Source organism: Paenibacillus sp. UMB7766-LJ446, from assembly GCF_030226665.1.
In the GTDB taxonomy this organism is placed as follows: domain Bacteria; phylum Bacillota; class Bacilli; order Paenibacillales; family Paenibacillaceae; genus Paenibacillus; species Paenibacillus vandeheii.
Genome location: NZ_JASOYM010000003.1, coordinates 57672 through 115342, shown reverse-complemented (window position 1 = coordinate 115342; position 57671 = coordinate 57672). Strand labels below are relative to the sequence as shown.

Annotated in this window: 47 protein-coding genes and 1 pseudogene (2 of these 48 cut by a window edge); 27 read left to right on the top strand and 21 right to left on the bottom strand. The window is 47.7% G+C overall.

The features are described 5' to 3' along the window. A protein-coding gene (locus tag QP794_RS08675) for an ABC transporter substrate-binding protein (protein WP_285075844.1) crosses the window boundary here: on the bottom strand, positions 1 to 178 show its 5' portion. 1472 nt of this gene lie to the left of the window's left edge; 178 of the gene's 1650 nt are visible here — the first part of the coding sequence; the start codon lies at positions 176 to 178; its stop codon lies beyond the left edge, outside the window. Between the two features lie 457 nt (positions 179 to 635). Here QP794_RS08675 and QP794_RS08670 point away from each other — a divergent pair, with 457 nt between their 5' ends. Continuing rightward, the gene (locus QP794_RS08670; protein WP_285075843.1) at positions 636 to 1658 is read left to right on the top strand and encodes a LacI family DNA-binding transcriptional regulator; all 1023 of its coding nucleotides are present in this window, start codon (positions 636 to 638) and stop codon (positions 1656 to 1658) included. 184 nt (positions 1659 to 1842) lie between these two features. Then, positions 1843 to 5244, top strand: coding sequence for a GH36-type glycosyl hydrolase domain-containing protein (locus QP794_RS08665; RefSeq protein WP_285075842.1), 3402 nt, complete (start codon positions 1843 to 1845; stop codon positions 5242 to 5244). Positions 5245 to 5372: 128 nt separating this feature from the next. Here QP794_RS08665 and QP794_RS08660 read toward each other — a convergent pair whose 3' ends face one another. Then, positions 5373 to 6527 (bottom strand): methyltransferase domain-containing protein, encoded by a 1155-nt coding sequence (locus tag QP794_RS08660; RefSeq protein WP_285075841.1) that lies wholly within the window; start codon positions 6525 to 6527, stop codon positions 5373 to 5375. 250 nt (positions 6528 to 6777) lie between these two features. Between QP794_RS08660 and QP794_RS08655 the strand changes: the two genes are divergently transcribed. Together QP794_RS08655 and QP794_RS08650 are read left to right on the top strand one after the other, a co-directional pair. Next, entirely contained in the window at positions 6778 to 7281 is a 504-nt protein-coding gene (locus QP794_RS08655) for a GNAT family N-acetyltransferase (protein ID WP_285075840.1), read from the top strand. 24 nt (positions 7282 to 7305) lie between these two features. Beyond that, positions 7306 to 8094, top strand: coding sequence for an SDR family oxidoreductase (locus QP794_RS08650; protein WP_285075839.1), 789 nt, complete (start codon positions 7306 to 7308; stop codon positions 8092 to 8094). A 217-nt stretch (positions 8095 to 8311) separates the two neighbouring features. On the opposite strand, the gene QP794_RS08645 is transcribed toward QP794_RS08650, so the two are convergent. The 3 genes from QP794_RS08645 to QP794_RS08635 form a co-directional block, all read right to left on the bottom strand. Beyond that, positions 8312 to 9220 carry a hypothetical protein gene (locus QP794_RS08645; RefSeq protein ID WP_285075838.1) on the bottom strand — a complete coding sequence of 303 codons (909 nt, stop codon included), beginning with the start codon at positions 9218 to 9220 and terminating at the stop codon, positions 8312 to 8314. Positions 9221 to 9433: 213 nt separating this feature from the next. Continuing rightward, the gene (locus QP794_RS08640; RefSeq protein ID WP_024632770.1) at positions 9434 to 9982 is read right to left on the bottom strand and encodes a GNAT family N-acetyltransferase; all 549 of its coding nucleotides are present in this window, start codon (positions 9980 to 9982) and stop codon (positions 9434 to 9436) included. A 31-nt stretch (positions 9983 to 10013) separates the two neighbouring features. After that, positions 10014 to 10271, bottom strand: a complete 258-nt coding sequence (locus tag QP794_RS08635) for a DUF2164 domain-containing protein (RefSeq protein ID WP_094938711.1) — start codon at positions 10269 to 10271, stop codon at positions 10014 to 10016. A 189-nt stretch (positions 10272 to 10460) separates the two neighbouring features. Here QP794_RS08635 and QP794_RS08630 point away from each other — a divergent pair, with 189 nt between their 5' ends. Beyond that, the gene (locus QP794_RS08630; protein ID WP_285075837.1) at positions 10461 to 12194 is read left to right on the top strand and encodes a glutamine--tRNA ligase/YqeY domain fusion protein; all 1734 of its coding nucleotides are present in this window, start codon (positions 10461 to 10463) and stop codon (positions 12192 to 12194) included. A gap of 381 nt (positions 12195 to 12575) precedes the next feature. Here the strand turns inward: QP794_RS08630 and QP794_RS08625 are convergent, their stop codons facing one another. Continuing rightward, complete coding sequence (locus QP794_RS08625; RefSeq protein ID WP_285076451.1) at positions 12576 to 13802, bottom strand: MFS transporter; 1227 nt, start codon at positions 13800 to 13802, stop codon at positions 12576 to 12578. A gap of 87 nt (positions 13803 to 13889) precedes the next feature. On the opposite strand from QP794_RS08625, the gene mobA reads away from it, so the two are divergent. Next, complete coding sequence (gene mobA / locus QP794_RS08620; protein ID WP_285075836.1) at positions 13890 to 14495, top strand: molybdenum cofactor guanylyltransferase; 606 nt, start codon at positions 13890 to 13892, stop codon at positions 14493 to 14495. Between the two features lie 64 nt (positions 14496 to 14559). Here the strand turns inward: mobA and QP794_RS08615 are convergent, their stop codons facing one another. Continuing rightward, positions 14560 to 15507, bottom strand: a complete 948-nt coding sequence (locus QP794_RS08615; RefSeq protein WP_285075835.1) for an AraC family transcriptional regulator — start codon at positions 15505 to 15507, stop codon at positions 14560 to 14562. Between the two features lie 274 nt (positions 15508 to 15781). Here QP794_RS08615 and QP794_RS08610 point away from each other — a divergent pair, with 274 nt between their 5' ends. From QP794_RS08610 to QP794_RS08585, 6 genes are all read left to right on the top strand, one after another. Next, positions 15782 to 17785, top strand: a complete 2004-nt coding sequence (locus QP794_RS08610) for a beta-galactosidase (protein ID WP_285075834.1) — start codon at positions 15782 to 15784, stop codon at positions 17783 to 17785. A 130-nt stretch (positions 17786 to 17915) separates the two neighbouring features. Next, on the top strand, positions 17916 to 19706 hold the full coding sequence (locus tag QP794_RS08605; RefSeq protein ID WP_285075833.1) for a sensor histidine kinase: 1791 nt from the start codon (positions 17916 to 17918) through the stop codon (positions 19704 to 19706). After that, positions 19703 to 20803 (top strand): response regulator, encoded by a 1101-nt coding sequence (locus QP794_RS08600; protein ID WP_285075832.1) that lies wholly within the window; start codon positions 19703 to 19705, stop codon positions 20801 to 20803. Before QP794_RS08605 ends, QP794_RS08600 begins: the two co-directional genes overlap by 4 nt. Positions 20804 to 20947: 144 nt before the next feature. Further along, positions 20948 to 22228, top strand: a complete 1281-nt coding sequence (locus QP794_RS08595) for an ABC transporter substrate-binding protein (protein WP_024632761.1) — start codon at positions 20948 to 20950, stop codon at positions 22226 to 22228. A 79-nt stretch (positions 22229 to 22307) separates the two neighbouring features. Continuing rightward, entirely contained in the window at positions 22308 to 23192 is an 885-nt protein-coding gene (locus QP794_RS08590) for a carbohydrate ABC transporter permease (protein WP_064641854.1), read from the top strand. Further along, positions 23189 to 24016: a carbohydrate ABC transporter permease gene (locus QP794_RS08585; protein ID WP_024632759.1), complete on the top strand. Its 828-nt coding sequence runs from the start codon at positions 23189 to 23191 to the stop codon at positions 24014 to 24016. Before QP794_RS08590 ends, QP794_RS08585 begins: the two co-directional genes overlap by 4 nt. A gap of 119 nt (positions 24017 to 24135) precedes the next feature. On the opposite strand, the gene QP794_RS08580 is transcribed toward QP794_RS08585, so the two are convergent. Then, a complete protein-coding gene (locus QP794_RS08580) occupies positions 24136 to 25620 on the bottom strand; it encodes an aminotransferase-like domain-containing protein (RefSeq protein WP_285075831.1) in 1485 nt (494 codons plus the stop codon). Between the two features lie 157 nt (positions 25621 to 25777). On the opposite strand from QP794_RS08580, the gene QP794_RS08575 reads away from it, so the two are divergent. After that, positions 25778 to 26386 (top strand): LysE/ArgO family amino acid transporter, encoded by a 609-nt coding sequence (locus tag QP794_RS08575; protein WP_285075830.1) that lies wholly within the window; start codon positions 25778 to 25780, stop codon positions 26384 to 26386. A 118-nt stretch (positions 26387 to 26504) separates the two neighbouring features. Here QP794_RS08575 and QP794_RS08570 read toward each other — a convergent pair whose 3' ends face one another. The 10 genes from QP794_RS08570 to QP794_RS08525 all read right to left on the bottom strand — a co-directional run bounded on the left by QP794_RS08570 (position 26505) and on the right by QP794_RS08525 (position 39160). Further along, the gene (locus QP794_RS08570) at positions 26505 to 27341 is read right to left on the bottom strand and encodes a methyl-accepting chemotaxis protein (protein WP_285075829.1); all 837 of its coding nucleotides are present in this window, start codon (positions 27339 to 27341) and stop codon (positions 26505 to 26507) included. Between the two features lie 332 nt (positions 27342 to 27673). Further along, the gene (moaA, locus tag QP794_RS08565; RefSeq protein ID WP_285075828.1) at positions 27674 to 28675 is read right to left on the bottom strand and encodes a GTP 3',8-cyclase MoaA; all 1002 of its coding nucleotides are present in this window, start codon (positions 28673 to 28675) and stop codon (positions 27674 to 27676) included. Between the two features lie 119 nt (positions 28676 to 28794). Continuing rightward, positions 28795 to 31014: a methyl-accepting chemotaxis protein gene (locus QP794_RS08560; RefSeq protein ID WP_285075827.1), complete on the bottom strand. Its 2220-nt coding sequence runs from the start codon at positions 31012 to 31014 to the stop codon at positions 28795 to 28797. Positions 31015 to 31488: 474 nt separating this feature from the next. Continuing rightward, the gene (locus QP794_RS08555; protein WP_285075826.1) at positions 31489 to 34704 is read right to left on the bottom strand and encodes an efflux RND transporter permease subunit; all 3216 of its coding nucleotides are present in this window, start codon (positions 34702 to 34704) and stop codon (positions 31489 to 31491) included. 39 nt (positions 34705 to 34743) lie between these two features. After that, on the bottom strand, positions 34744 to 35673 hold the full coding sequence (locus tag QP794_RS08550; RefSeq protein ID WP_285075825.1) for a TetR/AcrR family transcriptional regulator: 930 nt from the start codon (positions 35671 to 35673) through the stop codon (positions 34744 to 34746). Between the two features lie 295 nt (positions 35674 to 35968). Next, positions 35969 to 36103 (bottom strand): hypothetical protein, encoded by a 135-nt coding sequence (locus QP794_RS08545; protein ID WP_285075824.1) that lies wholly within the window; start codon positions 36101 to 36103, stop codon positions 35969 to 35971. 179 nt (positions 36104 to 36282) lie between these two features. Further along, positions 36283 to 36597, bottom strand: a complete 315-nt coding sequence (locus QP794_RS08540; RefSeq protein ID WP_285075823.1) for a DMT family transporter — start codon at positions 36595 to 36597, stop codon at positions 36283 to 36285. After that, positions 36597 to 36938: a DMT family transporter gene (locus QP794_RS08535; protein WP_024632750.1), complete on the bottom strand. Its 342-nt coding sequence runs from the start codon at positions 36936 to 36938 to the stop codon at positions 36597 to 36599. The genes QP794_RS08540 and QP794_RS08535 overlap by 1 nt, the downstream gene beginning before the upstream one ends. Then, entirely contained in the window at positions 36935 to 37558 is a 624-nt protein-coding gene (locus QP794_RS08530; RefSeq protein WP_285075821.1) for a TetR/AcrR family transcriptional regulator, read from the bottom strand. The genes QP794_RS08535 and QP794_RS08530 overlap by 4 nt, the downstream gene beginning before the upstream one ends. A gap of 126 nt (positions 37559 to 37684) precedes the next feature. Beyond that, the gene (locus QP794_RS08525) at positions 37685 to 39160 is read right to left on the bottom strand and encodes a phospholipase D family protein (protein WP_285075820.1); all 1476 of its coding nucleotides are present in this window, start codon (positions 39158 to 39160) and stop codon (positions 37685 to 37687) included. A gap of 256 nt (positions 39161 to 39416) precedes the next feature. On the opposite strand from QP794_RS08525, the gene QP794_RS08520 reads away from it, so the two are divergent. The 3 genes and pseudogenes from QP794_RS08520 to fni all read left to right on the top strand — a co-directional run bounded on the left by QP794_RS08520 (position 39417) and on the right by fni (position 42156). Beyond that, the gene (locus tag QP794_RS08520; RefSeq protein WP_285075819.1) at positions 39417 to 40364 is read left to right on the top strand and encodes a MerR family transcriptional regulator; all 948 of its coding nucleotides are present in this window, start codon (positions 39417 to 39419) and stop codon (positions 40362 to 40364) included. A gap of 203 nt (positions 40365 to 40567) precedes the next feature. After that, a pseudogene (locus QP794_RS08515) lies at positions 40568 to 40750 on the top strand (phytoene desaturase family protein); the annotation flags it as partial. A 338-nt stretch (positions 40751 to 41088) separates the two neighbouring features. Then, entirely contained in the window at positions 41089 to 42156 is a 1068-nt protein-coding gene (fni, locus tag QP794_RS08510; protein WP_285075818.1) for a type 2 isopentenyl-diphosphate Delta-isomerase, read from the top strand. Between the two features lie 644 nt (positions 42157 to 42800). Here fni and QP794_RS33150 read toward each other — a convergent pair. Continuing rightward, positions 42801 to 43061 carry a helix-turn-helix domain-containing protein gene (locus QP794_RS33150; protein ID WP_350338860.1) on the bottom strand — a complete coding sequence of 87 codons (261 nt, stop codon included), beginning with the start codon at positions 43059 to 43061 and terminating at the stop codon, positions 42801 to 42803. A 422-nt stretch (positions 43062 to 43483) separates the two neighbouring features. Between QP794_RS33150 and QP794_RS08505 the strand changes: the two genes are divergently transcribed. Further along, entirely contained in the window at positions 43484 to 44869 is a 1386-nt protein-coding gene (locus QP794_RS08505) for a transcriptional regulator (protein WP_285075817.1), read from the top strand. Between the two features lie 240 nt (positions 44870 to 45109). After that, a complete protein-coding gene (locus QP794_RS08500) occupies positions 45110 to 45307 on the top strand; it encodes an aspartyl-phosphate phosphatase Spo0E family protein (protein WP_350338855.1) in 198 nt (65 codons plus the stop codon). Positions 45308 to 45387: 80 nt separating this feature from the next. On the opposite strand, the gene QP794_RS08495 is transcribed toward QP794_RS08500, so the two are convergent. Together QP794_RS08495 and QP794_RS33145 are read right to left on the bottom strand one after the other, a co-directional pair. Continuing rightward, entirely contained in the window at positions 45388 to 45819 is a 432-nt protein-coding gene (locus QP794_RS08495) for a hypothetical protein (RefSeq protein WP_285075816.1), read from the bottom strand. A 275-nt stretch (positions 45820 to 46094) separates the two neighbouring features. Further along, positions 46095 to 46175 carry a putative holin-like toxin gene (locus QP794_RS33145; protein ID WP_350338859.1) on the bottom strand — a complete coding sequence of 27 codons (81 nt, stop codon included), beginning with the start codon at positions 46173 to 46175 and terminating at the stop codon, positions 46095 to 46097. 180 nt (positions 46176 to 46355) lie between these two features. On the opposite strand from QP794_RS33145, the gene QP794_RS08490 reads away from it, so the two are divergent. From QP794_RS08490 to QP794_RS08450, 9 genes are all read left to right on the top strand, one after another. Further along, positions 46356 to 46826 (top strand): GNAT family N-acetyltransferase, encoded by a 471-nt coding sequence (locus tag QP794_RS08490; RefSeq protein WP_285075815.1) that lies wholly within the window; start codon positions 46356 to 46358, stop codon positions 46824 to 46826. A 191-nt stretch (positions 46827 to 47017) separates the two neighbouring features. After that, positions 47018 to 48118 carry a redox-regulated ATPase YchF gene (ychF, locus tag QP794_RS08485; RefSeq protein WP_285075814.1) on the top strand — a complete coding sequence of 367 codons (1101 nt, stop codon included), beginning with the start codon at positions 47018 to 47020 and terminating at the stop codon, positions 48116 to 48118. A 559-nt stretch (positions 48119 to 48677) separates the two neighbouring features. Next, complete coding sequence (prfA, locus tag QP794_RS08480; protein WP_024632736.1) at positions 48678 to 49745, top strand: peptide chain release factor 1; 1068 nt, start codon at positions 48678 to 48680, stop codon at positions 49743 to 49745. A gap of 24 nt (positions 49746 to 49769) precedes the next feature. Next, a complete protein-coding gene (gene prmC, locus QP794_RS08475) occupies positions 49770 to 50654 on the top strand; it encodes a peptide chain release factor N(5)-glutamine methyltransferase (protein WP_082704055.1) in 885 nt (294 codons plus the stop codon). 85 nt (positions 50655 to 50739) lie between these two features. Then, on the top strand, positions 50740 to 51960 hold the full coding sequence (locus tag QP794_RS08470; RefSeq protein WP_285075813.1) for an FtsW/RodA/SpoVE family cell cycle protein: 1221 nt from the start codon (positions 50740 to 50742) through the stop codon (positions 51958 to 51960). Positions 51961 to 52177: 217 nt separating this feature from the next. Continuing rightward, complete coding sequence (locus tag QP794_RS08465) at positions 52178 to 53398, top strand: FtsW/RodA/SpoVE family cell cycle protein (RefSeq protein WP_285075812.1); 1221 nt, start codon at positions 52178 to 52180, stop codon at positions 53396 to 53398. Between the two features lie 772 nt (positions 53399 to 54170). Continuing rightward, on the top strand, positions 54171 to 55730 hold the full coding sequence (locus QP794_RS08460; RefSeq protein WP_285075811.1) for a glycosyl hydrolase family 18 protein: 1560 nt from the start codon (positions 54171 to 54173) through the stop codon (positions 55728 to 55730). Between the two features lie 275 nt (positions 55731 to 56005). Next, a complete protein-coding gene (gene spoIIR / locus QP794_RS08455) occupies positions 56006 to 56665 on the top strand; it encodes a stage II sporulation protein R (protein ID WP_285075810.1) in 660 nt (219 codons plus the stop codon). Between the two features lie 283 nt (positions 56666 to 56948). Beyond that, positions 56949 to 57671 carry the 5' portion of an L-threonylcarbamoyladenylate synthase gene (locus QP794_RS08450; protein ID WP_483311892.1) on the top strand. 426 nt of this gene lie beyond the right edge of the window, so the window shows 723 of its 1149 coding nt (coding positions 1-723); the start codon lies at positions 56949 to 56951; its stop codon lies beyond the right edge, outside the window.

The following is a 57671-nucleotide window of genomic DNA, read 5'->3' as shown; positions in this document are numbered from 1 at the left end:
TGACATAAAGAACATGCTTGCTGCTCCACAGTTCATCGATACCGGAGAAGGCTTCTCTATCATGGAGCTGCACCAGATGACATAGCCTGAACAGTGCTGGAGGGACAGTTGTAATTTGCTGCAAGCGGCCAGGGGTGTTCAGGGATAATTTATGAAAGCTTAGATCCAGGTTGCTCATAACATAACGAACTCCTTATAGAGGATTGGACTAATATGCAGTATAATACCACAAAGGTGTAATGGGGACCCCCGAATCCTTCCCTTCACATATTTCTGTGAAAAATAGATAAAGAGGTTGAAATCGCTATCAACACCGACTATAATAAAAATGTCGAAACGTTTCAATTTATGGTTTACAGGCATATTCATTATGATTTATAATGAATTTCTCCCTTGAGTCCATTATTGAAATGCTGACAATCGACCAAGATATATCTACGATTAAAGGGTACATTTTACAGCAGGGATGCTTAAAAGACGCGAAGAGAGATTTTTTTTGAAAAAACTTCGAAACGTTTCGATAAACAGGAAATAGATGTAACTCCTAATGGATAATGAATAGGAATGAGTGGTTGTTGCAACCATTTACAGTATAAAATGATAGGTAACAAGAAGTTAGAAGGAGCGAACGTGGAATGGCAACGATTAAGGATGTGGCAAAGCTGGCAGGTGTGGCGCTCTCGACCGCCTCTTATGCGCTGAACGGAGATAGCAAGGTCAGTGCCAAGACCAAGGCAAAAGTGCTGGATGCAGCACGAGAACTGAATTATCGCAAAAACGGCTTTGCCATGGATCTGAAGCGGAGCCGGACGAATACGATTGCGTTGATTCTTACAGATCTGTCGGGTCCGTATTACTCCGAATTGATTCGCAGCGTTCAGGATGTAGCGCTGGCTAACGGATATGATCTGATTGCTTGCAGCTCTATGGGAGGACGCGACTCCACAGCGGTTCGTTTCTTGCGAGAAAAAAGAGTGGATGGCGCTATTATTCTGGCTCATAACATCCATGATGATATCCTGGTGGAATCTGCGGGAGATCGTTTCCCTATCATTGTGATGGATCGGCAGCTGACGAGTAACCATCTGGTCAACGTTTTGGTAGATGGGGAGCAGGGCGGTTACCTGGCTACACGTCACCTTATTCAGAAGGGCCATAAGACCATCGCCTATATTAGCGGGCCATCCAATTCTTATGATAATGCACTGCGTTATCAAGGGTATTTGCGAGCAATGCAGGAAGCGGGTCTTGAAGAAAAGTCCAAATGGCGTCTAAGCGGTAACTTTGTACGTGAGGGCGGGTATAGTGCAACCAAGATGATGGTTATGCAGGGCGAGCTTCCGACTGCCGTATTTTACGGGAATGACGAGATGGCGATTGGTGGACTGAAAGCATTTGAAGAGAGCGGCATATCGGTACCGAATGATATTTCGGTAATCGGATTTGATGATATTCAACTGTCCGAATATGTTCACCCTCCGCTTACAACGGTGCGACAGCCCAAGCATGAAGCGGGTTCATTGGCAGGACATTTGCTCTTCCAGATGCTGAATGGCGAAGCTGTGAATCCATCGTATACGTTAACCATTGATCTGGTGGAGCGAGAGTCTGTACGAGCGGTAGAGGGCAATCGGGAAACCAGCCAGCATAGGAAGTGAGCAGTCCGAGGCTGGATCTGCTAAAATGCTGCTTTGTAGTAGTTTGAATCTTTTCTATTGAGAGTTGAATGAGGGGGATCATCGTCCGAAGGGGCCAGTCAAAGGTCACTTCGCAGAGGCCCCCTATTCTTTTTTAGATTTATCGAAACGTTTCGATTTTATACTAATTGAAGGAGTGAAGAGTATGACAACGATGATTAATGAACCAATTCGGCTGACTGCCGGGGATTTATCCTTTACCTTTTTGAACAGTGGGGATCTGTATCAGGCCAAGTCCGGTACAACGATGTTGAATCAGCTGCTCAGCAACCAGATCGATGGATCTTTGAATAACCTGTACCTGCGTGTACACGAGGGGGAGAAAATCAGCTCGTTCCCACTGCTGGGTGTGCGTTCGAACAGCAAAGTGATCACAAGCCAGGCGCAATCCGGCAATCAACTGATCTGGGAAGGTACAGTGCAGCTTGAAGGCAAAGAACAAGGCATTGGCTATCAGGTCGTGTTTACAGCTACAGCGCAAGGCGTCTGGTTCTGGGATGTGAAGCTCACAGGACAACAACATAACGTTGACGTGGTATATGGACAGGATGTAGGGCTTGCTGATCCAGGTGCAGTACGCAGCAATGAGGCCTATCTGTCGCAGTATATTGACCATACGGTGTTCGAGGATGAAGCGAAGGGATATGTGGTATGTTCCCGTCAAAACCAGCCTCAGGGTGGCGCTTTCCCATACATGCAGCAAGGTTCGCTGACTAAGGCAATCGGCTACTCCACAGACGGATTCCAATTCTTTGGTCTTTCCTATAAAGAGACCAATCAGCCTGAGAGCCTGAGCCGTAATACACTGGCAAATGAGACGTACCAATATGAATTTGCCTACACAGCGTTGCAATCGGAGCGCGTTAACTTGGACGGGGAAGCTCAAGTGGTCTTCTACGGACTGGCCAAAGCAGATCATCCTGCCGGAATCTCCGCACTGGAATTCGGGGATGAAGTAGCTGCTGCTTGGAACGAAGTACAAGCATTGACTGCTCAGCAAGGCGAGACGTTGGAACAGGTGAAACTGTCATCCTTCTTGGGTGAACCGCTTGCTGCGCTTGATTTGACACAAGATGAGATTAATGAACTGTTCCCTGACCGTCATCAGGAAGAGCATAGCGGTGACTCGCTGTTGTCCTTCTTTACGGGCAGCTATGAACATATCGTCCTGAAAGCGAAAGAATTGCTTGTAGAGCGTCCGCACGGCCATATCCTGATGAGTGGTGGCAACGTGCAGCTTGGTGCTCAGGTTATTACGACGACGTCGTATAAGTACGGTATTTTCAACTCACAACTCGTTATTGGTAACACCAATTTTAATAAAATGATCAGTAATGCCCGCAACGCATTGAACGTGCCGAAGACGGCTGGACAACGCATTTATGTGGAAATGGACGGACAGTATCGTCTGCTGACCATGCCTTCTCTGTTCGAGATTGGATTCAACTACGTGCGTTGGATCTACAAAACCGAATCCGATACCATCATCGTGACGAATTACACCGGGGCACATACCACTGAAGTGAGCATGAACGTACGCTCGACAAGTGGCAAAGCTTATCGCTATCTGGTAACCAACCAAATCACGATGAATGTAAATGAATACGAGTATCCGCTGCATATGACGCAGGATGGCAGCACACTGATCTTCAAGGCTGATCCGCAAGCGATTAGTGCAGGAACGTATCCTGATCTGCAATACCGCATGTCGGTGGATGGTGCAGTCGTACATGTTGGAGACGAAACGCTGCTGGCGAGTGGTATCCGCAGTGGATCTGCATCGCTGGTTACACTTAGTCTGGAAGAGAGTGCAGAATGGACGCTGAAGGTACAAGGCGTATTGGAAGGTCAAGTAAACGAAGCAGACGGTTCCGTAGCAGCAGGCTCCAGCCTTACTTTTGAAGAGGAAGTACAGGCGTACCGCGAATTCTTCGCAGGCGTAATGAACGGATTCCGTTTGTCTCGCGGTGAAGGCCAAAGTGCAGAGGATCTGTTCAAAGTGAACGCGCTGGCTTGGTGGTACACACACAACATGCTGGTTCACTACTCCGTGCCTCACGGATTGGAGCAGTACGGCGGCGCAGCATGGGGCACACGTGATGTATGCCAAGGTCCGGTTGAATACTTTATGGCTACGCAAAAATATGAGCAGGTTCGCGATATCATCAAAATGGTGTATACCCACCAATATGAAGATGATGGCAACTGGCCGCAATGGTTCATGTTTGACAAGTACTTTGCAATTCAGCAGGAAGAGAGCCATGGCGACATCATCGTATGGCCGCTGAAAGTGCTGGCGGACTACCTGACAGCGACTCGTGACTATGCGATTCTGGAAGAGAAAGTGCCGTATACCGTTAAGCACAGCTTTGGATTCACGGAAGAAACGGCAACTGTATTGGATCACGCGAAAAAAGAGATCGAATACATCCGCTCACACTTCTTGCACGACACATTCCTGTCTTCCTATGGGGATGGGGACTGGGATGATACACTCCAGCCAGCCAATGCACAGCTCAAACAATACATGGTGAGCAGTTGGACTGTTGCATTGACCTATCAGTCTGTCAATGTGCTTGCACAGGCGCTGCAGCATAAGGATGCTGCATTTGCACAGGAGCTGGACGTTCTGGCTCAAGGCATCCGTGAAGACTTTAATCGGTACATGCTGGGTACGGATGTGATTCCAGGCTTTGTATACATGGAAGAAGCGGATCAGGCGAAGCTAATGCTTCACCCAACAGATACGGAGACAGGCATTCAATACCGCCTTCTGCCGATGACACGCAGCATGATCGGTGAATTGCTGAATGCAGAACAGGCTGAGTCGCATTATGCATTGATTCGTGAGCAGTTCCTGTGCCCGGATGGTGTACGCTTGATGAATCGTCCGGCTCAATATGCAGGTGGAGTGAGCAGTCACTTCAAACGGGCAGAGCAAGCGTCCAACTTCGGACGTGAGATTGGTTTGCAGTATGTGCATGCGCATATCCGTTACGTGGAAGCGATGGCGAAGCTCGGTAAGACGGATCAGGTGTGGAATGGTCTTGCCATGATTAACCCGGTCGGCATCGGCGAAGTTGTACCTAATGCGGAGATTCGTCAGGCGAACGCGTATTTCAGCAGTTCCGACGGCAAGTTCAACACGCGGTACGAGGCGCAGGAGCATTTTGACCAGCTTCGCAAAGGAACGGTACAGGTGAAGGGGGGATGGAGAATCTACTCCAGCGGTCCTGGAATCTACATGAACCAACTGATCTCGAACGCACTCGGCATTCGTCAGGAAGGCGGGGATCTGGTTATTGACCCGGTATTGCCAGCTGAGCTGGACGGTATGCAATTCGAATTCGAATATGCAGGAGAGCCGGTAACGTTTGTCTACCATCTGAACGAAGGTTCGGTTAACCGTGTAACAGTAAACGGCAAGGATATCCGCACCGAGCAAACGGTGAACCGCTACCGTCAAGGTGGGGCTCGTATCTCGCTGGATGAGTTCAAACAAGCGCGTAATGCTTCGGAGCGCACGATTGTTGAAATTTATATGTAAATTCAATACAAGCTCGAAGCTTCACTAGAGTGGAAGGTCATCCTCCTTAACAGGCAGGGTGACCTTTTTTTTATTTGAGAAGGATTCAGTGGCGGGTCCGAGGAACCCGCTACGATACGATGATCACTCTAACGCAAAGGAACGGCCAGCAACGTGTGCAGCAGCGTATTATGGCGTACATGCTTCGTCACATAGCCTGCGTCCTCTAGCGAGCCGCACAACTCGTCCAGCAGCGGGAAATGACGTTCTTTTATCGTTTGCAATTGGTCCTCATGACCTGCTGCCTCAGCCTGTTCGATATACGTCTGGCGATGAGCTGTATTCGCAAACATCAGGTCTGTCAGGCAAATCCGTCCTCGTCTGGTTAACACTCGCTGTATCTCCTGTAATGCCAACTGCTGCTGATCTGGGCTCAGATGATGGAAGGCGAAGCTGGATACGACAAAATCGAAAGACTGGTCGGCAAAAGGCAAAGCCAGAAAGTTGCCAAGCTTTACATGCATCTCTGGATATTTGGTGCGGCATGTACGCAGCATCTCACGGGATTGATCGATGGCGGTCATGGTTGCGCCTCGTTCTAACAATTTGCCCGCCAGATTCCCCGTGCCAGTCCCAATATCGAGACCTTTCTCGCCGGGTACAGGAAATATCCAGCTTGCTGTCTGCTCCAGTGCTTCGTCATAGTTGTCATAGATATTGAACGATCCTGCGTCTTCTGGATACGTTGTATCGCTGTTTGGCTTGTGTGCTGTCCAGCTATTCTTCTGGCTGCGAACTTCATCACCATTAGGTTTTGGCATACGGTCATTCGACGCCTGCACCCGCTGATCATGGATGGCTGCTTGCCTATCATAATTCCAGCGGTCATACCAGTTCTGCCGGGCTTCTCTGAGGCGGCGTGCACTGTCTGCAAGATCATGCAGATGGGTGACGTCCAACGGCCCATCCTGACGGTTCAGGTCAATCATGCGCTGGGTCGTATCGAGCATGCGCTTTAGCTCGACCCACTGGGCATACATGACCGCCTGCTGCAGCTCCAGATATTCTTCCAGCCGCTGCTGATTGCCCTGATCAATCTCTCCGAGCGCTTGGGTGATATCCTGAAGCGACATCCCGATTTCACGCAGGGCTGCAATGGTTTGCAGCAGCCAGATATCATTCTCGGTATATGTGCGATACCCGTTATTCGTCTGTTTGGCGGGCTGAATCAGTCCTTTTTCCTCATAAAAGCGAATGGCTCTCGCCGATATGCCGAGTCTGTCAGCGGCTTCCTTAATGTTCATCACGTGCACCTCCTATCGAATCAGTATATTATCCAATTAGTATAAACGATGACGTTACGGAAAGGTTAAGTAGAAATTTCATTCAACGAATTGAAATTTTAGTCAAGCCTGAGGCTATGCTACAATATATAGCAATGGAGCATTAGCATCGATATACCCTGCAAAATGTTCAATAAGAACCGAACAAGCCCTATTTTTGAACGCTGCTTCTCGCAGTGTTAATCACTAATGTACGAAAGGTTGAACTTTTATGCTTACCAGCCATACGTATATGATTCGGCTATCTGAGCTTAAGGATGCGGCGCAGCTGATGGAGCTGGATGCTCTGGTATGGGATAAATATACCTCTCCTGAGCCGCTCAACTGGCGATCAAGACAACAATACCTGCAGCATTGCCCTCCAGGCAGTCAGTTGATTGCCGTTCAGGGAGAGCGGGTATGTGGTTATGTGGGCTTTCATCCGGCGACAGGCATGCCTGTTAACCGTCATGTATACGAGATTAATATCGCCGTTCATCCCCATGATCGTCGCTGTGGTATTGCTACGGCCCTGATGGATGCCATGAAGCAATATGCCCTTGAACAAGGGATCACCAAGCTTAGGCTGCGGGTGTTATCCAGCAATCCAGGAGCCATTGCGTTTTATACACAGTGCGGATTCGTGACGGAGGGCAGACTGATATCGGAATTTTATATCGCAGGCAAGTATGTGGACGATATTCTTATGAGTTATTTCATCCAGGCCAAAGGATAGAACAGCGTAGGAGGAGGAACAACAATGGACATGGGACTTCGGGGTAAAAAGGCACTGGTGCTTGCATCCAGTCGAGGACTGGGCAAAGCTGTAGCCGCTCAATTGGCGGCCGAAGGTGCTGACGTTATGCTCGCCAGCCGAAGCGAAGAAAAGCTTGCAGGGGTGAAGCAGGAGCTGCTGGCGCTTGGTGGTGGCGGACGTGTCGAATATTGTGCAACGGATGTGACAAGTAAGGAAGATATTGATGCCCTGATTCGCAAGACAGGTGAATTGTTCGGTCAGATTGATATTTTGGTGAACAATTCAGGCGGCCCGCCTTCCGGAACATTTGAGTCACTGACCGATGAAGACTGGGAACGCGCATTTGAATTAAATGTACTTAGCTATGTCAGATTGATTCGCGGTGCGCTTCCTTACATGAAGGAGAATGGCGGACATATCGTGAACATTGCCTCAACCTCTGTGAAGCAGCCCATTCCCGGTCTGATTCTGTCCAATACGTTCCGTACGGGGGTGTTTGGATTGGCCAAGACCTTGTCACAGGAGCTTGCGCCATATGGCATTCTGATCAATACGGTTGCGCCGGGTCGAATCGGAACGGATCGGATACATGAATTGGACGCTGTGCGTGCAGAACAGAACGGAATAAGTGAGGAAGAGGTTGCCGAACAATTCCGTAAAGAAATTCCATTAGGACGTTATGGTCAACCCGAGGAGTTTGCCAAGGCGGTCGTGTTCCTCTTATCAGGAGCGAATACATACATTACAGGTACATCCCTTGTGGTGGATGGTGGTATGGTACGTGCACTCTAAGAAAAGATGGATCAGAAGATCTTAAGTTATACGTAAGTAAAAAATTTAAAAACAAGGTAAAGCCCCTCCTTATTCTCTACGTGTTGTGTAGAAGGAGGGGCTTTTATTTGATGTAAGCATTGTGTGTGGGAACGGCTTCCCTCACCACGTCGACAACATTAAACCAGGTGCACAGAGGGGTTGTGCATACCTAACTTATCAGGTCCGGACCGAATGGTTAAGCCGGGTCTTTGCTGCTGCTACTGGCTGATGTATCGGCTTTACCGGAATCGGGAGCAATCGTTGTTTTGGATTCTCCGTCACGTTTTGCCCCATGACCATGACCTTCCCGGTCTTCGGACAGTTTGCCGTTGATAAGGTCGGTAACCCGTTGAGTGATGTCGGCAGCACGTTCATCGTACTGAGCTTGTGTAAGTTTTCCATCGGTCAGCTTTTGTTGCAGATTGGCTTTCTGTGCTGCAACAAGTTTATCGATAACGGTCTGTACGTCCACATTTTTGGCAGCTGCAATCTCGGCAATGGTGCTGCCCGCTTCACGAGCTTCCTTCAGCTCGTCCGTTGTAATCCCAAGGACAGAGGCCAGCTCTTCGGTATAACGCTCTGCTCCCGGTCCGCCGAAACCGCCGCGTCCGCGTCCGCCTGCACCAACTTCCGACAAATTGCCATTAACAAGGTCCGTTACGCGCTGAGTGAGCGTAGCCAAACGCTCATCGAGCTGGGTTTGCGTAAGTTTTCCGTCGGTGAGACGCTGTTGCAGTTCCGTTTTTTGTGCGGCAACAAGTGTATCAATGACGGTCTGTACGTCCACATTTTTGGATGCTGCAACCTCGGCAATGGTGCTGCCTGCTTTACGGGCTTCTTTTAGCTCGTCGGCTGTCATTCCAAGGACGGAGGCCAGTTCGTCCGAGTAGCGGCCAAATCCTTGTCCATGAGCTCTCTTCCCATCTGCCGATTTAAATGTATGTGAATTCGATGAGGAGGCACTGTCGGTCTTCGTTTGACCGGAAGCACTTGCCACCGGATCTGCATTAGCCACTGAATGTGCAAACAACCCTCCGCCCAGTGCTATTGTCAAAGCCATCGTGCTGGTTACCATCACTGTTCTTGATGTTTTCGTTCTCTTCATGCGTGATCATCCTTCTTTCTTCAATAGGTTGATGTGGATTGAATCCACAACGTTATCTTAGGCAATAACCATGAAGAGAGGCTGAATGTAACCTTAATTCGCGTTAAAAATTGGTCCTCTAACCAGAAATGCCCCTCACCCATGTTTGAAAATCTCACAGGCAAGAGGCATATTAATGTTCTCCGAAAGATGTAATTAGATTATGTAGTCTATTTAGCGCAAAAGTTCCCATTCATGCTGCAGCATGCCATACACTGCATGGTTAACATAGCCCTTAGGCAGCTTCTCGGCCTGACGGATAACGCCTTCAAGGACAAATCCAAGTCGTTCAGGGATGGCCCGGCTTCGCTTGTTGTTGGTAGCAGAGCGAATCTCGACACGGTTCAGATCCAGAGTGACCAGAGCGTAATCTACCAGAACGCGGCATGCGCTGGTCATCAAGCCTTGACCTTCAAAGCCTTTACCAAGCCAGTATCCGATGCTTACCGAACGGTTGGTCCAATTAATTTCATGGAAACCGATGATGCCTGCAAGGTCGCCCTTCAGCCAGACACCTGCGGTGAAACCACCGTTGTCAGCTCCCTGTTTCAATGCATTGCTGATAAAATTCGAAGTATGCTCAATCTCGGTAACGTGGTCCACCCACGGTAACCAATGTCTCAGCTGATCCCGCGAGCGGTCTGTGAGTTCGAACAACGGTTTGGTGTGCTCCATCGCAAGTGGGCGGAGTTCGGTATATTCATCCAATGAATAGGTAAACATGAGTGCAACCTTCTTTCTTTGAAATAATGGTTTATCGGGAAGTCTTCGGTAGCTTGCGCTCCAGTGCGAACAGGTCTTCTTCCATCGAGGCCATGCGTTGATTCACCGTAGTACGGGCGTCACCCAGTGCCTGATTATATATGAAGGGAGCCAACTGGGTCATGAAAAGATCCAGCACACCCCAAGCTGCCAGATCGCCCAGTTCTTCGCCGCGTTCCTCTTCGAAATACGACTGGATGGTGCGTATGGCTTCATCCTGTTGTTCTTTGGTCAGTTTTAGCGCGTTCAATGGGAAACCCTCCCTTAAATTCTGTTTTTATATCATGCTACATGATTCGCGCGAACCCGTCAAAATGGTTTTGGGCCTATCTTGTGTCAGCCTGTCATGACTTTGGTGCCGTTATTTATTGAACTCGTCCCTCGTTAAAGGTATATTTAGATGAAACGCATTGTAAATGCTGAAAGTTCCAATCAATTCATGAAAGGTTTGATACCTGTGGACAATCGTACAACCCCACCTAACTTTATCAAAAATATTATTACCGAAGATCTCCGGTCAGGGAAAGTCCAGGAAGTCATTACCCGTTTTCCTCCGGAACCGAACGGTTATCTGCATATCGGCCATGCCAAAGCGATCTGGATTAACTTTGCACTGGGTGGCGAATTTGGCGGCAAGACGAATCTGCGCTTCGATGACACGAATCCGGTCAAGGAAGATGTGGAATACGTACAATCGATTCAGGAAGACGTAAAATGGCTTGGCTACGAGTGGAGCGAGAAACGATTTGCTTCCGATTATTTTGATGAAATGTACAACCGCGCGGTCCTGCTGATTCAAAAAGGCAAAGCCTACATCGACGATCAAAGCGCCGACGAAATCCGTGCCATGCGTGGAACGCTAACCGAGCCGGGCAAAAACAGCCCATACCGTGACCGCACGGTAGAAGAGAATCTGGATCTGTTCACCCGGATGCGTGCAGGCGAGTTCCAGAACGGTGAGAAAGTGCTGCGCGCCAAGATTGATATGGCTTCACCGAACATCAACCTGCGTGATCCGGTCATTTATCGAATTTCTCATGCACATCATCACAATACAGGGGACAAATGGTGCATCTATCCGATGTACGCCTTCGCACATCCGCTCGAAGATGCCATTGAAGGGGTAACCCATTCCCTCTGCTCCCTGGAGTTTGAGGACCAACGTCCATTCTATGATTGGGTTATTGCCGAATGTGAGATGGAGAATCAACCGCATCAATATGAGTTTGGCCGCCTGAACCTGTCGCAAATGGTGACAAGCAAACGGAAGCTGAAACTGCTTGTGGACGAAGGCCATGTGGATGGATGGGATGATCCGCGTATGCCAACGATTTCGGGTCTGCGCCGCCGGGGATATACACCGGAAGCCATTCGTGATTTCGTATACGAGACAGGCATTTCCAAAAACTACGGGGTCATTGATCTGCAAACGCTGGAGCACTTTGTCCGTGAAGATCTGAAACTGAAAGCTCCGCGTACGATGGCTGTCCTGCATCCGCTCAAAGTGGTCATTACGAATTACCCTGAAGGGCAAGTCGAATGGCTCGAAGCGGAGAACAATGTAGAGAACCCGGAGATGGGCAATCGCCAAATTCCATTCTCCCGCGAGATTTACATTGAGCAAGATGATTTCATGGAAAATCCACCGAATAAATATTTCCGTTTGTTCCCGGGCAACGAGGTTCGTCTGAAGCATGCATACTTCATCAAATGTAATGATGTGATCAAGGATGCGGAAGGCAATGTGATCGAAATCCATTGTACTTACGATGTGGAGACGAAGAGCGGCAGCGGCTTCACAGGCCGTAAAGTCAAAGGAACGATCCACTGGGTAGAAGCGAGCCAAGCGGTACCTGCGGAGTTCCGTCTGTATGAGCCTTTAATCTTGGCAGAAGCACCGGAAGCAGAAGTGGAAGTGGAAATAGCAGGGGCTGATAATGAAGTTTTGGAAGAACAACCGGAGAAAACGTTCCTGGATCAATTGAATCCAAACTCCCTTGAGATTGTTCAAGGGTATGTGGAGCAAGAGATGAAGGAGGCGAAAGCACAGGATAAATTCCAGTTCTTCCGTCATGGTTACTTCAGCGTGGATCCAAAACATTCCGAGCCAGGCCGTCCCGTATTTAACCGGGTTGTATCCCTGAAGAGCTCGTTCCAACTGCCAAAAGCATAAGATAAAGCATAGCGATGGGATACAAAGGTAGAGTATAAGATTTAAGGTCAAGCTTCAGGTTAGGTGCATAAACCCAAACTGTAAACTTAAACTTAAATCTATAAACGTAAAAGGCGTCTCCAGGGCAATAAGCCTGGAGACGCCTTTCTCTTTATTACTACTATTCTTAATCTTTTGTTTGATTGTTTGAACTTTTTATTTACACCATAACGGAGAGGACAGAATAAAGCTGGAGAAGCGGAGCGTTCGCCTTTATCTCCGAATTTTACCCTTATAGAAGGGAATCAAAAAAATTCGGAGATAACAGCGATCGGAAGGTTGTTCTGTCCTCGTAGTGCTCCAGTGTAAATCTTGAAAGGTTCAACCTTTTCCAACAAAAGATTACCTCTCACCCATTTCCGTCAGCACCGTTGGCTGATAGCCGTTGCGGCGGTTCGAGAACCACATGATGCCAAAACCAACAGCACCAATCAGGGAGAAGAATACTCCGATGTTATACATCACTTCAGCACCGAAGCTCTGGAACAACCAGCCGCCGAACAAGCCAGCAATGACACCGGATATGCCGCCCCAGGCCATCGTATACACGGCCTGACCAGACGAGCGGTAAGGCCTTGGAATGAACAGCATCGTCAGCTGGGTCCCGACATAGAAATATCCGCCGAATGTAATGGAATGCATGAGCTGGATGAATACAATCTCTAACGGATTGTTTGCCAGAGCCATGAGCTGCCAGCGGATGGCGAACAGCAGACTGATCCATATCAGCGATGCGAGAAGCATGCTCATTTTACGTTTGAGAAAACGGTCCAGGAGCAGGAACACACCGACTTCAAGTATGGATGATGAGAAAATGGCCCAGCCAACCATCTGTTTATCGCCACCCATTTCAACGATGTACAATGACATGAATGTACTGTTCATGGCGTTGGGTACGGAAACCAGCACACCAAGCCCGATAAAGATCATAAAGTACGGATTAAACATGACTCTGCCGAAACGTCGAAAGCTCACTACAGGGGTATCTGAAGCGATCGGCTGTCTGGGTAAGAGCAAGGCAAAGATAAAGGCAATGACAATCATGAAGGCAAAGACAATCGATACACTGCCCGCACCCAGGCGGTCAATGAGCGGCCCGGCAGCTGCAGCGGTCAGAGCCCAGCCCAGCGATCCCCAAAGCCGAAACGTACCAAATTTCTGAGTAGTTCCATCAATATAACCGAGAATCAGACTGTTGGTTTGAGCAAACAAAGGACTTTGAAAAAAATAAAAAAAGATCATGGCTGTATAGATCCAAGCATACGTAGGCGCATAGAATACGGTCTGAGCAAGCACAAAGGTGCCGCCCATCATCATCATCAATATAATACGAATATTGCGTGATTTATCGCTCCAGAAGCCCCAGAACGGATTAGCGAACAAGGATACAAACGGACCAATCGCCATCAGACTGCCAATCTCCAATTTGGTCATGCCGATTTCCTGCAAATACAACTGAAGAAAACCAGCGAAGATTGAAATGGCTCCATAAATGAAAAAGTTATATAGTTTCAGCGAAACCAAAGAGGGGTTGCCTCTTCCGGGTGCAGATCTGTCCAATAGAGCCATTCCTTTCAGGATCATATTCTTCAATGTATCATTTGTTGAAAGGGTATTCAATGTATAGAATACGTTTATAGAACGAGGAGGATGGCTGTGAGCACATTAGAATGGACAGGTATTATTTTGGCAGGCGGCTTATCCCGCCGTATGGGTTCCAATAAAGCATTATTGGAATGGAATGGTTCCAGCGTGCTGGAACAGGTTATCCAAGCGATGACACCGGCTGTGAATCGTATAATCGTTTCCGCAGGAAACAACACGACAGCATACAACGCATTGCCTTACGACTGCGTTCAGGATGATTACCCGGGGAAAGGGCCGCTCGCAGGACTACATGCCGCGCTGGAAGCCTCAGAGACGGACTGGAACCTCGTTTGTGCCTGTGATATGCCGCTGTTAGAGCTATCCTTTTTCAAAGGCATGAAGAGGCTCACTGAGTCTTCTCAAGAGCATCATGCGATCGTTCCGCGATTGGCAGGGCGGGTTCATCCGCTTGCGGGTGCTTACCATAAACGTGTTCTTCCCGAACTTGAACAGCGCTTAATAGGTGACAGACTAAGAGTAACTGAGTGGCTTGAAGAGATGGGCTGCCGATATGTCGACGTGGACGAGCTGGAAAGCGCTGGCGTCCATGATGTGGCAATTCAGCTGAGCAATATGAATACCCCGGAAGACTATGAGTTTATTCGTAATCGATAGGATGCCCTAACCATGAGTTCATTCATCATCACATTTAACATCTAGCCAATCTCTTATACCTACCTCATTCCAAAGAGGTCCGCGAACTCTGGTGCACTGGGCCCGATTCATTAAATATATCCTGAACCGCGTTGCGATACTGAAGTGGGCTCTGGCCAGTCCATCGCTTGAATTGTCGACTGAAGTGTGACAGATGAGTATAGCCCAGCTTCCATGCAATTTCACTCAAAGAGAGCTTCGGCTGTTCAATTAATACTTTGGCTTCCTGCAGCTTCAGGCTGGACAGATAGGCCCGTGGAGATTGTCCGTACACCTTGCGGAAGATCTGCAGCCCATATCCTGGACTGATGCCAAACGAGGATATGATCTGCTCCACTTTGACGGTGGATACATTGCCCTCCTTGATTCGCAGCTGCGTATGGAATGCTTGTTTGATGGCTTCTGCGATGGCCCCTGCATAATGCATGGCTGCTGGAGCTGGGGCATTAGACGAAGCTTCAGATCGGTTGGACAACGGTTCACTATCCGCAGCCTGGGACAGCAGGGCAAATAGTTCAAACATACGTGCCTGCATTATAAATTTGTCTGTGGAAGTGTATGCCTCCGATGTTCTGATCATGTTCATCCAGTTCTCCAGGACGGGACGCATTTGCATGTTATCTGTAGTGCCTGCCTCATAGATTCGGCTGTGATGGGACATCAGCTTCAGGGTAAATACAGGATCATCTACATTAAAATGAGCGCTGAAATACGTCATACCCTCCGGTGATACACATTGGTTTGTATGTTTGAATCCGGGTGGAATGAGCAGAATGGAACCTTCCTCAACCGTATAGGTATACCCGTGAATCACGCTCTCCTGAGTACCCTTTATAATCAGCATCATTTCAAAGCCCGGATGGGACTCCTCCGGCATCGCCCAACCGTATGGAACTTGTTGGCTGTGCGCTCCATAGAATTTAATGTTACAGTCGATAATAGGCAGCCAGTGAGCCATTGTATGATGTGGCATTTCTCGAAGCTGTGATCGGATATCCATGAGATTCACCTCGGAAAAGGGTAAAAACTACTCGCTTTGTACAATCGGCACCCATAGTATACTTCATTATAATCAGTTTAACGGCAACGATGGAAATCGTAGGACGGGTGAGTGTTTGAACTGATGGCTAAGCATCTAATGTACTTCAATAGATATTAATGTAAACGTTATCATTTATCAATTGAATTATTTCATTTTGTATAAATGACAAGAGATCCATACTTCCAGATGAAAAGGGGATTTTAACATGGACAAGTTATTATACGGGGTAGCCTATTATGATGAATATATGCCTTACGAGCGATTGGACAAGGATATTCAGATGATGAAGGATGCGGGCATTAATGTGGTACGGATTGCGGAATCAACCTGGAGTACGCATGAACCGCAGAGTGGCGTCTTCGACTTCTCCTCCGTAGATCGTGTACTGGATGCCATGCACGCAGCGGGCATTCAGGTCATTGTGGGCACGCCTACGTATGCTGTTCCGACGTGGATGGTCAAGGAGCACCCGGAGGTTCTGGCAACGACCGTGCAGGGACCTGGAAAATATGGTGCGCGGCAAATTATGGACATTACACATCCAACATACCTGTTCTATGCGGAACGCATCATTCGCAAGCTGATATCCCGTGTCAGCAAACACCCTGCCGTGATTGGTTATCAGACGGATAACGAAACGAAGCATTACAACACCGCTGGGGATAATGTACAATTGCAATTCGTCAAATATATGCGTAACAAGTTCAGCTCACTGGATGATCTGAACAAGGAATTTGGCTTGGATTATTGGAGTAACCGCATCAATAGCTGGGAGGACTTCCCTTCAGTTGTCGGTACAATCAACGGCAGTCTGGGAGCTGAATTTGCCAAATTCCAGCGCCAGCTGGTAACCAACTTTCTAGCGTGGCAGGTCGGAATTGTAAATGAGTACAAACAGGAAGGACAGTTTGTCACCCAGAACTTTGACTTCGACTGGCGTGGATATTCGTACGGCATTCAAGGGGATGTGGACCATTTTGCCGCATCTAAACCTTTTGACATCACCAGTGTGGACATCTATCATCCGTCGCAGGATGACCTGACCGGCATTGAGATTTCATTCGGCGGTGACGTCGCGCGCTCCACCAAACAATCGAACTATCTCGTACTGGAGACGGAAGCACAGGCATTCTGGCACTGGGTTCCCTATCCGGGACAGCTGCGCCTTCAGGCTTTTAGCCATCTGGCCTCCGGAGCCAACATGGTCGCCTATTGGCACTGGCATTCCTTGCATAATTCGTTCGAGACGTATTGGAAAGGATTGCTGAGCCACGATTTTGAGCCGAATCCGGTATACAACGAGGCCAAGACGATCGGCCGGGATTTTGCCAGACTCAGCCCGCAGCTGGTGAATTTGAAGAAAACAAATCGAGTAGCGGTGCTGTTCAGCAATGAGGCATTGACGTCGATCAAGTGGTTCGGGTTTAATTTTACCAGTAACAAAAAATACAATGACGTTGTGCGCTGGATGTATGACGAATTATACAAAATGAACATAGGCTGTGATCTGATTGATCCGTCTGTTGAGAGTTATGAAGGCTATGATGTGATTGTTGTGCCTGCTTTGTACGCAGCTTCCGATGCCTTGCTTGAGAGGCTGAACCAATTTGTACAGGATGGTGGGCATGTCGTTTACTCCTTTAAGAGCGGGTTCGCCAATGAACACATTAAGGTTCGCTCTACCCGCCAGCCTGGACTGATCAGTGAGGCTTGTGGCATCCGTTACAACCTGTTCGTTGAGCCGAAAAATGTGTCGCTGCGAGATGATCCGTTCGAGGTTGGAGAGGAACAGAATCAGATTCACACCTGGATGGAGCTCATTACACCAACAACCGCTGAAGTACTGGCCTGGTACGATCATCCACACTGGGGTGAATATGCGGCAATTACCCAGAATGCCTATGGCAAGGGCAAAGCAACGTACGTTGGATGTTATACCAGCTCCGCGGTGATCCGCAAAGTGCTGGAGCGTGTTATGAAGGAAGCCGGACTATGGGAAACCGATCAGGAATTGGCATTTCCAATCATCGTGAAGAGCGGAGTGAATGAGCAAGGCAATACGATTCGGTATTTCTTTAACTACTCCGATCAGGCGACTTCGTTCGTGAATGCCTACGGAGACGGAACGGAACTTCTGGCAGGAACAGCGGTGTCCGGAGGGCACAACATTGAACTGGAACCGTGGGGGTTCTGCATTATTGAGCAATAATGGGAAATCATAAATGAATTGACAAGTCTGTTTTCAATGATTATAAAAAGAATACCAAGACCAAAGCGCCCTCGGCTTCATGCTGGGGCGTTTATCTTATTTTAGCTCATAGCTCAGGAGTGGATGCCTCGTGTTTACCGAATTATATCGGAAGCTTATTGATCCGTTCAAACGCAGCATTCGCAACAAATTAATCCTCACCATGACGTTTCTGGCCATTCTGCCCGTCATCGCCATGACGGTTGTAGCGGCCGAGAATACCCGCTCTTCCATGGAAGAAGAGATTATGGAAACCAACCGTGCGAATATGAATTGGGCCTCCATCTATTTGGGTGAACAATTCGCGCGGATGAACAATCTCATCTATTCCATTCAGATCAGTGATGAGCTGCATCAATACTTGGCATTGAATCAGGATGCTCCGGCTGCCAGCCGATTCGATGAACAGAAGGCGGTGTTCAATATGCTGAACAGTGTCTATTATTCGGCTGGCAACTATGTATTTGGTGTCGAATTATACCTGAAGGAACTGGATACGCTGTTCACCTTCAATTCAATGGAGAGCCGAATCAGATCAGTCCCGGACATTCCTTCGGCATATCATGAGCTTTTTGAGCAGCATAAGGACTTTACGATTATTAATGATCCAAATGATGCGGAGAAGTTTCATATGACCCGCAGCATGAACCGTTTCGAGGATCAGGCGCAGATCGGTGCAATCAGTCTGGAAGTCAAATGGGCCGAATTCAATCAGACGCTGGAATTGCTGGACAGCCGGGGAGATTATTCGGTGTACATCGCGGATAGTACGGGAAGTCCGGTCTATCAGCCCAACAAAGAGATACAGCCTTCAGCAGAAGCGCTGGAAAGACTTGCAGCTACGAAGGACAGTTCCGGTTTCATTCGAACAGCCAAGGAATATGTATTTTATCATGCCATTGACCCGTCAGGAATGCGGCTGATCAAAATTGTTCCTTCCCATGTCATCAATGAGAGTGCATTGGAAACGATGAAGTATGGTCTTGTTGTGGGTGGGTTGGCTACCGTAGTTTCGGTGTTGTTAGCTGCATTCGTGGCATGGCGAACATCCAAACCGATTGTTACACTGGCGAATTCCATGAAGGGCATCCAACTGATCAAGGACAAGGAAGTGGTGCGCAGTGGTCGGGTGGATGAGATTGGCCTACTGGAGAAAAATCTGCATGGTATGGCTAGTCGCATCCGGGAACATATCCGGGACAACTATCTGATGAATCTGGAGAAACAGACTGCTGAGCTTAAAGCGCTTCAGTCCCAGATTCACCCGCATTTCCTGCAAAATACGTTGCAGATGATTGGAGGCATGGTGTACTCACAGAAGCCGGCAGACAGCTACAAAGTGATTCGTTCATTAAGTGAGATGTTCCGTTATATTGTCAGAGCGCCGGATGGTCTCGTGCCATTGCAGTCCGAATTGGATCAACTGGAACATTATATGCTCATCCAGAAGCAGCGTTTTGCCAGCAGGCTTGAATATAAACTGGAGATTGAAGGCGGGCTGGGTGACTGCTACATTCCCAAGTTGTCCCTGCAGCCGATTGTGGAGAATGCATTTGTCCATGGTCTGGAGAGAAAGCAGGGAGAGTGGAAATTGAACATTGAAGTTGTCCGACGGGATTATGAAGTAACCATCCGCATTTCCGATAATGGGTTGGGTATGGATCAAGAGAGGTTGGCCGAGATGCAATCCAGATTGTCCAAGCTGTCCCAGCAAGGGGACAGAGTGTGGAGCTCGGGGACAAGCATTGGACTGGTCAATGCCGCATCACGCATCGTGATGCACTTTGGGCCTGAATACGGCATGAACATGGAGAGTGGGGAAGGACAGGGGACCAGTGTCACTGTTCGAATTCCTTGCCATACAGGAGGCGAGATCTCGTGAACAAGGATTATTATCGAGTGGTTTTAGTGGACGACGAGCCATGGAACAGAGATATTTTACGCAATTTGGGCACGTGGGACGAGCTTGGCATGGTGGTTGCAGGTGAAGCGGAGGATGGCGGAGAGGCGATACAGCTAGTAGAGCAGCACCAACCCCATATTATCATTACAGATATGCGTATGCCGGGTAGAGACGGTGTGGAGCTGCTCCAGACGCTGAGCGCACAATATCCGCATATCAAAGTGATTGTGGTCAGTGGATATGATGATTTCAATTATGCGAAGCATGCGATTCATCACCGTGCCGCTGATTATCTGCTCAAGCCGGTGAATCCCGATGAATTGAATAACGTTCTGGCTAAATGTAAACGAGAATTGGAAAAGACCGAATCCGGACCGGAATCCTGGGAACCGTATCCTTCGGCTTTTTCCGGGGAATTCTCGCTGTTCCAGCATCAGGCACGCCTGCGTTTTAACGACTTGAACGTTCAGGGATTACGGGAGCTGTTCCAACAGCTGGAGCAACGGCTTGATACCAGTGGCATTCAAAGACCTCAACAGCTTGGGCGAATCGCATACGAATTGCAGACCCTGCTGGGTGAGCTGTGTGTTTCCAATGGTTTATGCGAGCAACCTGTAGCGGCTGTGCTCCCGCCGCCGAAGGCTCTGGCGTCCATCGCATCGGCGATAGGTTGGATATCGGCACCTTACTATACTTCGTTAGAGCAGCTAATTGCGCAGCGCAAATTCAAGAACAAGCTAAACCTGGATGAGGTGAAGCAACACATCGAGCAGCACTGCATGGAGATGATTACGCTGGAGCAGCTGGCTCAGATCTTTTTTGTTAGCAAAGAATATCTCAGCAAGGTGTTCAAAAAAGAATACGGCGTGAATGTGACCGATTATATCGTACAGTTACGCATGGCAAGAGCGAAGGAATGGGTGCTGGATGATCAGATTCCATTCAAACATATTGCCGAGATGACAGGTTATGAGGATGTATCGTACTTTTACCGGGTATTCAAGAAACACTTCGGCGTTTCCCCTGGCGAGATGCGGAAGGGACAGCCTCGTATGTCAGGTAACAGCCCCGAATAATTCATTCCCAGAGAGTTGGTTACTGGATTAAGGTTTAAAATAATCCAATAAACGAGTCTAATTTTGTCCAATGAAGCGCTTTCATTTCGTGATATATAATGATCCTATGAAAGACAAACCAGTTACACCGGGAGGTCATAAGAGATGAAAGTATGGAAAAGCGTAGCAAGTGCGGTACTTGTGAGTGTTCTGCTCGCAGGCTGCGGCTCCAATGCGGGTACGGATGGTTCGACGGAGGGAGCTGCATCAGGCAGTACGGTATCCCTCAAAGTATTCATTGCACAGCCGCGGCTGAAAGAACATTACGATAAATATATAGAACAGTTCAAAGCCAAGGAGAAAGCCGAAAAAAATATTGAAGTCAACGTGCAGCTGGAGATGCCGCCAGCAGATAATGCGCCGCAGATTCTGAAAACACGACTGGCCTCCAATGATGCACCGGACGTGTTCGCCCTGCATGCGGTGAATGAGATTCCACCGTTTAGCAAAGCGGGTTATCTGGAAGACCTTTCGGGTCAGCCTTTTGTCGATAAATTACTTGATTCTGTTAAACCTTCCGTAACGGATGCTTCGGGTAAAGTCGTGGCCGTTCCTTTGGAAACGTTATCCTGGGGATACCTGTACAATAAGGACATTTTCAAAGAGCAGGGGATAGAGGTACCTACAACTTTGACGGAAATGAAAGCGGTCGTGGAGAAGCTGAAAGCAGCCAACATCACACCGTTTGAACTGTCGTACAAAGAAGCCTGGATTCCACAACTCTTCCTGCCACTTACCGTAGGCGCATTGACTCAGTCAGAACACAAGGACTTCTTGGATAAGATGAATCAGGATCAAGGTTCCTTCTCGGATATGAAAGCATTGTTCGACATCTTCGATCTCGTCAATGCCAATGGAACAGAGAAAGCGCTCGAAGTGGGCGGCGATGATGGTTCGGCAGCCTTCGCAACAGGCAAAGCAGCAATGTGGATTCAGGGACCTTGGTTCGCAGAGACCATCCTGAAGTCCAACCCGGACATCAACTTCGGCGTAGCTCCACTGCCGATCAATGACAATCCGGATGATACCAAAATCAATCTGAGCACATCGACGTCACTGGCCGTATCTTCCTCCAGCAAAAACAAGGAAGTGGCACTCGACTTCGTAAACTATGTTCTCGATGACAAGGATTCAAGTGCATTCTATGAAGCACTGAAATTCAATCCGGTTGCCAAAATCCATGACTTCAAAAGCTTCCCATGGGTAGACGATGCCCTGAAATATGTTAACGAAGGCAAAGCGTATCAGGATCCATCCATTCCTCAAGCGGTTAAGGATGAATCAGGCAAAGCACTGCAAGGTTACTACTCTGGACAACTGGATCAGCAGCAGGTGATTGATGCGCTCGACAAGGCGTGGAAATCCTACAACAAAGTCAACAAGTAAGCAGATGGAACGGCTGGGCAGAACGGTCATCGTTCCTCCGTTTACACGAGTCTGCTTAGAGTGAAAAGGGGGAGAACCAATGGCTACGAATGTGTTCAAGAAGTATCTGTCGCTGCTCGCGTTCACTGCGCCTGCCTTTGTCATCTATGCCATTTTCCTGCTGTATCCCACATTTAGCGGTTTGTTCTACAGCTTGACGGACTGGAATGGTCTAAACCGGGATTACAGTTTTATTGGTCTGGGGAACTTCGTGGAACTGTTCAAGGAAGATCCCGACTTTCTGAATTCCCTGTGGTTCACGCTGAAATATGTGGTGTTTATGCTGATTCTGCAAAACGGAATTGCCTTGCTGCTCGCCGTGTTCATTGAGACACGGACGCGCAGCAAGGGGTTATTCCGGACCCTGTTCTTCATGCCGAACATGATCAGTACGATCATCAGCGCTTTTATGTGGACATTCATCTTCTCCCAGGTGCTGCCGCAGCTGGCCGAGAAGCTGGCCGTGTCCTTTCTGGATCAGCAGTGGCTGGGTGATCCTAAATTTTCATTCTACTCCATCCTGATCGTATCGCTCTGGAATGGTGTGGGGTATATGATGATCATCTATCTGGCAGCACTCCAGGGTGTACCGAAAAGTCTGAAGGAAGCGGCAGTTATCGATGGAGCCAACGCGTTCCAGGTACTACGTAATGTCGTATTGCCGATGATTACGCATGCCGTGACGATCTGTTTCTTCCTGACACTGAACGGAGCCTTCAAAGTATTTGAAGTCGTCTACGGTCTGACAGGTGGCGGTCCGGGCAGAGCCACTCAGGTCATTACAATGAATATCTATGAAGAGGCATTCTCCAACAATTTTAGATACGGATATGCCAGTGCCAAGTCGGTTGTGTTATTCGTCATCGTGCTCATCTTCACGCTCATTCAGATTACGGTGATGAAGAAGAAAGAGGTGGAAGCATGAGGATGCAACGAATTAACAGCTATCTGATTCGACTGCTGCTGGTGCTGGGCTCCCTCGTCGCAATGCTGCCAATCTACATGGCGATTGTGAACTCATTCAAAACACAAGGCGAAATGTTTCAGTCCTTTATTGCGCTCCCTACGACATTTCACTGGGAGAACTATTCGGATGCGTTTAACAAAATCAACCTGCTGGGCAGCTCCTTGAATTCGGCAATCGTATCCTTCCTGGGCATCGGCGGTATCGTATTCTGCGCTTCATTGGCCGGATACAAGCTGTCGCGTACCTCGGGCAGATTGAGCAACCTGATTTTCTTCCTGTTCGTGGCTTCCATGCTCGTCCCTTTTCACTCGATCATGATTCCGCTGACACGGGTTGCCAAAGGACTTCACGTCCAAGGAAGCACATACGGACTGGCCCTGATCTATATCGGACTTGGTGTGAACATGGCGATCTTCCTGTATCACGGGTTTGTTAAGTCCATCCCGCGTGAATTGGAAGAGTCGGCACAGATGGATGGATGTAATGAGTTCCAGACGTTCTTCCAGATTATCTTCCCACTGTTGCTGCCAATTACAGTCACCATCGCCATCTTGGACTTCCTGTGGATCTGGAATGACTTCCTGCTGCCACTGCTCATGCTGACGGATGTGAATCGTTATACGCTGATTCTGTCCACCAACATGCTGTTTGGCGAATACAACAAGGAATGGCCGCTGATTCTGTCTTCCCTGGTACTTACCGCGATCCCGGTGGTTCTCATCTATGCGTTCTTCCAAAAGTTCATCATGGAGGGCATTGCAGAGGGTGCGGTAAAAGGATAAGGAAAACCTGCGACCTGGACTTATCTGTCTCATTTATACTAAAACTCAAACAAACCGCCTTGATCTGAGGGATGTCATTCCTTCCGGTCAAGACGGTTTGTTTCTTTTTATTCATTTCATCATGTCATCAGCTTTTTGACTGCCTGTGCCAGCAAGTAGAGTCCTCGCTCCATCTCATCCGGTGAAGCATAGGCGTAGGACAGACGAATGTGGTCTGCATCCAGGCGGTCATAGAGATAACCCGGGTGAATCAGCACATGCTTGTCCAGACAGGCATGGAACAGTTCGCGAATGGAGAGTGGGTCAACCGTAAATCGGAGCCAGATATAGAAGCCCCCGGCGGGTATGCTCCACTCAGCAAGTTCACTGAAATGGCGTTGCAGAAGATCAAGCATGAACTCTCTGCGTCTACGAAGTTCTGGTCTTAGACGATCCATATGCTGCGCATGGTATCCATCGGCAAACCAGAGCGCAGCAGCCTCTTGAGCGAGGGAGCTGGTGCCATAATCCGTCTGCATCTTGATGTCTGCGAGGCGACGGATGACCGGCTCCGGGCCAACCAGCCAGCCGAGGCGCAGACCGGGGCTGACCGCTTTGGACAGGGTGCCCATATGAAGCACCCGTCCTTCCTTGTCGCGCGCCTTCAGCGATGGCGGCGGGGGCTCGTCCAGCCACAGGTCGCTGTAGGCGGCATCCTCCAATATGGAGATGCCGGTGTTCCGCGCTGTGGCGAGCAGCTCTTCCCGGCGGCTGTCACTCATGACAGAGCCGGTAGGATTGTGGAAGCTCGGAATCGTATAGAGCAGCGAGATGCTATCTTTGTTGGTTGCATTCTGGACGGCATCTTCCAGACGTGGAATGTGCAATCCTTCGGCATCCATCGGAATGCCGCTCATTTTCAACCCGGCGGATTGAAAGGCATGAATGGAGTACAGATAGGATGGCTTCTCCAGCAGGACCGCCGATCCGCGGGGCAGGAGTCCAACTGAAATAAGGTGCAGCGCCTGGAGTGAGCCGGATACGATCAAAATGGAGTCAGGGGAGGCTTGCACGCCACTTGCTTGCAAGTAAACGGATAAAGCCTGTCGGAGCTCCAGACTACCCTGAGGTTCGAGATAGTTTAGTGTCCGAGAACGACGGGATAGAGCATGGAGGATGTCGTTAAAAGCCTGCTGGGGCATCAGCTCGGGGGCAAGCTCACCTGTTCCAAGCCTGATAATGCCTGGCTGGAACTCAGCACGGTTAATCTGCTGTACCTCTGGCAGATTGGGGTAATACCAGCCTTCTTCGATGGCTTCCTCCCAGTTGGGCAGGGCTCCATGAGCCAGCGCATGCCAGCCGGAGCCACAGACATAGGTTCCGCCGCCATGTCTGCCTTCAATCATGCCTGCGGCGGCCAGATTTTCCAATGCAGTGACCAGCGTGCTGCGGTTCACACCCATGGATTGAGCCAACATCCGTTGTGAAGGAAGCCGGTAGCCTGCTGTCCATTCCCCGGCCGTAATTTTCTCGCGGATGTAGAGCTCAATCTGTCGGTAAAGTGGTAAGGAATGGGAGAGGTCAGGCTTCCAGCCACCCCCAAATCGAGTATCGGAACGATTCATGTGCTAGGTTGGCCTCCTTTAGGGGATGAGTGATGTTATTCCGTTTACTCTTATTTTGAACACTATATCATTTGGTTGGGTTCAATGCCATCCAAGTGGTTGGTTACGTCTGGCGTTATCCCATTTAATATGGAGACATATATGAGGGGGATGAACGATGGGTGTAATTATTCACGCGGTGGTGCTGGCGTTTGGCCTGATCTTGCCACTCGGTGTACAAAATGTGTTTATTTTCAATCAGGGCATGAGTCAGCGAAGTTATACGCGGGCGCTGCCAGCGATACTAACTGCAGGGCTCAGTGATACGCTGTTGATTGGTGCAGCGGTCGGAGGGGTGTCGCTAATCTTGCTGCAATGGCCGCTGCTGGCGACTGTATTGTATGCAGGAGGGAGTCTATTTTTGTTCTATATGGCATGGAGCATTTGGAGGTCATCCGGGCCTGCGAATGGTTCAGCAGCAGTGCTGTCTGCGGGACGGCAGATTGCCTTTGCTGCTTCCGTTTCCTTGCTTAATCCGCATGCCTTGCTGGACACGGTGGCCGTGATCGGCACCAGTTCACTTCAGTATGATGGACAGGCACGCATTTATTTTGCCATAACGGCGGCAGCGGTATCATGGATTTGGTTTCTGGGGCTTGCAGGTGCAGGCAGACTTATTGGGAGAACAGATCGTACAGGTCGGGTCAGTGTTTTCTTCAATCGGTTGTCCACTGTGGTCATGGTCGGCATGGCGGGCATGATGCTGTGGAAGCTGGACTTCTCGTAATGGAGTGGAATGTTTGGGACGGGTATTGAATTAGAAAATAGAAAAGAATCCCCTCACGTTAAACGTGCGGGGATTGTTTAAATGCTTGCGTTATGCGCCAAAAAATGAGTCTACTATATTATTCCGCCTTTAACAGCATGGATTCAATGAATGCTTTGAGATCCGTGGATGCATTGTTCAGCTGATCAATCACCTCGCTGAACTCGGTGACGAGCTCGGCTTGCTGGTTGCTGGATTGGGCGATGGATGTAATCTCCTGTTCCATCTGACGAATGGAATGCTGTACTTCCTTCAAGGAACGTTCGATGTTCACTGTGGCTTCTTTGGTACCGGTCGACAATTTGCGTACCTCGGTAGCAACGACGCCAAATCCGGCTCCTGCTTCTCCTGCTCGTGCCGCCTCAATAGCAGCATTCAGACCCAGCAGGTTCGTCTGCTCCGAAATTTCACGAATGAAGGAAGCGACTTTGGTGACTTCACTGGAGTTTTGTACGGCCATCCGTGTGTTGTCCAAAATTTGCGAAGATGAAGCGGTCAGCTGCTGGGATTGGGCAGCTACGGTCTGCACCATTTCCGTCAATCTGCCACTGATGCCGCCGATCAGTTCGGTGAGATGCTCCAGTTGTTCCTCGTTTTTGAGTGAAAATCCAATTGCAAGGGCACCAACGATATGGCCTGCTTCATCGCGAAGCGGGGTGGCTGCCGAGTTGATAGGAGTACCATAAAACTTGGCATCGATACGATTGGCTGAAGTCTCACCATCTATAAGTGCCCGGCGCAAAGTAGGATCGTCCAGCGAGACGGGATCTCCGGCTTGAATGCCCAGATCGAGATCTTCGCTTCGTACGTAATACCGGAACTGCTCCATATCGGTAACAGCAATCATCAAATCATTTTCCTTAAGCATGATTTTAAAATACGGGCTTGCTGCCACAAGTGCTTCAACAATATTCAATCGAATCAACTCCTATTTATGGGTACGTATAATCTTGATGTATGGTATATACATCGTCACAATTGCTGCATTCCTGAAGACCCGGCGAGGGCATGGAGAGATTAATTTTATTTTAATCATGAAATCAGGAAGATCAATTGACCTTATTAGGCCATGGGATGATGAAGTGACAAATAAACTGCTGAGGGCCTTGGGTCCTTCAGCAGCTTGGGGTATAACGATGATCCACACAAAAGTTACGTAAAGCAGGTCATGTTGTTTATGGATATTGGATTGTTCAGATACATGCAGATGAGTATCATTACGCATGTATTCGGGAGTAAAATGCCTGTTTATCCGCCGATTTGGGACATGCGTCGTACCGTCGGCGTATGACTTTGCATTTTTTGCTCCAATGCCAGTGCCATTTCATGGTTCTTCGGTTTAGTGCCAAGAGCCTTGAGAAAGAGTGCTGCCATGGCATCGGGATCATCCACGAAGCGGCGAACATTGTATTCATCCGACCAGTACAAACATGCTTTGATATGCCCGTCTGCTGTAAGGCGAAGACGGTTACAGTTGTCACAGAAGTGGTCACTCACCGGATGAATCAATCCGAATGTACCATGTGAACCGGCAATTTTCATATTCCGAGATGGGCCATTCCCTGCCGGCCCCGCTGTACTTTCCACCGTCCAACCCGCTTCTGCACATACATCCGTGACAGCCTCCAGCGGCAAGTACGATTTGCGCCATGAATCGGAAGCCTGCCCAATCGGCATGTATTCAATGAAGCGCACGTGCAGTGGCTGATCTATGGTCATGGCAATGAAATCCTTAATCTCATCATCATTGATGCCTTTCATTAAGACGACATTCAGCTTGATCGGAGCAAGTCCAACGGCCGTGGCAGCTTCTATGCCTTTCAGTACCTTGTTTACATCCCCGCCGCGAGTAATCATGGAGAAACGGAACGCCTGCAGGGAATCCAGACTGATGTTAATCCGGTTCAGTCCGGCGTCTTTCAGAGCTCGCGCCTGTTTGTCCAGCAGCAATGCATTGGTCGTCAAAGCAATATCTTCAATCCCGTCAATGGCCGAGATCATACTTACGAGTCTATGCAAATCTTTCCGTACCAGCGGCTCGCCTCCGGTCAGGCGGACTTTGCGCATTCCCATAGGAGCCAACACTTTGAGCACCTGGGCAATTTCCTCATAGCTCATAATTTGGTCATGCGGGGCAAATTCCATGCCTTCCTCGGGCATACAGTACACACAACGCAAATTACAGCGGTCCGTAACCGAAATACGGATGTAGTCATGTATTCTGCCAAAAGAATCCTGGAGCATTTCCATGCAGACCACCCTTTCATTGATTCAGATTGGAAAGCTTCTATATAAAATGAACCGACAAGGTCTAAACGAACAGTTGCATCAAATTTTAGCTACTTCTCCAATCCGCGTCAATGATGACGTCAGGTAATCGCGTTTTTATCGGGATGAGTCAGCTGGAATTGTCCGACAAGTTGTTGCAAAAAGACCGTGATGGCTTCTACATTGTGCGATGAATGCTGAACGTGCAGCATGTCGTTAATTAGTTCAATCATCTCGGCTTCTACTTCGGAAGATGTGGAACGGTTTTTGTGGCTAATGGCGGCGATGTTCTCCATCAACACCACAACCTGATCCACAACCTGTGTTCGTTGAGGTTCTTCAGCTGTAGCACTTTGGAGTAACTGGGAAGCAGCCTGAACGAGCGTGGTGCCTTCAGCGAGCACCTGATCGCCTTCCTTGATGGATTGTGAAGCTGCGCCTGCCGCTACAGAGATATTATCCAGAATCTGATGGATATCTTCGGTGGAGGAACGGGATAGTTCGGCCAGCTTGCGAATTTCACCGGCAACCACGGCGAATCCGCGTCCATGTTCGCCAACATGGGCTGCTTCAATGGAAGCATTCAGTGCGAGCAGGTTCGTCTGTGCCGAAATTTCATCAATGACAGCAAGTGCGCGGTAGATGTCCTGCATGGTCGCCATAAAGGACAGAATCGTATGATTGGTGTCGGATACGGCTCCCGAGATCTGGGTCATTTTATCACCGATGCGTTCCACTTCCTGGCGAGCAACGTCAATTTGCTCTGTGGCAGACACTTCAAGCTGCTGCAGGGTGAGGCGCATTTCGTCGGCAGCTACTTTGGCCTGATCCAGATCCTCAAGCTGTTTGCGTATCCCCTGAATCATGGAGCCAAGTTTGAGATTTACACGTTCGGTCGTCCCTTGTGTAGTCTCCGTTGATGCCCGCATTTGGTGCTGGTTGTTCATCACATCCACGGTGGCAAGCTGTACCTTGAGCATGATTCCTTCAAGAGAGTCGATCATGTTGTTTATCCATTTTGCCAGTTCACCCGATTCATCCTGGGCAAAAACGGATGTATCCAGACGCTGGGTCAGATCCCCCTTGCCTTCGGCGTTAATTCGAATAAATCGGCTGATGCGGCGCAAATCCTCTTGAACCCGTCGAACTTGTTTTCGTTGCAGCTGGTTTGCAGTCAGGAATCCATAAATGACGTTGAAGGCAGCGATGGCTGCTGCGCTCCATGCGCTTCCAGTCAGCGCATATACAAGTGCCGCTCCCGCAATGCCTGACAACAGGATGTACATGCTGTGCTGCTTGAATTGACGCCACCCCATGCTGCGTATCCGATACACTTCCTCCAGATCGCCCTCACACATCATGCCCCACAGATCTGGACAGTGGGGAAGCTGGAACGTGATGCCTTTGCCAATAACCGAAATATGTCGATAATCCGAATAGCCCGGGTAAGCTACAAACAGATTGGAGCCATTTCGAATGGTATTTGCTACACCGGGATGCAGATCGTTGGTGGAGGGATCAGTAAACATCAGTTCCAATTCGGTATGCTCATTAACGGATACAACGCCCCATTCGGTGGTTACACCGTCTTTCAGATTCTCCCCATGGGTGAACGTATGATCCTCGAAGCGGCTGCGGGACAAGGCGGTTCCGGGCTGCAGTTCGGGGCGCAATCTTGATTCGGCCATGAAGAGATAATTGTCCCCGGAATCGGGGTAGATGTGGCCTGATTCTCGCTGGATCAGATCGCCCAATACATCATTTGGCACACGATTGCACAGGGTGCCGATGCAGCGGCTATTTTCCATGATTGGTACGATAAACATCAAGGTTACATCATCGTGAAAAGTAGAAGAACGGGGTCCGATTTCTAGTGTGAGTGGATCAGAATAGGGGCCATACAGACACTTCTGACCGCTGCCATTTGCTTGGGTATAACGCAGCCCGGGACCCATCAAAGCTCCATCTTCGTAGACTTGTCCAATATGTTTCTTATATGTAGAAAATACAACCTGGTTTTGCTCGTTCAGCATAAAAATCTCAGTACTATCAGAAGCGCGGGTATAACTTGCAGCGAACCATATGTCCAATGCCTTTACATCTTCCTTGCCTTGCAGCACACCCTGCGGCTGAACGGACCGTACTTGCTGAAGCAATCGGTCCAGATGATTCCACTGCTCCTCAGCCCAATCCATCAAAAGCTGCCGCCTTGTCTCCGCGATCCCTTCAAAGATTTCCTCCACATCCTGCTGAATAGCTGCATTCAATCGATACGACCGCCACAGCGGCCACCCTTTTCTCCATCCCAACCAATCAAACATACGGACCACCCCGCTTTCTGATTTTAAAATTCCTTTGCGAAACTGTGCGGAAACGCGATTTTCCAGCCAGTATGGGCGATGGACCGGAATGGATGAGACCGCCTTCATATTCCGAAGCCAGACACCGTATCGAACGGGATTTCACGTCCTTCTATATAAGCATTTTGTATCAATCCAAAGAGTTGAATGGAATGATACAAAATGCTGTTATCAATGTTTATACAAGAAAATCAACAAGAATACGAGGGTATATGTCATATTTTCCGAATATTTATCCAATAAATGCAAATGATTATGCGTCTTTGTTTGGAGAGGGTTTTTCTGTGTTCATGTGTTACCAAGGTAAATGTAAAACACCCCTTAGCCGGATATCAGAATGTACAAATCATTCTAATGTGGACTAAGGGGTGTTCTAAGTTAGAAGCTCATCTTAATTCTGAATGGTGATCTAATTCGATCAACAGAAGGTGTCGATTAATCTTCGATTCTTTTCTTTTTGAACTTCATCAGGAACTCATACACGATTGGCACGATAACCAGCGTCAGAAGCGTGGAGCTGATCAGACCGCCGATTACGGTAATGCCGAGACCTTTCGAGATGATCCCTGCGCTTTCTTCGAGTCCAGTAACCAGTGGCAGCAAGGCACCAATGGTAGCCAGAGCTGTCATCAGAATTGGACGCAGACGTGTTGCACCGGCTTCCAGCAAGGCTTCACGGGTAGGCATACCCTCTTTTTCCTTGTGAATAACACGGTCGATCAGGACGATGGCATTGGTGACCACGATCCCGATAAGCATCAGTCCACCCATCATGGCAGATACATCAAGCGTACCGCCAGCCACGAACAGGCCGACCATAATACCAATGATGGTAAACGGCAGAGAGAACAGGATGGCGAATGGCGCCAGTCCGCCGCCGAATGTAACAACGAGCACAAAGTATACAATCGCAATGGCAGCTACCATCGCAAGTCCAAGTTGCGTAAACGTGTCATTGATTTGTTCAGTTGTACCGCCAAATTTCACTTCAACACCATCAGGCAGATCGAGCTTATCGATGTTCGCCTGCAAGTTGGATGAAGCTTTTTGCACATCGGATGCCAGAATGTTGGCTGACACTTGAACGACGACTTTACCGTCAATACGCATGATGGAGTTCGGCGAGGTGCCTTCTTCCACTTTCGCGACATCTTTGATAGGTACTTCGATGCCGAGCGGCGAAGTCACTTTTTCGTTTTCAATATCAGCAATGCTGTTGAAAGACTTTTTGTCTGTCTCTACATATACTTTATACGTTTTGTTGTCGATATCCACTTCCGTGAGCACAGGACGTTCTCGTGCAGGGCTAAGCGCCATGGCTAGTTGGCCTGCAGTCAGACCCAGCGAGCTCAGTTTCTCCTGATCCGCGACGAGCGTGTACTGCCCGTAGGTATCGGAAAGTGTGGTGTCCGCTTTTTCAAAGGATTCGGTATCTGCTTCAACCAGTTTCAGGATTTCATCCGAAACAGGTTTGATCTGATCTACATTGTCACCATAGATAGAAAGGCTCAAGCTGCTGCCTCCCAGACCCCCGGACATGTCAAGCTCGCTCCAGGTTCCTACAGTTACTTCCTTTTTCAGACCTTCCACAAGCTGTTCTTTCACTTGGGTGAAATCTTTCGTATCTTCGTTGTATTCAATATAGAACAGGGCAGAGTTGGAGCTTCCGCCACCCATGCTGCTCAGTGGATTACTTCCGCCGATAGAGTATTGCATTTTCTCCAGACCCGGCTGTGTCAGCAACCACTTCTCAGCTACAAGCGCTTCTTTCTCAACGTCTTCACGCAAAGCTCCAGTTTCCGGGCTGTACGTAATGGTCACATATTTATCCTGTTGTTCCGGCAGGAAACTTGCACCGATGAACGGGTACAGGAACAAACTGCCGACCAGCAGCAATACAGCGACGCCGACCGTAACGAGTTTGTGTGACAATGTCCAGTTCAGAAGGCGTTTGTAACCTTCCGCCATCTTGCCTGGTTTTTCATCATGATTCTTTTTGTTCTTCAGACCTTTGCGGAACAACGTATGTGCCAGCATAGGTACAATCGTAACAGCCACAATCAGGGATGCCAGCAAGGCAAAGACCATGGTCAGGGCAAATGGCATGAACAGCTCACCGACCATACCACTCACCAGTGCGAGCGGCAGGAATACCGCAATGGTTACGATCGTGGAAGAAAGGATCGGAATGAACATTTCCCGGGTGGCTTCCCGGATCAAATCACTGCCTTTGAGTTTTTCACCCTGGAGTGTCAGTCTGCGATAGATATTCTCGATAACGACAATGGAGTCATCGACAACCCGTCCAATCGCAACCGTCATGGCACCCAGTGTCATCATGTTCAGTGTAATGTCCATCATATTCAGTGCTGTCAATGCAATGAGCAAGGAGAGCGGGATGGAAATAATAGAAATAATGGTGGAACGAATATCACGCAGGAACAACAGAATGATCAAAATGGCGAACAAAGCACCAAACATCGCTTTGAACAACATCGTGTTTACGGAGTCCTGGATCGGTTTACCCTGGTCGAGCAAAACAGTCAACTCGGCGTTTTTGAACTGCGTCTGCAACTCTTCCGCTTTGTCTTTAACCGCCTTGACGACATCAACCGTGTTGGCATCATTGGACTTGACGATGGAAATCCCGATGGATTCCTTACCGTCTGTCCGGGAAATGGATTCCGCCTGACCAATGACTTCAATTTTGGCGATCTCGCTTAATTTAACCGTTGGAATTCCAGGGGCGTTAGCGGCAGCATTGCTACCTACACTGGCATTTCCGCCAGCGGTTTGTCCTGCAGCCTGGTCAGAAATTTGTGCAGAACCTTGAGCTGCTCCGCCAGCTTGTGCGTCGGCGCCTTGTGGTGCTGTGGCTGAGCCACTGCCTGCTCCCGCACCGCTTGGTACAACCGGAATAGCGAGATTTTTCAGATCATCCAGATCGATGATATTGCCGTCAACAACAACAGCTTTCTGTGCTTTATCCAGTTCGAACAGTCCCAGTGGTACACGTACAGAAGAACCTTGAACGATGCCGTTGACTGTGTCTTCAGTCAAGCCTAGTTCATTCATTTTTTTCTGGTCAAACTTCAGTTGAACTTCCTTGACATACTGACCGGATACTTGAACTTGAGCTACTCCGTCAATATCTTCGAGTGCAGGCTGGATATCCGTTTCAACCAGTCGAGTCAGTTGTTCCAGATCGCCGCCGTCCTTGTCGGACAAGCTGAGCGAGACAACCGGGAAGGAGTTGATACTGAATTTGGAGATGGTTGGTTTCTGTACGCCGTCAGGCAGCTGCACCTCATTCAGTGCTTCGCGTACCGCTGCTGTAGCGTTGTTCAGATCGGTACCATAATCAAATTCGAGAGTAATGGAAGAGGCATTCTCCATGGAGGTGGAGGTGAGTGTCTTAATTCCCTCAACATTTCTTAAGGTCTGTTCCAATGGCTTGGTGACATCCTCCACAATACCTTCCGGAGCAGCCCCTGGATCAATGGCCGTAACATTCAGGAATGGCACATTGATGTTTGGAATGGTCTCCTGTTTCATCGTCAGTCCGCTGTACAAACCGGCGAAGGAAACGATGATGGTCAGAATCCAGATCGCAAACTTGTTGTTCAGTGAAAAATTGATAATCCCTTTCATACGGTGGTTTCTTCTCCTCTCTGTTCTCCCTGTATTTCTTTATTGTTGTGACGAGTCAGCCTGGATAAACCGGCTATACATGGCATCCATAATGTGCTGAAGCTCGGAGTGCAATGGCTGGATGACAGGAATGTGATCCAGATTGTGCATCATGCCCAGAATAATGGCACGTCGCGGTGTGAATTCCATCATCTCCTGTCTCAGGATGGCGATGGTCTCCAATGCATCGTTGCGTAATTGCCCTGGAGGCATATCCGAAGTGATGATATCCTTCATCTGTTTGATGATGTGAATGGGATGACGCATCACTGTGGAATCTGTATCTGAATCGCTGCTCCATGCGGGCCAATGTTCCAAAGGAACCAAAGGAGCAGGGCGTTGATCTAGCAATCCGCGAGCTGCATAATCGATCGTTTGCAGCATGTTGCTTGCCATCTTGGATACGGTAAGGGAAGGCATTTCCGTAAACCAGATTTTGACGTAGGAGAGGAACAGACCATGTGTAAGCAAAATAAGGTCTATGGTATAGGGTTCAATCTCCGGTCCGTACAGATCCTCCAGTTTGCCCTTAAACCAGTGCAGGGTACGGATCTCCAAATCCTTGTGCTGCGGGTTGCACTTTTCCTTGCGATGCTGCTCTTCATCCATCATCATGCTGCGCATTTGCACGCGTAAAAATTCCTTCAGCTCGGATACATGGACAAGCAGTGTTTCAATCTGCTTATGCAGACGTTCTCTTGAAGTGAGCCCCGTTTCATGTTCAATCTGTGACATTTCATCCATGAGTGTGAATATGCAGTACTCCATCGTACTGGCCTCTAATTCCTCTTTGGATTTGAACATAAGGTAGAGGCTGCCTTTCGACATCCCGCATATCTCTGCAATCTCCTGCATCGAAGTTGCAGCACTGCCTTTGGCTGAGAACAGCTTGAGTGCTGTGGTAATAATGAGCTTTTTCTTTTCATTCATTTCATGGATAGGGTTCATTAACGATACATTCACCTCACCTGCGGAACTTTCGAGTTCTTGAATTGACTTTAGGGTCAAACCAAGTATAAACGATATGGACAATGGAATTCAAATGGGAGAGAAATGGAAAAAGAAGAAGGGATAACATAAGGGGTCTGGAGCATATTTCCTGCGTCATGTAGACAAGATAGTAGCTGATAACGAGCGACGATATATTCATTGCAATAGGTAGGATAATCACGAGTATCAAGGTTGGACGAGCAGACTAAGGTTGATGAGTTCAAAATGATCTATTTCAGGTTCCGCCCTTAAAGACATAAATAGCTAGAAGAATAATGGCTGCAAGAGCAATCAGATAAAAGGCTCCCACAGCGACCAGGAATATGTATCCGGTAAAAGAACCCATGCGCGCGAACCATTTCTTCATCATCACGACATCCTTTCTTACGTAACAGAGTGTAGGGTGGTTTCCTATTTACATCATATCCCAAAAAGACGACTTCCTGATTGAAGTCGTCTTTTTTAATCATTAATTTATATGAGATTATTGAAGTGAAGTTAAAAATCTCTAAAAATCGCTGATAACGGAGAGTACGAAGCCGATAACTTTTACGTAATCAGTTTCAATCCAATTGCCGCCACCAAAATCATGGCTATAAAGAGCAGCCGCTTGGCTTCCTTCCGCTCACCGAACAGGAACATACCTGTTAACGTACTGCCCACCGTGCCGATTCCAGTCCATACCGCATACGCTGTGCCCATGGGAATGGAGGTCATCGCATAGGATAACAGAGAGAAGCTGATCGCGAAGGATACGAGCATGAGCACGATATAAGGCCAGCCCTTCCGGGAAGAAGCACCATTAATGCCGATGACACCAAAAATTTCACATATGCCTGCACCCACAATTGCTATCCAAGCCATTATGCTTCACCTCCTTTTGCCGATTGTTGATCCGTGACCAGTTTCAGTCCGACCACACCACATAGCAACAAGCCGATGAGCAAAACCTTGGCAAGCGAGAATGCTTCACCAAATAGCAGCATTTCGGTCAGTACCGTACCAGCGGTACCAATCCCCGTAAATACGGCATATACCGTACCCACAGGCAATCTTTTGGAAGCAGCAATGATTAATCCAAAGCTGAGGATGATGGCCAGGGCCGTCAAAGCCCATTCCCACACATTGGAGGCGTGTTTCAGCCCACTTACCCATACAATCTCAATGAGTCCTCCGATAAATACATATAACCAGTTGCGGTTCATGATGATGAATCTCCTTTCGGCACAACGGACCGTGCCTCTTGTTTCAGATGATGAATGCCATGCCAGTAGACAGGCCAGGAAGCTTCAATCCGTCTTCTGTATCGACGTGAACTTCCATAGATAATCTCAACCGTGATGCCATCGAGAAAAGTCATAAAAGCAATCGCAGCTAGTTCCGCCGGAACAGCCTGTAGTTCTCCCTTACGCGTCGCCCTTTGCAGCAGTCGTGACAGTGACCGCTCCATACCGTCCAGAAACGGGTACACCATATCCATGACTTCACTGTATAGCGAAAGCGGCGGGAAGTAGCACATACGCAGCATAAAGCGGGCAGAAGCGTTACAGTTATACTCTTGCTCAAACCATATCAGCAAACCCTTCAACCTTTGCTCCAGAGGGAGATCGGCGTGATCACGGAAGTATTCCAGCGTTCGACGCTGAACATCCTTGAACGCATGCGCAAGGGTGTGCAAAAACAGGTCATCCTTGCCGCTGAAATGTGCATATATGGACGGTTTTTTAATCCCGACTTCGTCAGCAATAGCTCTTAAGGAGGCCCCTTCATATCCATCTCTTGCAAAATGGAACAGGGCTGCATCCCGAATCGAATGTGCAGTCATTAATATCACCTTCCTAACGGTCGTTAGGTAAACTATATTTTCACATTTTACATTCCCTGTCAAGGCACAAAAAAACGCCTGCACGATAGTGTACAGGCGGGTTTATGCTTGGAATTTCGTTTTCAATTAGAAGGTTGTTAAACCTAAAATCAGCTGCAGCTTATATACGATTTCTTTCAAAAATGTAGTCTTTTCCTGAAATTCATCCAGGTTCAGGGTGAACTCGGCATCTTCATTATTCCATATGCGGTCAAAATAAGCGGCGATATCTCGAGTAAATGAGTTATCTGGTGGCGCAGCAACCCATAGATCATTTTCCAGATTATAATCATTCATGTTTCTGGGAGTGAAGTTGGTCGATCCTCCAAGAACGATATGATCTCCGGTAGCTTTGGCAATGTACATCATCTTGGTATGATATTGCTCCTTGGTTGTGTTGTACCAGCGAATCTTGATTTTGCCATCCGATTTATCATGCAACTCCGCAGCTACAGGGCGATTGGGAATGCCGGTCTTCTCTTGACCAAAGGCATTTTCGTTCGGATCGAGCACTAGCCTTATTTCGGTTCCCCGTTTCGAGGCTTCAAGCAGGGCGTCCAATACTTTGGGTGAAGCGATGTAGAACATGCCCATCCACAGGGTATCACCTTTTACCGTTTGATTAATCTCGTTTAGCACGGCGTCATTCACTTTGCCCTCGGTCAGATAGCGAATTCGCAAATCCCCCTTATTCGGATCTGTGGGAGGAGCTGTATAGGATGGGAGCTTTCCTCCACCCGAGAAATTCAGCACAGCCTGCTCCGACTCAAGGATATCTCCAATGATCGGTCCGGTTATTTCATAAGCAATGTTGGAGTGGTAGGCACTGGCGTCATGAATATTGCCTGAAGAGAGAATAGCCGTCTTCTCGTTGACCACAACTTTGCGATGGTTGGCCTTCACATTGAGCAATTTAAGGTAGGAACGTACAGTGACATCCGGACCATCGGATGCCATCAGGTTCGGAATCCAGCCTTTCCCGGATTGTCCAAACCACTGGAAGAAGGTGCGCCACACAGCGGAGTAGACAGGGGTGGAGTCGCGTAAAGGGTCCACATCTGTAATGACCACGTGAATTCCGGCCTGTTTCATCTGCTCCAGTAACGGGTTGGGTGCAGAGTTATAGTTGGTGTTCACTTCATCCGTAATGAACCAGATGTCCATATCCGGTTTCTGAAGTTTTTTGGCAACCAGGGTTTCCGTAAACTCGGTGCTGATGGGTGGAAATTGCTGACCCTTGTGCTGGTAGTTATTGAATAAAAACATATCAACCACCACGAACTGTTCCGCGTCCTCAACAACCTGAAGCATGCGCTGGAAGATCTGCTGTTCATGCTCCATCTGTCCATCAGCGGAGGGATAGGTCAGATCATGCAGAAATTGTACCTGATCCACACGGTATTCCGGACTTTCATAAGAAATGCCGGATGGTAACGGTTTATAGGTCTGGTAGAGCATGACGGCAATGAGCCATAGCACCAATAGTACGAGACCTGTTCGTATGTATGGAAATTTGCCGCGTGAAGACTTGCGGTCTGATGTCTTGCGGCGATTAGAAAACAACAATAACTCCCCTTTCTGAACTTGCTGACTTCTATTACCACCCGAATGACAACGTTGACGCAGAGAGCCTGAAGCATTATTTCATTTATGAGGTAGATCGAGATCCAAGAATAGGACGGATGCATCGACAGTAATATGACTGTTGTGTATAATAAGCGTATTGTTTTTGTAGAATGTTCGGATTTTCATATACCTGACAATGACGGGACCAGGCTTCGTTTTTAACCTGTGAATTGGAGCTATTTCAGGAAAGAAAGTGGGTAATAAGGTGTATTCCATCAAACAAGTCGCTGCCATGCTGGGTATTCCAACGGTAACCCTCCGGGCTTGGGAGAATCGATATAGTGCGGTCACCCCTGAGCGGACGGAATCGGGTTATCGCTTATACACGGATGAGAATGTTGCCGATCTGCGCTGGTTGAAAGAACAGGTAGAACAGCATCAGACCAATATCTCCGAAGCGGTTCGTATGCTTAAGGTGAACAAAACCAACCCACCTCCTGAAGCTGCTATGCCTACGCCGTTAACGGCCCCCGTACCCACGTTGGAAGAGGCATATGTACGTATAGCCGATCAGATCTATGACTCGTTATACAATTTCCAGGGGGAACGGGCCAATGGGCTGATTGATTTTGGCTTCACCATGTACGGATATGATTCGATGTTTTATCATGTGCTGGTTCCCATACTCGTTCGGGTAGGAGATGCATGGGAACAGGGCAGAGCTTCAGTTGCTCAAGAGCATTTCATGACACAGCTGATCTCGCAGCGCTTCTATCAGTTTTTCCATCTGTTCCCGATCTATCCGCATCTGCCTAAAGTTCTGGCGTTATGCCCGGAAGGGGAGCATCATCAGGTTGGATTATTGTTGTTCTCGCTGTTTATGCGCAAAAATGGTGCTGAAGTGCTGTATCTCGGAGCCAACACGCCGGAGGAGGGGATATTCCCAATCATTCGGGAGCAGAAAATCAGATTGGTCTGCCTTTCGGTTACCAGCTCCGAACTCCTTGAGCAGTGCGATCTGCTTGTGGGTCGAATTGCGGACGAGTTCCCGCATATGCGCTTTGTACTTGGAGGTAAAGGGTATGAGCGTGCAGAGAACGCCCGTTACCCACAATGGATTATGCCCGAAAATTCAGCGGATTGGCAATCGTGGATGGAACGTGAGTATTTCACAGAGCGGCCGTCCGGATTAAGCTATTGAGTGGCATGCTTCTGAAATGAGTCTAAAAATAAATTGTATAGGTTCGTGTATACAGGACATCCTTTGACGCAAGAGCGCGAGGGGTGTTTTTTGCATTTAATTCTTATTTACGTATTTTGACCAGTGGGTCATTTTTTTGAGTGGCATGATACCGAATCAGCAATAACTATACTGGAGCGGCAGGAGCGAGTCGGTGGAAATGGTCAATCTACGATATTTCATCCAACTCGGTGAAGCAGACCTTCATGCGTCCCGGCAACAAAAGCAAGGATGTGCAAGGGCTATGGTACGTAGGCGGAACGACGCATCCGGGGGGCGGGACACCGATTGTGACGTTATCCGGGCAGCTTGTAGGGGCGCAGCTTGCATCTGAAATCGGACGGTAAGATGTGGGTGAGGATTTCATATAACAGAATGGCTGATTTAGCTTCCATATATTTTCATAGCAAATATAAGGTGGACCCTCGGAATTCAAGATATTATCGGGTTTCGGGGCACCCTTTCCATAGCGGGGTCAGAACGTTATACTGGGTAGAGTTGACGCGTTGTGCATGAAAATCATTTATAATATAGATCCAATTCATATCAATTGTACGTTACATAATAAGTAAGAACTATTTCCGAGAATCTCACTGCTGCATTGGGCGAAACCCTAAACGGAACATAGCCGGAACTGGCAATTATCCTGTCCATCAGCACTGTTCTCACATAAGGAGGTCTCATCATGAATGAACAAGAGCGAGCCGGCGAACGGCTGCTTCCCGAGGTGGCTACGGGAGAACGGAAGCTGGAGCATGTGCGCCTCTGTCTTGAGGAGAATGTTGCAGGAGAAGGAGTAACCAGTGGAATGGAGCGGTATGCTTTTCGTCATAACCCGTTACCTGAACTGAATTTTGATGATGTAAGTCTGGACACTTTTTTTATGGGCAAAAATGTGCGTACACCCCTGCTCATCAGCTCGATGACGGGCGGAAGCAAAACCACGGGCGCCATCAACGAACGGCTGGCGCGTGTAGCGAACGCCAGAGGCTGGGCGCTTGGCGTAGGTTCGATCCGGGCTGCAGTGGAACAGCCTGAACTGGCCACTACCTTTGATGTACGGCGCTGGGCACCGGACATTCCGGTCATTGCGAACCTCGGTGCGGTGCAGCTGAATTACGGCTTCTGCACTGCAGATTTCCAGCGGGCAGTGGATATTGCTGGTGCGGACATGCTCGTGCTTCATCTGAACAGTTTGCAGGAAATTTTCCAGCCTGAAGGCAATACAGATTTTAGCGGATTACTTCATCGAATCGAAGAGTTATGCCGTCAATTGGATGTGCCTGTTGGTGTGAAGGAAGTGGGCTTTGGCATCGATGGAGTTACGGCGCAGCGATTATACGAAGCAGGTGTGGCCTTTATCGATGTAGCTGGAGCAGGTGGCACCAGTTGGGTGCAAGTCGAGAAGTTCCGGAATTCCAATCCGGTACGTCGTGCGGCAGCGGAAGCCTTTGCAGACTGGGGCATTCCGACAGCGGAGTGCATTCAGGAAGTGAGAGCGCTGAACCCGGATGGTGTTCTGATTGGCAGCGGTGGACTATATAACGGTGTGGATGCAGCCAAAGCACTTGCGCTTGGTGCGGATCTGGCCGGATTCGGTCGATCTTTGCTCGAATCCGCAGTATCTTCGGAAGAAGCGCTGGATCAACGTCTGGAGCAAGTCGAATTCGAACTGCGTACTGTGATGTTCGGGATTGGCGCAGGGCGGATCGAGGATTTGCAGGGTACGCCACGTCTGGTGCAACGGCGTTAGATGGAGGAATGAAATAGAGGTACGAACCCTAAGCTCACACGATTTCCCTGGGGGATTCGCACCTCGAAGTTTGTCGAAAACGACTTTTTTGTGACCTTTTGGCAACACCAATGTTCAATTTAGGCTGTTTTTTATCATAAATGTAAATAAGATTTGTTGTAATTATTGGAAACACGTAATAATGTCTAAATTTTGCAACTTTATTACGTGTGTTTTCGCTGTCGCACTCTGTATGGAGTGAGTGGATTGAAATACCGGTTACAGTTGTCGGGACATCTGTACGGTCAACGTCGCACTCTGTATGGAGTGAGTGGATTGAAATATCACGCATACAGCAGCTGCGTCATTGCTTGGTGAGTCGCACTCTGTATGGAGTGAGTGGATTGAAATTCCAAAGGATCTGCACGTTCTTTTTTTCTGTTAACGTCGCACACTGTATGGAGTGAGTGGATTGAAATACCAAGGTCGGGACCTCCGCAAGCTGCCTCTCATGTCGCACTCTGTATGGAGTGCGTGGATTGAAATAACTGATGCTGTCATCACAAACTGATCATCAATGTAGTCGCACTCCGTATGGAGCGCCAATATAATTAAATTCTTAAAGCGTCATACATTTCTCATGCTCGTTTTTACATAATCAGAAGTCAGAGCAGTAACACCAAAAAAACCGTCCAAAGTAATAATGGACGGTTTTTTGGTTTCTCTTTGAAAGTAGAAGGTGAACTATATAGCCCATTCCCTGTCATTGCCCGAAGAGTGTTCACGATATTATTTAAGGTATCTAAATCAAGCCTTTTTGTTTTTCCTTCGCACAAATCATATATGAGGTTAGGTCTAACTTTTGCTTCCCTTGCTAGTACATTTTTTGTGACGCCAGCTTCATCTAAAGTATAGCCTAATCTTATTTTATAGACATAGCAATTCCGCCTTTCACTTTAATCATAATCTAACGTTAAATGTTTCATTATGTCTTTAACTCAAGTGATTTGAACTTGCTTCGATTGTACTCGGCCCCTTTGAACAAGATCGAGAATTGTATATTTCCAAGGATGTGTCCTGAATGAACGCTATATATTTTTTGTGAATTAAGGTAAATTATGGCTTCAGCATGTACAGAAGGTTGAACATATAGATCATTTTTATATTGATGGAGATAAATGAAATTTCCTATCACCATTGGAGCCATTCTGTACAACCATCGAAAATTGAAGATAATTATCATTATACCAAAAGTAAATTATTTACAAGTAAAATATTGATATTAAATTCAAAAATATAGTATAATTTTATTGAGCTGGCTTAACTTTTGCTTAAAGGCGGTGACCCCTTGAACTCAGTAACCACAATACGTGATTATTTAGAAGACTACTTAAAGAGCAACAATATGACTCTTAGTCGTTTTTCAGAGATATCGGGGATTAACTCTGGAACGTTGAGTGGGACGTTGAAAGGACTTCGTCCAATAGGCATGAAACAGTTGGATCAACTTACTGCGCGTATGGGTCTGTCTGAAGGTTATTTATATGAATTATACATAAATGAATTTTTGGTGCTTATAAGCCCGGATTGGCGACGACTTAGACCCTTTCTGTACCGGTGTGCGGAACTTGGCAAGATAGAGTATATGGAAAAAATTGTTGGTAAAATGATAGATAATCTATCTTATGCCTCCCTGTTGTTCGAGTTGGCCGAGCAGTTATATCATGAAGGGAAGCTGGAGGCATCAAAACCTCTATATCGCTGTGTAGCTGAAAGCGAGAAAATGCAACATTCGGAACGTTTGGCTTTAAGTCAGTATCGCCTGTTCACGATAGGGCTCTCCAATGATCAGATAAATAATCTTTCCCTAGCAACACAATTTGAGTTATTTGTAGATCGTCTTGACGAACCTTATCAGTTTGATGGATTGAACGACTTAATCAATGTATATGCTTCCTTACGTAGATGGGATAGGGTGAAGGGGTATGCTGAACAGTTACAGGTAAAAGCAATAATCCAATATGAGCTAAAGAAAACTAAAAGAGAAGTAGAAACGAAGACCAAAAAGAAGATTGTTTTTTACGTGTTATACTCTTATCTGGCACTCGCTGAGGTTTGTTATCAATATGAAGAATATGAAAAGGCGTTTCAGTATGTTTCTATGTATGCCGATTGTAGCTTGATTAAAGATCCTAGCGAAGAAGAAATGGTTGTTATTCATCAGTTTCGAGAATGGGCAGAGGGAAATTACTATCTGTTTAAAATATTGTCAGGTGAGACAGATGTAATTCAAGACTATTTAAATTACATCTCTAATAGGAAAAAAGAGGTTTTTCCTGCATTGTGTGCAATTGTGACTGCAGCGAACCGCTATGATATGAATATTGATTCAGTTCTTGAAGAGTATGAGCCTTATTTTGTTTATAAGGAACAGAGCAGCCGAATCGGAAAAATTAATGAACAGTATACGAATGATCAATATGGTATTTTGCTGGCGGGATTAGGAACGTATTATCTAACGCATATGGACTATGATAGAGGTGTTGAATTTATCCGCAGGGGTATGGAATTTGCGATTGAAAATATGAATAAAGATGGTTTGCTTGACTGTTTAGGTCTGTTTGAAGATTTTCAGTACTTTACAACTGGACGTGGGGTTAAGCCAAGTGCAGCAGCGCTTATAGAGAAGATTCAGAGACTATATAATCTGGACAAGTTAAATAAAAAAACATAAATCTAATTAAGAAGTAATCGAACTTGGAGGTTAATAAATTTTTCCTCAAACTACACCCTTTCTTGGCAATGCTCCCTCAAGCAGACTAGATCTAGGCGCCTGCTGTGAAGGGCATTTTTTTGTGAGGGTGTCTTTTTGCCGTGTTCAGGATAATGATGCCCAATTACATTGCCACAAATATTATGACTAAAAGGTGTTGGAGTTCGCCTGATTTCCTACTAATTAGCAGAACGGACTAAAATGTTACAACAGGGAGGGATGAATATGGATTGTGGTAAGCTCAAGTTGCAGATCGAAGCTGCGAGACAAAAGCTTTATCAACTAAAGATGGACTATAATGGATATCTGCTTCATCCTCATGTTATAAAGCAATCTATGGTCCTAGATGATCTAATTAATCAATACAATCAAGTTAAAATAAAAAAGCCGATGGGTTAATCCAATCGACTTTGGGCGAGAAACTTTGGCGGGTCGCTCGCCCCTATATTTTAACATAGTACATGGAGCGAAGTACGTTATTACATACATTCTTCTTTTACAGTAATCATTTCGTTGGTTATAGTCACATAGGAGTTGCCAGACAAATATTCGGTATAACCGCATACCGTTTCGGTATAGATTTTACCACGGCTGTCCGTGAACTCCAGATAGATGGATGCTTCACCGGAAAGTCGCAACTGCGGAGCGAACTTCATTTTTTCACCGCTGGCTACACCTTTCTTTAAGGTGTGTATAGTACCCTCATTGTTTGTATTGAACGAATCAATGCCGCTGCTCACACGTGCTGTAATATTTGAAAGATCATAGTCGGACTGATTATGAATCGTGATCCTTAAATGTCTAAACGGGTCCAGCGCCTGGTAACCCATAGAAATAACTAAACCAATGAAGAGAATCGCTATGGATAGGATGATTATTTTCCATTTTGAAAAGGGACGACGTGTATTCATAAGTTATCTGCTCCTTTCTTAATATATAGGTATAAACAGACTGAGGTAAGCAAATGTTGTATAGAAATTTAGCTGTTAACGTGGGAAGAGGGGGCCTCAATTATAGACTGCACATTAAAATGCGTGTTATAATAAGGGTAGAAGATGTATAAAATGCAAAGAGAGCCGTGATACCAACACGACTCCCCGCTGCAACAGCCGCTTTTAAGGGCGGTTCGGCTCCGGATTTAGAATGAAAGCCTAAAAATAGACCGCTTCCTTTTGCCGAGGGCGGTCTATTTCCGTTTGTTTGTAAGTATCAAGACAACAAGAGTCGCAAATGAAATCATTAGCGTCATCGCTTGGTATACTTCCACGGGGCATCACCTCCCTTCCGAGAGGTTAGCCGAGACCGCCCATATTAGCCTTTCTGTTGCTTCAGTGATTATACCATAATCTTCTTTTTGTTGAATAGGATAACAAATGTTAGATAGGGTTGGGCAGTGAATACATCACCATAATTGTATACATATCTATTAATTTGGAGGGATATCCTGATGAAGCTAAACCCAATGAATCAAGAAGAATATGCTAATTTCCTTATTCGTTCGATTAAAGATTTTGCAGAAGAGAAAGTGGAAGCGGGTACTTGGGCTGCGGAAGAGGCGCAGGGACTTGCAGAGGCATCCTACGACAAATATTTGCCTGAAGGGCTGAATACACCGGGTGCTTACCTCTATAATTTGGTGCATGAAGTGGACGGGAATGTGGGTTATATCTGGTTTAACGTTACGGATAACCGCCGTGGCAAGGACGCGTTTTTGCTGGACATTGTGGTCGAAGAAGCCTATCGGGGCAAGGGATATGGTACAGAGACGATGGAGGCACTTGAGATTGAAACATTGAGTCTTGGCGTGGATCGCATTGGTCTGCATGTGTTTGGACATAATGTGCGGGCAAGCAGCCTGTATCGCAAGATGGGGTATGAGGTAACCGATCTGACGATGTATAAGGAAATCAAAGGGTAAACCTAAAAACGGATAATCTAAGCCAGACGTATGATCTACGCAAAACGAATCACCCGCAGAACCGGGGATTTCGGGAAGCGGATGGTGCTCTGGTCGAATTGGCGAAGTTCCTTGATGCCTTGGGGTTTGTCATATATAATGTATAGGATTATCCATACCGAACAAGTAATCAATGAGGAGTTGTCATATACATGGCTTTGAAAGCTGGAATCGTGGGCTTGCCTAACGTTGGTAAATCCACACTGTTTAACGCAATTACACAAGCTGGTGCCGAATCGGCAAACTATCCGTTCTGTACGATTGACCCTAACGTGGGGATCGTTGAAGTGCCGGACGAGCGTTTGGACAAATTGACAGAACTCGTTGTACCGAAAAAAACGGTACCAACGGCGTTTGAATTTGTAGATATTGCAGGTCTTGTTCGTGGTGCGAGCAAAGGCGAAGGTCTTGGTAACAAGTTCCTTGCCCACATTCGTGAAGTAGACGCGATTGTACACGTGGTACGCTGCTTTGTAGACGAGAACATCACACACGTCGATGGCAAAATTGATCCGGTAAGCGACATCCAGACGATCAATCTGGAGTTGATCCTGGCCGATATCGAGAGTGTCGAGAAAAAAATCGATCGCTCCAAGAAAAACATGAAGGGCGGCAACAAATCAGCTGCTCAAGAAGTGGAAGTACTGGAGAAAGTGAAGGCTGTTCTGTACGAAGACAAGCCAGCACGCAGCATGGAGCTTACGGATGTCGAGCGTCTGATCGTGCGCGATCTGCACCTGCTTACCCTGAAGCCTGTTCTGTACGCAGCCAATGTAGCTGAGGACGAAATCGGCGATGTGGCGAACAATGCCTATGTGCAAAAAGTAAGAGAATTTGCAGCTGCTGAAAATGCAGAAGTTGTGCCGATCAGTGCAAAAGTGGAAGAAGAGATCTCCGAGCTGGAAGGCGAAGATAAACAAATGTTCCTGGAAGAACTCGGTATCGAGGATTCCGGTCTGAACCTGTTGATCAAAGCCGCTTACAAATTGCTGGGTCTGTACACGTACTTCACAGCAGGCGTACAAGAAGTTCGTGCATGGACGATTCGCAAGGGTACGAAAGCACCAGGCGCAGCGGGTGTTATTCACACGGACTTTGAGCGTGGATTCATCCGGGCAGAAGTCGTTTCCTACGACGATCTGGTTGCAGCCGGTTCCATGAACGGTGCCAAAGAGCGTGGACAGCTTCGTCTTGAAGGTAAAGAGTATGTTGTCAACGACGGCGATGTTATGCACTTCCGCTTCAACGTTTAGTTCATATTCAATCTACAACTAGATATAACGTTAACAAAAGCCCTGTTGTCTTCCCGTGAAGATCGCAGGGCTTTTTTATATTCTAATCCTGCTGCAGATCGTTACTTATGCTGGATTGTTTGCCATTGGTGGATATAATAAAAACGAGGCAAGCCAAGGGAGGCGGAAATGAGACATTATAACGGGAATACATTATGTTTCGCCTTAGTGATAAAAGTAATATGGTTGTCTGCCCGGTGAACTATTGCTATCCAGAAGCATAAGAATATGCTATAATTAAGAGTCGTATACCTATGTTAAATTTCACGCTCGGCTTAATGAGTTGAAGCGGGTTTTCAACCGGGTACGCGATTTCTTTTATATAACTTAAAAGTAAAGGATTTGATGACGTTGTAGCGATGTTATACGTCGATCATAAAATGAATCTTTCAGTCAGGGATTTCTGTGAATTCCGTGCCTTGTGAAATATAAATGGTCTGATGATGCATGAAATGAATGCCTATCAGGATCGAATGAATGATGAATGCTGGAACGAAAATAATGCGTGAGGTGACTATATATGTTTGATAAATTACAGGCGTTAGCCGACCGTTACGAGAAACTCAGCGAATTGCTGTGTGACCCGGATGTAGCAAGTGACAACAAGAAGCTGCGGGAATATTCCAAAGAACAATCGGATCTCCAGCCTACCTATGAAGCGTACAATGAGTACAAACAGGTAAGCCAGGATCTCGAAGCTGCAAAAGAAATGCAGGGCGAGAAGCTGGACGACGAGATGCGTGAAATGGTCAAAATGGAAATCGATGAACTGAGCACTCGCCAGAAAGAACTGGACGATCTGATTCGTGTTCTCATGCTGCCAAAAGACCCGAATGATGATAAAAACGTCATCGTTGAAATTCGCGGAGCGGCTGGTGGAGATGAAGCGGCGCTGTTTGCAGCGGATTTGTACCGGATGTACACACGTTTTGCTGATACGCAAGGCTGGCGTGTGGAGCTGATGGACGTGAATACGAACGACTTGGGTGGCTTTAAAGAGGTTGTTTTCCTCATCAATGGACGTGGTGCATACAGCAAACTGAAATACGAAAGTGGTGCACACCGTGTGCAACGTATTCCTACAACCGAATCGGGCGGACGGATTCATACGTCTACTTCGACAGTAGCGGTTATGCCTGAAGCCGAAGATTTCGATATTGAAATTCACGATAAAGATATCCGTGTAGATACGTTCTGTTCCAGTGGTGCCGGTGGACAATCGGTTAATACGACGAAATCGGCTGTACGGGTAACTCACGTTCCAACAGGTATTGTGGCGACGTGTCAGGATGGTAAGTCCCAGAACTCGAATAAGGAAAAAGCATTGCAGGTTCTGCGTACGCGTATCTTCGATATGATGCGTCAGGAAGAAGAAGCAAAAATTTCGAGTGAGCGGAAGAGCAAAGTAGGTACAGGTGATCGCAGTGAGCGGATTCGTACCTATAACTTCCCACAGAGCCGTGTTACGGATCACCGGATCGGATTGACGATGCACAAGCTGGATCAAATTATGAATGGTGAGATTGCGGATATCGTGTCTGCACTGACGATTGCTGAGCAGACGGATATGATGGATAGAGGAGAATAATCTGTGACCCGCGCGCAGTTTGTCATGACGCCGGAACAGAGCTGTCGGGAAGCCTTCGTGGAGGCTTCCTCTTTTTTGGAGAAGTGCGGCGTGTACGAGCCGCACAACAATGCCCGGCTGCTGCTTGAACATGTACTCGGCCGCGAAGGGGCCGAGTATTACATGATGCAGCCGGAGCCCTTTCCCAGCGAGCTTCGCAGCCGCTGGGAAGACGCCGTCACACGCAAGGCTGCGGGTGAGCCGGCGCAGTACATTATCGGCAGCCAGGAGTTCTATGGGCTGCCGTTCGAGGTCACGCCGGCCGTGCTGATCCCGCGGCCGGAGACCGAGCTGCTGGTCGAGGCTGTGCTGCGCGAAGCCGACCGCGTGTTTCCCGGCGGCGCTCCGCTCGCCGTCGACATTGGCACGGGCAGCGGCGCCATCGCAGTGACGATGGCTTCGCAGCGCCCGCGCTGGCAGGTAGGCGCCGGAGATATCTCGGCGGCAGCCCTGCAAGTGGCCGCGCGGAACGCGGCCGCGAACGGGGTACAGATCGACTTCCGCGAAGGCGATCTGCTGGCCCCGTTCGCCGGGGCACGGGTGGACATCCTGGTGTCCAACCCGCCCTACATCCCGGCGGCAGATATCGCCGGGTTGCAGCCTGAGGTGCGCGATCATGAGCCGCGCACGGCACTGGACGGCGGCCCGGATGGACTGGGGCCGTACCGAATCATGCTGGAGCAGCTTGCGCTGCTACCTGCACCGCCGCAGATCATTGGTTTTGAGCTGGGTCAGGGACAGGCCGGGGACATCGCAGCTCTGCTTGAATCGGCCGGATATTGGCCGGAAATTATCGTCGTGCCAGACCTTGCAGGCATTGAACGGCATGTATTGGGTGTTCGTACTTCGGAACAGGTGACGAAAATGTAAGGTTCCACGGGTTTTCTTTTTGCCGTGAAATCCTCTACAATGAGATATACCGAAGATTGCTGAATGCTTGGAGGAACATAACTACATGCTGCACAAATTCAAGAAAATAGACTATACAATTGTTTTTATATTGCTCATTCTGATGGCTATTAGTATTTTGTCGATTTATAGTACCACCTTCGGCCGACCGAAGTGGGAGGCTTATCCCCAGAAAGCAGTAATTTTTTACATTATCGGTTTTATTGTGTTTTTCGGAATGTCCATGATTAACTACAAATTGATCATTAAAAATTACCTATACATTTATGGCGTGGGCATGATACTGCTTATTCTTGTTATGTTTATCGGTAAGGAATACTACGGGGCTCAAGGATGGTTATCCATATTTGGCCTGAGCTTGCAGCCTGCCGAGCTGTTCAAGCTATGTCTGATTGTCTTCCTGTCAGCGCTTCTGGCGAGGAAGAAAAACAGGCCGTTGTTTTTTGGACGTGATGTCATCCCGATCTCACTCTGTGTGCTTCCTCCGTTGCTGCTCGTCTTGCTTCAAAATGACTTAGGAAATGCGCTGAGTTATGTTGTCATCCTGGTGGGGCTTCTATGGATAGGCAATATCAAATTCACGCATGCCCTAATCGGTTTTGTCATAGCGGTAACGGCTTTGATTGCTGGTACACAAGCGTATATTCATTATCATGATGAAATCGTAAAATTCCTGAAAGATATTGGTCGCTCACACTGGGCAGATCGTTTCGATCCCTGGCTTGTGCCGGAGCAGACGTCCAGAGATGTTCTCTGGCAAACCTACAATGCCAAGTTGGCTATAGGCTCTGGAGGTATTAGCGGTAAAGGATACTTGGAAGGTACCACCATTCAGTCGAATCGGGTGCCGCTGGCCTATGCGGATTCCATCTTTGTACAGATCGGCGAAGAATTTGGTTTTGTCGGAGCGTCGGTCCTGCTGTTGCTCTACTTTATCCTCATTCACAGGCTGGTGCTGATTGCGCTGGAATGTAAGGATAGGGCAGGGCCATATCTGATAGTTGGCATTATAGCGATGCTGCTTTACCAGATCTTTGTCAATATAGGTCCGTTTATTGGTCTAATGCCACTCACAGGGATTACACTCCCGTTCATCAGTTTCGGGGGAACCTCGCTTGTCCTCAACATGCTTAGTATGGGACTTGTGATGAGTATCAAGGTGCATACGGAAGAGAACGAGGATATTCTGGGTTCCGCAGAACAACCGAGTATTACGGAACTGGTATTGAAGTTATTTAGACGCAAATCATCACAGCAGGAGCAATAATTTTTATCCAAAGAAGAACCCTTTCCGAAGAGAATACGATATAAGTTAACCCTGAATCAACAGATAGGAGCGAGATAGATCTGTGGGTTTCAGGGTTTTTCGTTATTTTGTTTGGCAGGTTTCCAATTTGTCTTCCAATTCTATACAATGGTAATATTGAAGACTACTGGAAAAAATTAATGGGTTGTTGAGCCTCAGGAGGATATGTGGTGCGAACATGCTGAGAATGCTGAAGAAGATGGACGGGGTTATTCTGTTTGTGTTGCTGCTGCTTATGGTTATGAGTGTATTTACGGTGTACAGTGCCATTCAGTCCGATCCGAAACTTGGGAATCATCATATCAAAACCTTGCTGTTTTACGGGATTGGATTCGTAGCCATCATTGGTATTGGATTGGTCAATTATAAACTGTATATCCAATATGCATTTTATATTTACGGTGTGGGGATCATCCTGCTGATTCTTGTCAACTTTGTAGGTGGCACGATCAATAATGCGAATGGCTGGATTAAGATTAATGAATATCTTTCTTTTCAACCGGCAGAGTTGTTCAAGATGATCCTGATTCTGTTTCTGGCGCATGTATTGGTCAAAAGAAAAAATTCTACGCTTCGTTTCTGGAAAGACATCGTGCCTATTGGTTTATGGACGTTCGTTCCCTTTGCACTCGTAATGATTCAGAATGACCTGGGCAACGCCCTCGGATATATCGTGATTCTGGTTGCTGTGTTATGGATTGGGAATATCAAGCTGTCTCATGCATTAATTGCTCTTGCTATTGTGGGGATCACCTTTTTTGGATTCGTCAAAGCATATACGTCGTATCACGATGAGATTTTTACCTTTCTGGAAAAGGCGAACCGGGAGCATTGGGCCGAGCGAATTGATCCCTGGCTTGTACCGGATAAAGCAACGTCGAAGGCCTCCTGGCATACGAAAAATGCGGGTCTCGCGATAGGCTCGGGAGGCATAACAGGCAAAGGTTACATGCAGGGAACTTCCGTTCAATCGGGGCGTGTACCGTATACATATTCGGATTCCATTTTTGTGGTTATTGCCGAGGAGTTTGGTTTTGTAGGCGGCTCTGTTCTGCTCTTACTGTATTTTATCCTCATCCATCGTATGGTGTTAATCGCCTTCCACTGTAGAGACCGGGCAGGGCCTGTGGTGATTGTAGGTATTATCGGCATGCTGTTATATCAGGTGTTTGAAAATATTGGTGCTTTCCTCGGACTGATGCCGCTTACGGGCATTACACTGCCGTTTATAAGCTACGGAGGAACCTCGTTGCTCATTAATATGGCATGTATCGGGCTTGTAATGAGCATTAAATTGTATGGTCAGGAAGACGAGGACGAGCTATTTATGGGAGAACAGAAACCTACCTTACTGGAACGCTTATGGAGGTTGGTCAAAAAGGAAAAGACAACAGCGTAACTTTGAACTTTGGTATGATTCAATTCTGCCATGGACATCCATCATCCCATTCAGAGGATGTTGGAGTATGTAATGGAGCCCTATATGATTTGTTTGTTATCCGATCTTTGCCTGCGCAGCTAGGTGATGATCTTTTTTTTGTTTTAAAAGTAAAGTAATCTTTGAATTTCAGATGAATACCAAATTTAATTTTTATTGACAAATATTTCAATTCTATATTATCCTAATTTTAACTAGATTTAAAACGTATTTTAACAGACCCTTAACCCAGCACGACAGACAGTAATAAATACGTTAACTATGGGTATTAAACAACTCCCCCACCCAGCACTCAGTCATGCTAAGTCGAATGTATTCGTCATTCGTTGGTGTACTCTTCCCTAAATCATCAGAATAAGTCAGCTTAACTGGAGATTCCTATATTCTTTATACCTCCCAGGTCAATGTTCAATAATTGATTCTTATCATAGCTTGTTTGCTATTCTACAAAATCTATTGGTTCTGTGCAGAACATCCGATGGCTCTTTTATTCTTCAAAAGTGAAATCGATTTCAATCTAATTGCAAACGCTTACTTTTGTTTTGGTTCTCTCTGATTTGAAGCAGAAAGGATGAGAAGCTATGTGCGTTAACACGTACAGGTATGGATGCACAGCGGCGTTGATGAAGGAAGAGGTGAGAATGGCGGGACGCGGCCCTCCTGTGAAGTGGGGTACAAGCCATAGGCCACGCTGCTGAATTTAAAAATTTAAACCCCGAAGGAGCGTTCAAAAATGAATTTTAATCGAGTTGGTAAGGCCCCATCGATCATAAAAGTGTTTATGCTCTTGTTTTTATCTTTTGCATTAATAGCTTCAACGATTGTCATTGGTCCTGCCAAGAAGGCAGGGGCTGCTCCACTCCCGAAGAAAATCATTGCTTATGTAGCGGGGTGGGCCAATTGGACCGCGAATGATATTAAGGCAGAGCAGCTCTCTCATATCAATTACTCCTTCGCGCTCATCTCCAAGGGCAAAGCGACGATTACCAATACAGATCGTACCAAACTGCAGCTCATGGTTGGATTAAAATCCAGAAACCCTGACCTGAAGGTGTTATTGTCTGTCGGTGGCTGGGGAGCTAACGGTTTCTCTGACGCCGCGCTAACAGACGCCTCACGTACAACGTTTGCCGACAGTATTGTGCAACTGGTAACCTCCAATAATCTGGATGGCGTCGATTTGGATTGGGAATATCCTACTAACCCTGCTGCCGGTACAACTGCACGACCACAAGATAAACAAAATTTCACACAACTGCTCTCGAAGGTTCGTGAGAAGCTGAATGCTCAAGGACAAATTAATGGAAAGCAATATCTGCTGACTATTGCCGCCGGAGCGAGCAGTAGTTATCTGAACGGTGTGGAAATCAATAATATCACGCCATTGCTGGATTGGATCAATCTGATGACTTACGATTTTCATGGAACCTGGGATGCAACCACAGGTCATCATACGAACTTGTCCGGTAGAGATATTAGTGTAACGTCTGCGGTCAATCTATTCAGAAACAGCGGTGTTCCCGCGAACAAGCTGGTCATTGGTGGAGCCTTTTACGGCCGGGCCTGGACTGGTGTCCAGAATTCAAATAATGGTCTGGACAGACCTGGTTCCGGTGGATTTGAACCCGATTACAACACGATTGTCAGCCAATATTTGAATAAAAACGGATATACACGGTATTGGGACAGCAGTGCCCAAGCTCCATATCTGTTTAATGGGAATACCTTTATCTCCTATGACGATCCGCAATCGCTCAGCCTGAAGGTACAATATGTGAAAAACAGCAATCTGGGTGGTATCATGTTCTGGGAGTACAGCAATGACCGATCTGGTGCGCTGCTTCAGGCCGTATATTCAGAGGTTACAGGTGGTGGTTCGGTGCAGCCGCCAAATCCAAGCGGGTACGCGTATTTGGTTGCACAAGCGAATCAGCAAATTGTCTCCGCCGAGAATCAGGGCAATGACCAGCTTATCGCCAATCGGACAACGGCAGGAGACTGGGAGCTTTTTGAATGGATCACGAACTCCGATGGAACGGTGTCCCTCAAATCCAAAATCAATAATAAATATGTCACAGCAGATGTTAACGAGGGTGGTGCTCTGATCGCCAAAGCCACAACCATTCAGCAATGGGAGAAGTTCAATCGTGTGGATTTGGGTGATGGAACAATCGCATTGCAAGCCCTCGCCAATAACTTGTATGTGACCTGTGATTTGAATAATGGCGGTAAGCTTGTAGCGAGCCGCAATTCGGTTGGCGGGGCATGGGAAGCTTTTCGGGTGAATAAGTAACTGAGAAGCAAGAGCTCCATGCAGCAAGCCAAGTTGATAACAAAAGGGTAGGCTAGAATTGGGATGGATCAAGGAAGTGCCAGCCGACAAGTGTTCCATGGGCAGGCGCTTCTTTGATTTTCGTCAGACATAAGGTGTGCTAACGGTCCTTTCGTTTTAAGTCTGTCCATCCTATTAAAATTTTAGTAGATTTGTACTCTAGCAGGTTTACTTCGGTCTCTTCCGGGCATACTGATAGACATGAGAGAGTTACAGGGGCCGAGGGGGAGAACGGAATGAGCAGAAGAATCGTGAAACAAATTGGACTTATTATTGTATGTCTTATGATGATCATAATGATGTGGGAAGGTCAGAAAACCGATGCAGCTGTGGCGGCCACAGCAATTCCAGAACAATCCATTCGCTTGCGTATTCTGGCAAACTCGGATGCAGCGGGAGATCAGCTGGTCAAACGCGAGATTCGTGACGCGGTCGTTGCTCAGATGGGTGAGTGGGTAACTCAACTGGAGAATCCGCAAAGCCTGGATGAAGCACGTGGGGTCATTCGTCAGCATTTATCTGAAATTGAGGATCGTGTGGGAGAAGAGCTTGCCAATCGTGGCTTAACCTATTCGTATCAGGTGGAACTCGGGGTTGTTCCTTTTCCAACCAAATTATATGGGGGTACCGTATATCCTGCTGGAGATTACGAAGCAGTACGGATAACACTGGGAAAAGGTGAAGGGCAAAACTGGTGGTGTGTGCTGTTTCCACCGTTATGCTTCATAGATGCAGGCACAGGTGATGCACTTGCGAAGCCTGCAACAGCATCTGCTGCTGCTTCTGAGCCTGGGGATGCACAAGCATCTGTACAGGCAGCAACACCGGAAGCGCGTTTCTTCCTGTGGGATATGGCCGTCAAATTGTGGGACTGGGTAACGGGATTGTTTGCATAACATGCTGCTAGACATAGGCTTTATCAGGGGGCTTCGATTCAGGGAAGTGCCCTTTTGCTTTATTATGGTTCGAGTCAAAAACCACTTGATGTTAATCGCTAGATAGAATTCTGACTCCATCCTTGGACAGAGCAGATATGTTATAATTACAGGAATCAGCAATTTAAGCGAAGAAGGCAGCGCGCAAGCGCGTTTTCTTGCATTAACTACCCTACTGAAGTTTAGGAATGATGGATATATGACTAGAGAGAACGAACAATTGCATCAGTCTTTCATGAATGACATGGATAAAGATGGAAGTATAGAGGAAATGGTTACGAGCATGTGGGACGTCAATATACTGGTAACCAATGAGAACACGGAAGATGTGGCCAAAGGAAGTACGTATAAACAGGCCCTCGCTGACTTGCAGGATGCCGCAGCCTGTCTTCGTCAAGGGCAGACTGTAGCCTTCCCGACCGAGACGGTATACGGTCTGGGCGCTGACGCTCGCAGAACAGCAGCGGTGGAGGCTGTATTTGCAGCCAAGGGGCGGCCTTCAGACAATCCGCTGATTGTGCATATTGCACAGCGTGACCAGCTGGATTCACTGGTCACGGAAGTGAATAGCACAGCGGAGGCCCTCATGGCGGCCTTCTGGCCGGGGCCGCTTACGCTTGTGCTGCCGGTTAGGCCAGGGGCGGTATCCCCGCGGGTTACCGCCGGTTTGGATACGGTGGCCGTGCGTATGCCGGACCATCCGGTGGCCTTGCAGTTGATCGCGGCGGCGGAATGCCCGGTCGCCGCGCCGAGCGCCAACCGCTCCGGGCGGCCAAGCCCGACACTCGCCGCACATGTGCGCGAGGATCTGGCAGGCCGCATCGGCGGCATCGTGGACGGCGGCCCCACTGGGGTGGGCGTCGAGTCCACGGTAGTGCAGGTCGGTGACGACGGTACCGTCACCATCCTGCGCCCTGGCGGCATTACGGCGGAACAGCTGTCCGCCGTTGCCGCCCGTGTCGCCACG

Excerpts from the sequence above, each read along its gene's own strand:
- QP794_RS08540 (WP_285075823.1), bottom strand. The coding sequence starts at position 36,597 with ATGGCTTGGATAGCAATTGTGGGTGCAGGCATATGTGAAATTTTTGGT.
- QP794_RS08535 (WP_024632750.1), bottom strand. The coding sequence starts at position 36,938 with ATGAACCGCAACTGGTTATATGTATTTATCGGAGGACTCATTGAGATT.
- QP794_RS08545 (WP_285075824.1), bottom strand. The coding sequence starts at position 36,103 with ATGATGAAGAAATGGTTCGCGCGCATGGGTTCTTTTACCGGATACATA.
- QP794_RS08610 (WP_285075834.1), top strand. The coding sequence starts at position 15,782 with ATGGACAAGTTATTATACGGGGTAGCCTATTATGATGAATATATGCCT.
- spoIIR (WP_285075810.1), top strand. The coding sequence starts at position 56,006 with ATGAGCAGAAGAATCGTGAAACAAATTGGACTTATTATTGTATGTCTT.
- QP794_RS08560 (WP_285075827.1), bottom strand. The coding sequence starts at position 31,014 with ATGTTTGATTGGTTGGGATGGAGAAAAGGGTGGCCGCTGTGGCGGTCG.
- QP794_RS08630 (WP_285075837.1), top strand. The coding sequence starts at position 10,461 with ATGAAAGGTTTGATACCTGTGGACAATCGTACAACCCCACCTAACTTT.
- QP794_RS08495 (WP_285075816.1), bottom strand. The coding sequence starts at position 45,819 with ATGAATACACGTCGTCCCTTTTCAAAATGGAAAATAATCATCCTATCC.
- QP794_RS08585 (WP_024632759.1), top strand. The coding sequence starts at position 23,189 with ATGAGGATGCAACGAATTAACAGCTATCTGATTCGACTGCTGCTGGTG.
- QP794_RS08465 (WP_285075812.1), top strand. The coding sequence starts at position 52,178 with ATGCTGAGAATGCTGAAGAAGATGGACGGGGTTATTCTGTTTGTGTTG.
- QP794_RS08530 (WP_285075821.1), bottom strand. The coding sequence starts at position 37,558 with ATGACTGCACATTCGATTCGGGATGCAGCCCTGTTCCATTTTGCAAGA.
- moaA (WP_285075828.1), bottom strand. The coding sequence starts at position 28,675 with ATGGAAATGCTCCAGGATTCTTTTGGCAGAATACATGACTACATCCGT.
- QP794_RS08640 (WP_024632770.1), bottom strand. The coding sequence starts at position 9,982 with ATGTTTACCTATTCATTGGATGAATATACCGAACTCCGCCCACTTGCG.
- QP794_RS08490 (WP_285075815.1), top strand. The coding sequence starts at position 46,356 with ATGAAGCTAAACCCAATGAATCAAGAAGAATATGCTAATTTCCTTATT.
- QP794_RS08660 (WP_285075841.1), bottom strand. The coding sequence starts at position 6,527 with ATGAACATTAAGGAAGCCGCTGACAGACTCGGCATATCGGCGAGAGCC.
- QP794_RS08580 (WP_285075831.1), bottom strand. The coding sequence starts at position 25,620 with ATGAATCGTTCCGATACTCGATTTGGGGGTGGCTGGAAGCCTGACCTC.
- QP794_RS08555 (WP_285075826.1), bottom strand. The coding sequence starts at position 34,704 with ATGAAAGGGATTATCAATTTTTCACTGAACAACAAGTTTGCGATCTGG.
- prmC (WP_082704055.1), top strand. The coding sequence starts at position 49,770 with ATGACGCCGGAACAGAGCTGTCGGGAAGCCTTCGTGGAGGCTTCCTCT.
- QP794_RS08460 (WP_285075811.1), top strand. The coding sequence starts at position 54,171 with ATGAATTTTAATCGAGTTGGTAAGGCCCCATCGATCATAAAAGTGTTT.
- fni (WP_285075818.1), top strand. The coding sequence starts at position 41,089 with ATGAATGAACAAGAGCGAGCCGGCGAACGGCTGCTTCCCGAGGTGGCT.
- QP794_RS08590 (WP_064641854.1), top strand. The coding sequence starts at position 22,308 with ATGGCTACGAATGTGTTCAAGAAGTATCTGTCGCTGCTCGCGTTCACT.
- QP794_RS08645 (WP_285075838.1), bottom strand. The coding sequence starts at position 9,220 with ATGAAGAGAACGAAAACATCAAGAACAGTGATGGTAACCAGCACGATG.
- QP794_RS08670 (WP_285075843.1), top strand. The coding sequence starts at position 636 with ATGGCAACGATTAAGGATGTGGCAAAGCTGGCAGGTGTGGCGCTCTCG.
- prfA (WP_024632736.1), top strand. The coding sequence starts at position 48,678 with ATGTTTGATAAATTACAGGCGTTAGCCGACCGTTACGAGAAACTCAGC.
- QP794_RS08500 (WP_350338855.1), top strand. The coding sequence starts at position 45,110 with ATGTTACAACAGGGAGGGATGAATATGGATTGTGGTAAGCTCAAGTTG.
- QP794_RS08655 (WP_285075840.1), top strand. The coding sequence starts at position 6,778 with ATGCTTACCAGCCATACGTATATGATTCGGCTATCTGAGCTTAAGGAT.
- QP794_RS08625 (WP_285076451.1), bottom strand. The coding sequence starts at position 13,802 with ATGGCTCTATTGGACAGATCTGCACCCGGAAGAGGCAACCCCTCTTTG.
- QP794_RS08575 (WP_285075830.1), top strand. The coding sequence starts at position 25,778 with ATGGGTGTAATTATTCACGCGGTGGTGCTGGCGTTTGGCCTGATCTTG.
- QP794_RS08650 (WP_285075839.1), top strand. The coding sequence starts at position 7,306 with ATGGACATGGGACTTCGGGGTAAAAAGGCACTGGTGCTTGCATCCAGT.
- QP794_RS08550 (WP_285075825.1), bottom strand. The coding sequence starts at position 35,673 with ATGAATGAAAAGAAAAAGCTCATTATTACCACAGCACTCAAGCTGTTC.
- QP794_RS08615 (WP_285075835.1), bottom strand. The coding sequence starts at position 15,507 with ATGCCACATCATACAATGGCTCACTGGCTGCCTATTATCGACTGTAAC.
- QP794_RS08470 (WP_285075813.1), top strand. The coding sequence starts at position 50,740 with ATGCTGCACAAATTCAAGAAAATAGACTATACAATTGTTTTTATATTG.
- QP794_RS08595 (WP_024632761.1), top strand. The coding sequence starts at position 20,948 with ATGAAAGTATGGAAAAGCGTAGCAAGTGCGGTACTTGTGAGTGTTCTG.
- ychF (WP_285075814.1), top strand. The coding sequence starts at position 47,018 with ATGGCTTTGAAAGCTGGAATCGTGGGCTTGCCTAACGTTGGTAAATCC.
- QP794_RS08665 (WP_285075842.1), top strand. The coding sequence starts at position 1,843 with ATGACAACGATGATTAATGAACCAATTCGGCTGACTGCCGGGGATTTA.